This is a genomic window from Streptomyces sp. NPDC031418 (assembly GCF_055581605.1).
Window position 1 is genome coordinate 282,345 of record NZ_JBVIJC010000003.1, and the last position, 53,400, is coordinate 335,744.

The 53,400-nt window shown below is 73.0% G+C and carries 54 protein-coding genes and 3 tRNA genes (2 of these 57 running past the window's edge); 29 read left to right on the top strand and 28 right to left on the bottom strand.

Annotated elements, in window-relative coordinates; genetic code table 11:
• A protein-coding gene (locus ACZ5CZ_RS05425) for a glycoside hydrolase family 3 protein (protein ID WP_468939397.1) crosses the window boundary here: on the top strand, nucleotides 1-1,675 show its 3' portion. The gene continues 884 nt to the left of window position 1, outside the view; only the last 1,675 of its 2,559 coding nucleotides appear in the window; the start codon falls outside the window, past its left edge; it ends in the stop codon at nucleotides 1,673-1,675.
• Between the two features lie 23 nt (nucleotides 1,676-1,698).
• Here the strand turns inward: ACZ5CZ_RS05425 and ACZ5CZ_RS05430 are convergent, their stop codons facing one another.
• The 3 genes from ACZ5CZ_RS05430 to ACZ5CZ_RS05440 form a co-directional block, all read right to left on the bottom strand.
• Nucleotides 1,699-3,171, bottom strand: a complete 1,473-nt coding sequence (locus ACZ5CZ_RS05430) for a glycoside hydrolase family 18 protein (RefSeq protein ID WP_468939399.1) — start codon at nucleotides 3,169-3,171, stop codon at nucleotides 1,699-1,701.
• Between the two features lie 132 nt (nucleotides 3,172-3,303).
• On the bottom strand, nucleotides 3,304-4,689 hold the full coding sequence (locus tag ACZ5CZ_RS05435; protein WP_385843749.1) for a sensor histidine kinase: 1,386 nt from the start codon (nucleotides 4,687-4,689) through the stop codon (nucleotides 3,304-3,306).
• Complete coding sequence (locus ACZ5CZ_RS05440) at nucleotides 4,686-5,393, bottom strand: response regulator transcription factor (RefSeq protein ID WP_385843748.1); 708 nt, start codon at nucleotides 5,391-5,393, stop codon at nucleotides 4,686-4,688. The genes ACZ5CZ_RS05435 and ACZ5CZ_RS05440 overlap by 4 nt, the downstream gene beginning before the upstream one ends.
• A gap of 101 nt (nucleotides 5,394-5,494) precedes the next feature.
• Between ACZ5CZ_RS05440 and ACZ5CZ_RS05445 the strand changes: the two genes are divergently transcribed.
• Nucleotides 5,495-6,007: a hypothetical protein gene (locus tag ACZ5CZ_RS05445; RefSeq protein WP_468939403.1), complete on the top strand. Its 513-nt coding sequence runs from the start codon at nucleotides 5,495-5,497 to the stop codon at nucleotides 6,005-6,007.
• Between the two features lie 22 nt (nucleotides 6,008-6,029).
• Here ACZ5CZ_RS05445 and ACZ5CZ_RS05450 read toward each other — a convergent pair whose 3' ends face one another.
• Together ACZ5CZ_RS05450 and ACZ5CZ_RS05455 are read right to left on the bottom strand one after the other, a co-directional pair.
• Nucleotides 6,030-6,848, bottom strand: coding sequence for a spermidine synthase (locus ACZ5CZ_RS05450; protein ID WP_468939610.1), 819 nt, complete (start codon nucleotides 6,846-6,848; stop codon nucleotides 6,030-6,032).
• Nucleotides 6,849-6,960: 112 nt separating this feature from the next.
• Nucleotides 6,961-7,368 carry a hypothetical protein gene (locus ACZ5CZ_RS05455; protein ID WP_385843746.1) on the bottom strand — a complete coding sequence of 136 codons (408 nt, stop codon included), beginning with the start codon at nucleotides 7,366-7,368 and terminating at the stop codon, nucleotides 6,961-6,963.
• 265 nt (nucleotides 7,369-7,633) lie between these two features.
• Here ACZ5CZ_RS05455 and ACZ5CZ_RS05460 point away from each other — a divergent pair, with 265 nt between their 5' ends.
• Complete coding sequence (locus tag ACZ5CZ_RS05460; RefSeq protein ID WP_468939405.1) at nucleotides 7,634-9,136, top strand: hypothetical protein; 1,503 nt, start codon at nucleotides 7,634-7,636, stop codon at nucleotides 9,134-9,136.
• 24 nt (nucleotides 9,137-9,160) lie between these two features.
• On the opposite strand, the gene ACZ5CZ_RS05465 is transcribed toward ACZ5CZ_RS05460, so the two are convergent.
• Nucleotides 9,161-9,757: a histidine phosphatase family protein gene (locus ACZ5CZ_RS05465; RefSeq protein ID WP_468939407.1), complete on the bottom strand. Its 597-nt coding sequence runs from the start codon at nucleotides 9,755-9,757 to the stop codon at nucleotides 9,161-9,163.
• A gap of 194 nt (nucleotides 9,758-9,951) precedes the next feature.
• Here ACZ5CZ_RS05465 and ACZ5CZ_RS05470 point away from each other — a divergent pair, with 194 nt between their 5' ends.
• Genes ACZ5CZ_RS05470 through ACZ5CZ_RS05485 form a run of 4 tightly spaced genes read left to right on the top strand, consistent with a single transcriptional unit; the run spans nucleotide 9,952 to nucleotide 14,960 of the window.
• The gene (locus ACZ5CZ_RS05470; RefSeq protein ID WP_385843743.1) at nucleotides 9,952-10,929 is read left to right on the top strand and encodes a phosphatase PAP2 family protein; all 978 of its coding nucleotides are present in this window, start codon (nucleotides 9,952-9,954) and stop codon (nucleotides 10,927-10,929) included.
• A complete protein-coding gene (locus ACZ5CZ_RS05475) occupies nucleotides 10,868-12,046 on the top strand; it encodes a hypothetical protein (protein WP_468939612.1) in 1,179 nt (392 codons plus the stop codon). Before ACZ5CZ_RS05470 ends, ACZ5CZ_RS05475 begins: the two co-directional genes overlap by 62 nt.
• Nucleotides 12,037-13,626, top strand: coding sequence for a hypothetical protein (locus ACZ5CZ_RS05480; protein WP_468939409.1), 1,590 nt, complete (start codon nucleotides 12,037-12,039; stop codon nucleotides 13,624-13,626). Before ACZ5CZ_RS05475 ends, ACZ5CZ_RS05480 begins: the two co-directional genes overlap by 10 nt.
• Nucleotides 13,623-14,960: an AAA domain-containing protein gene (locus tag ACZ5CZ_RS05485; protein ID WP_468939411.1), complete on the top strand. Its 1,338-nt coding sequence runs from the start codon at nucleotides 13,623-13,625 to the stop codon at nucleotides 14,958-14,960. The genes ACZ5CZ_RS05480 and ACZ5CZ_RS05485 overlap by 4 nt, the downstream gene beginning before the upstream one ends.
• A gap of 24 nt (nucleotides 14,961-14,984) precedes the next feature.
• Here ACZ5CZ_RS05485 and ACZ5CZ_RS05490 read toward each other — a convergent pair whose 3' ends face one another.
• From ACZ5CZ_RS05490 to ACZ5CZ_RS05500, 3 genes are read right to left on the bottom strand one after another with little or no spacing between them, the layout of a single operon-like run.
• Entirely contained in the window at nucleotides 14,985-15,833 is an 849-nt protein-coding gene (locus ACZ5CZ_RS05490) for a helix-turn-helix domain-containing protein (protein WP_385843740.1), read from the bottom strand.
• A gap of 14 nt (nucleotides 15,834-15,847) precedes the next feature.
• Nucleotides 15,848-16,363 (bottom strand): DUF6879 family protein, encoded by a 516-nt coding sequence (locus ACZ5CZ_RS05495; protein ID WP_385843739.1) that lies wholly within the window; start codon nucleotides 16,361-16,363, stop codon nucleotides 15,848-15,850.
• Nucleotides 16,335-16,589 carry a hypothetical protein gene (locus tag ACZ5CZ_RS05500; protein ID WP_385843738.1) on the bottom strand — a complete coding sequence of 85 codons (255 nt, stop codon included), beginning with the start codon at nucleotides 16,587-16,589 and terminating at the stop codon, nucleotides 16,335-16,337. Before ACZ5CZ_RS05500 ends, ACZ5CZ_RS05495 begins: the two co-directional genes overlap by 29 nt.
• 650 nt (nucleotides 16,590-17,239) lie before the next feature.
• Between ACZ5CZ_RS05500 and ACZ5CZ_RS05505 the strand changes: the two genes are divergently transcribed.
• Entirely contained in the window at nucleotides 17,240-17,473 is a 234-nt protein-coding gene (locus ACZ5CZ_RS05505) for a DUF397 domain-containing protein (RefSeq protein ID WP_468939414.1), read from the top strand.
• A gap of 70 nt (nucleotides 17,474-17,543) precedes the next feature.
• A complete protein-coding gene (locus ACZ5CZ_RS05510) occupies nucleotides 17,544-18,029 on the top strand; it encodes a hypothetical protein (protein ID WP_385843735.1) in 486 nt (161 codons plus the stop codon).
• Between the two features lie 13 nt (nucleotides 18,030-18,042).
• Here ACZ5CZ_RS05510 and ACZ5CZ_RS05515 read toward each other — a convergent pair whose 3' ends face one another.
• Nucleotides 18,043-18,231, bottom strand: a complete 189-nt coding sequence (locus tag ACZ5CZ_RS05515) for a hypothetical protein (RefSeq protein ID WP_468939417.1) — start codon at nucleotides 18,229-18,231, stop codon at nucleotides 18,043-18,045.
• A gap of 419 nt (nucleotides 18,232-18,650) precedes the next feature.
• Here ACZ5CZ_RS05515 and ACZ5CZ_RS05520 point away from each other — a divergent pair, with 419 nt between their 5' ends.
• The 5 genes from ACZ5CZ_RS05520 (at nucleotide 18,651) to ACZ5CZ_RS05540 (ending at nucleotide 20,616) form a co-directional block, all read left to right on the top strand.
• On the top strand, nucleotides 18,651-18,902 hold the full coding sequence (locus ACZ5CZ_RS05520; protein WP_385843732.1) for a GntR family transcriptional regulator: 252 nt from the start codon (nucleotides 18,651-18,653) through the stop codon (nucleotides 18,900-18,902).
• Nucleotides 18,903-18,949: 47 nt separating this feature from the next.
• A complete protein-coding gene (locus tag ACZ5CZ_RS05525; protein WP_468939421.1) occupies nucleotides 18,950-19,381 on the top strand; it encodes a hypothetical protein in 432 nt (143 codons plus the stop codon).
• A gap of 85 nt (nucleotides 19,382-19,466) precedes the next feature.
• Entirely contained in the window at nucleotides 19,467-19,835 is a 369-nt protein-coding gene (locus ACZ5CZ_RS05530) for a hypothetical protein (RefSeq protein WP_467548576.1), read from the top strand.
• Between the two features lie 138 nt (nucleotides 19,836-19,973).
• A complete protein-coding gene (locus ACZ5CZ_RS05535; protein WP_468939423.1) occupies nucleotides 19,974-20,552 on the top strand; it encodes a bifunctional DNA primase/polymerase in 579 nt (192 codons plus the stop codon).
• Nucleotides 20,543-20,616 (top strand) — tRNA-Lys (locus tag ACZ5CZ_RS05540). Before ACZ5CZ_RS05535 ends, ACZ5CZ_RS05540 begins: the two co-directional genes overlap by 10 nt.
• Before the next feature lie 72 nt (nucleotides 20,617-20,688).
• Here ACZ5CZ_RS05540 and ACZ5CZ_RS05545 read toward each other — a convergent pair.
• Entirely contained in the window at nucleotides 20,689-21,906 is a 1,218-nt protein-coding gene (locus ACZ5CZ_RS05545) for a M6 family metalloprotease domain-containing protein (protein WP_468939614.1), read from the bottom strand.
• Between the two features lie 413 nt (nucleotides 21,907-22,319).
• Here ACZ5CZ_RS05545 and ACZ5CZ_RS05550 point away from each other — a divergent pair, with 413 nt between their 5' ends.
• Nucleotides 22,320-24,149 carry a putative bifunctional diguanylate cyclase/phosphodiesterase gene (locus ACZ5CZ_RS05550; RefSeq protein WP_385843727.1) on the top strand — a complete coding sequence of 610 codons (1,830 nt, stop codon included), beginning with the start codon at nucleotides 22,320-22,322 and terminating at the stop codon, nucleotides 24,147-24,149.
• A 2-nt stretch (nucleotides 24,150-24,151) separates the two neighbouring features.
• Here the strand turns inward: ACZ5CZ_RS05550 and ACZ5CZ_RS05555 are convergent, their stop codons facing one another.
• From ACZ5CZ_RS05555 to ACZ5CZ_RS05565, 3 genes are all read right to left on the bottom strand, one after another.
• The gene (locus tag ACZ5CZ_RS05555; protein WP_468939428.1) at nucleotides 24,152-25,267 is read right to left on the bottom strand and encodes an LLM class flavin-dependent oxidoreductase; all 1,116 of its coding nucleotides are present in this window, start codon (nucleotides 25,265-25,267) and stop codon (nucleotides 24,152-24,154) included.
• A gap of 66 nt (nucleotides 25,268-25,333) precedes the next feature.
• The gene (locus ACZ5CZ_RS05560) at nucleotides 25,334-26,749 is read right to left on the bottom strand and encodes an amidase (RefSeq protein WP_468939430.1); all 1,416 of its coding nucleotides are present in this window, start codon (nucleotides 26,747-26,749) and stop codon (nucleotides 25,334-25,336) included.
• A gap of 15 nt (nucleotides 26,750-26,764) precedes the next feature.
• Nucleotides 26,765-27,724 (bottom strand): D-2-hydroxyacid dehydrogenase, encoded by a 960-nt coding sequence (locus ACZ5CZ_RS05565; protein WP_468939433.1) that lies wholly within the window; start codon nucleotides 27,722-27,724, stop codon nucleotides 26,765-26,767.
• Between the two features lie 171 nt (nucleotides 27,725-27,895).
• Here ACZ5CZ_RS05565 and ACZ5CZ_RS05570 point away from each other — a divergent pair, with 171 nt between their 5' ends.
• Both ACZ5CZ_RS05570 and ACZ5CZ_RS05575 read left to right on the top strand, forming a co-directional pair.
• Nucleotides 27,896-28,702 (top strand): maleate cis-trans isomerase family protein, encoded by an 807-nt coding sequence (locus ACZ5CZ_RS05570; RefSeq protein ID WP_385843722.1) that lies wholly within the window; start codon nucleotides 27,896-27,898, stop codon nucleotides 28,700-28,702.
• Nucleotides 28,699-29,430 (top strand): maleate cis-trans isomerase family protein, encoded by a 732-nt coding sequence (locus tag ACZ5CZ_RS05575; RefSeq protein ID WP_468939437.1) that lies wholly within the window; start codon nucleotides 28,699-28,701, stop codon nucleotides 29,428-29,430. The genes ACZ5CZ_RS05570 and ACZ5CZ_RS05575 overlap by 4 nt, the downstream gene beginning before the upstream one ends.
• A gap of 75 nt (nucleotides 29,431-29,505) precedes the next feature.
• On the opposite strand, the gene ACZ5CZ_RS05580 is transcribed toward ACZ5CZ_RS05575, so the two are convergent.
• Nucleotides 29,506-30,000 carry a DUF3830 family protein gene (locus ACZ5CZ_RS05580; RefSeq protein WP_385843720.1) on the bottom strand — a complete coding sequence of 165 codons (495 nt, stop codon included), beginning with the start codon at nucleotides 29,998-30,000 and terminating at the stop codon, nucleotides 29,506-29,508.
• A 47-nt stretch (nucleotides 30,001-30,047) separates the two neighbouring features.
• Between ACZ5CZ_RS05580 and ehuB the strand changes: the two genes are divergently transcribed.
• The 6 genes from ehuB to ACZ5CZ_RS05610 all read left to right on the top strand — a co-directional run bounded on the left by ehuB (nucleotide 30,048) and on the right by ACZ5CZ_RS05610 (nucleotide 34,209).
• A complete protein-coding gene (gene ehuB / locus ACZ5CZ_RS05585) occupies nucleotides 30,048-30,965 on the top strand; it encodes an ectoine/hydroxyectoine ABC transporter substrate-binding protein EhuB (RefSeq protein WP_385843719.1) in 918 nt (305 codons plus the stop codon).
• Nucleotides 30,962-31,681, top strand: coding sequence for an ectoine/hydroxyectoine ABC transporter permease subunit EhuC (gene ehuC / locus ACZ5CZ_RS05590; RefSeq protein ID WP_468939441.1), 720 nt, complete (start codon nucleotides 30,962-30,964; stop codon nucleotides 31,679-31,681). Before ehuB ends, ehuC begins: the two co-directional genes overlap by 4 nt.
• On the top strand, nucleotides 31,678-32,328 hold the full coding sequence (gene ehuD / locus ACZ5CZ_RS05595; protein ID WP_385843716.1) for an ectoine/hydroxyectoine ABC transporter permease subunit EhuD: 651 nt from the start codon (nucleotides 31,678-31,680) through the stop codon (nucleotides 32,326-32,328). Before ehuC ends, ehuD begins: the two co-directional genes overlap by 4 nt.
• Nucleotides 32,318-33,100 carry an ectoine/hydroxyectoine ABC transporter ATP-binding protein EhuA gene (gene ehuA, locus ACZ5CZ_RS05600; RefSeq protein WP_468939444.1) on the top strand — a complete coding sequence of 261 codons (783 nt, stop codon included), beginning with the start codon at nucleotides 32,318-32,320 and terminating at the stop codon, nucleotides 33,098-33,100. Before ehuD ends, ehuA begins: the two co-directional genes overlap by 11 nt.
• 174 nt (nucleotides 33,101-33,274) lie before the next feature.
• Nucleotides 33,275-34,027 (top strand): IclR family transcriptional regulator, encoded by a 753-nt coding sequence (locus tag ACZ5CZ_RS05605; protein WP_385843712.1) that lies wholly within the window; start codon nucleotides 33,275-33,277, stop codon nucleotides 34,025-34,027.
• 108 nt (nucleotides 34,028-34,135) lie between these two features.
• Nucleotides 34,136-34,209: transfer RNA gene (locus tag ACZ5CZ_RS05610), tRNA-Lys, on the top strand.
• 66 nt (nucleotides 34,210-34,275) lie between these two features.
• Here ACZ5CZ_RS05610 and ACZ5CZ_RS05615 read toward each other — a convergent pair.
• From ACZ5CZ_RS05615 to ACZ5CZ_RS05630, 4 genes are all read right to left on the bottom strand, one after another.
• Complete coding sequence (locus ACZ5CZ_RS05615; RefSeq protein ID WP_385843711.1) at nucleotides 34,276-34,740, bottom strand: DUF3592 domain-containing protein; 465 nt, start codon at nucleotides 34,738-34,740, stop codon at nucleotides 34,276-34,278.
• 120 nt (nucleotides 34,741-34,860) lie between these two features.
• Complete coding sequence (locus ACZ5CZ_RS05620; protein WP_385843710.1) at nucleotides 34,861-35,466, bottom strand: lytic polysaccharide monooxygenase auxiliary activity family 9 protein; 606 nt, start codon at nucleotides 35,464-35,466, stop codon at nucleotides 34,861-34,863.
• A 127-nt stretch (nucleotides 35,467-35,593) separates the two neighbouring features.
• Entirely contained in the window at nucleotides 35,594-36,727 is a 1,134-nt protein-coding gene (locus ACZ5CZ_RS05625; protein WP_468939449.1) for an SPFH domain-containing protein, read from the bottom strand.
• 66 nt (nucleotides 36,728-36,793) lie between these two features.
• Nucleotides 36,794-38,089: a peptidoglycan-binding protein gene (locus tag ACZ5CZ_RS05630; protein WP_468939452.1), complete on the bottom strand. Its 1,296-nt coding sequence runs from the start codon at nucleotides 38,087-38,089 to the stop codon at nucleotides 36,794-36,796.
• A gap of 186 nt (nucleotides 38,090-38,275) precedes the next feature.
• On the opposite strand from ACZ5CZ_RS05630, the gene ACZ5CZ_RS05635 reads away from it, so the two are divergent.
• From ACZ5CZ_RS05635 to glxA, 3 genes are all read left to right on the top strand, one after another.
• Nucleotides 38,276-38,349, top strand: a tRNA-Lys gene (locus tag ACZ5CZ_RS05635).
• A gap of 325 nt (nucleotides 38,350-38,674) precedes the next feature.
• Nucleotides 38,675-40,618 carry a glycosyltransferase family 2 protein gene (locus ACZ5CZ_RS05640; protein ID WP_468939455.1) on the top strand — a complete coding sequence of 648 codons (1,944 nt, stop codon included), beginning with the start codon at nucleotides 38,675-38,677 and terminating at the stop codon, nucleotides 40,616-40,618.
• The gene (gene glxA / locus ACZ5CZ_RS05645; protein ID WP_468939458.1) at nucleotides 40,615-42,549 is read left to right on the top strand and encodes a radical copper oxidase GlxA; all 1,935 of its coding nucleotides are present in this window, start codon (nucleotides 40,615-40,617) and stop codon (nucleotides 42,547-42,549) included. Before ACZ5CZ_RS05640 ends, glxA begins: the two co-directional genes overlap by 4 nt.
• Before the next feature lie 77 nt (nucleotides 42,550-42,626).
• Here glxA and ACZ5CZ_RS05650 read toward each other — a convergent pair whose 3' ends face one another.
• The 9 genes from ACZ5CZ_RS05650 to ACZ5CZ_RS05690 all read right to left on the bottom strand — a co-directional run bounded on the left by ACZ5CZ_RS05650 (nucleotide 42,627) and on the right by ACZ5CZ_RS05690 (nucleotide 50,950).
• On the bottom strand, nucleotides 42,627-43,667 hold the full coding sequence (locus ACZ5CZ_RS05650) for a glycoside hydrolase family 6 protein (protein WP_468939461.1): 1,041 nt from the start codon (nucleotides 43,665-43,667) through the stop codon (nucleotides 42,627-42,629).
• Between the two features lie 89 nt (nucleotides 43,668-43,756).
• Entirely contained in the window at nucleotides 43,757-44,434 is a 678-nt protein-coding gene (locus tag ACZ5CZ_RS05655) for a class F sortase (protein ID WP_468939464.1), read from the bottom strand.
• Nucleotides 44,435-44,450: 16 nt separating this feature from the next.
• Complete coding sequence (locus ACZ5CZ_RS05660; protein ID WP_468939466.1) at nucleotides 44,451-44,990, bottom strand: hypothetical protein; 540 nt, start codon at nucleotides 44,988-44,990, stop codon at nucleotides 44,451-44,453.
• Nucleotides 44,991-45,093: 103 nt separating this feature from the next.
• Nucleotides 45,094-45,873: an HAD-IIA family hydrolase gene (locus ACZ5CZ_RS05665; protein ID WP_385843697.1), complete on the bottom strand. Its 780-nt coding sequence runs from the start codon at nucleotides 45,871-45,873 to the stop codon at nucleotides 45,094-45,096.
• A gap of 132 nt (nucleotides 45,874-46,005) precedes the next feature.
• On the bottom strand, nucleotides 46,006-46,692 hold the full coding sequence (locus ACZ5CZ_RS05670) for a phosphonatase-like hydrolase (RefSeq protein ID WP_468939470.1): 687 nt from the start codon (nucleotides 46,690-46,692) through the stop codon (nucleotides 46,006-46,008).
• Between the two features lie 8 nt (nucleotides 46,693-46,700).
• Nucleotides 46,701-47,786, bottom strand: coding sequence for a TIGR03364 family FAD-dependent oxidoreductase (locus ACZ5CZ_RS05675; protein WP_468939617.1), 1,086 nt, complete (start codon nucleotides 47,784-47,786; stop codon nucleotides 46,701-46,703).
• 167 nt (nucleotides 47,787-47,953) lie between these two features.
• The gene (locus tag ACZ5CZ_RS05680) at nucleotides 47,954-48,709 is read right to left on the bottom strand and encodes a GntR family transcriptional regulator (RefSeq protein WP_468939472.1); all 756 of its coding nucleotides are present in this window, start codon (nucleotides 48,707-48,709) and stop codon (nucleotides 47,954-47,956) included.
• A 36-nt stretch (nucleotides 48,710-48,745) separates the two neighbouring features.
• The gene (locus tag ACZ5CZ_RS05685) at nucleotides 48,746-49,636 is read right to left on the bottom strand and encodes a hypothetical protein (RefSeq protein ID WP_468939475.1); all 891 of its coding nucleotides are present in this window, start codon (nucleotides 49,634-49,636) and stop codon (nucleotides 48,746-48,748) included.
• Nucleotides 49,637-49,819: 183 nt separating this feature from the next.
• A complete protein-coding gene (locus tag ACZ5CZ_RS05690) occupies nucleotides 49,820-50,950 on the bottom strand; it encodes an ROK family transcriptional regulator (RefSeq protein WP_468939478.1) in 1,131 nt (376 codons plus the stop codon).
• Between the two features lie 56 nt (nucleotides 50,951-51,006).
• Here ACZ5CZ_RS05690 and ACZ5CZ_RS05695 point away from each other — a divergent pair, with 56 nt between their 5' ends.
• From ACZ5CZ_RS05695 to ACZ5CZ_RS05705, 3 genes are all read left to right on the top strand, one after another.
• A complete protein-coding gene (locus ACZ5CZ_RS05695) occupies nucleotides 51,007-52,083 on the top strand; it encodes a Gfo/Idh/MocA family oxidoreductase (protein ID WP_385843690.1) in 1,077 nt (358 codons plus the stop codon).
• A complete protein-coding gene (locus ACZ5CZ_RS05700; protein ID WP_450786936.1) occupies nucleotides 52,083-52,583 on the top strand; it encodes a heme-degrading domain-containing protein in 501 nt (166 codons plus the stop codon). The genes ACZ5CZ_RS05695 and ACZ5CZ_RS05700 overlap by 1 nt, the downstream gene beginning before the upstream one ends.
• Nucleotides 52,584-52,689: 106 nt before the next feature.
• A protein-coding gene (locus ACZ5CZ_RS05705) for an LLM class F420-dependent oxidoreductase (protein WP_385843688.1) crosses the window boundary here: on the top strand, nucleotides 52,690-53,400 show its 5' portion. 165 nt of this gene lie beyond the right edge of the window; the window shows 711 of its 876 coding nt (coding positions 1-711); it begins with the start codon at nucleotides 52,690-52,692; the stop codon falls past the right edge of the window.

Below are 53,400 nucleotides of genomic sequence, written 5' to 3' on the forward strand. Positions count from 1 at the left end.
TGTGCTCAAGGGCCGGATGGGCTTCGACGGGATCGTCATCAGCGACTGGGACGCGCACGCGGAGATCGCCGGCTGCACCGTCGGCGACGCCGGTTACGCCATCGGCGCCGGGATCGACGTGCTGATGGTCGCCGGGCGGGAGGCCTGGCAGTCCGTGCACCGCAACGCCTGCGCGGACGTCCGCGCGGGCCGCATCCCCGAGGAGCGGATCGACGACGCCGTACGCCGGGTGCTGCGGGTGAAGATGCGGGCCGGGCTGTGGGACAAGCCCCGGCCCCGGGAGCGGTCGCTCGCCGTCCGCAGCGATGTGCTCGGCTGCCCGGAGCACCGGGCGCTGGCCCGGGAGGCGGTGCGCACGTCGCTGGTGCTGCTCAAGCACCGGGCGGGGGTGCTGCCGCTGGCCCGCTCGGCGCGGGTGCTGGTCACCGGCAGCGGCGCGGACGACATCCAGAAGCAGGCCGGCGGCTGGACCCTCACCTGGCAGGGCAACGACGTCACCCTCGACGACCTGCCCGGCGCGACCACCGTGGCCGGGGCCGTCCGCGAGGTGGTCGGCGAGGCCAACTGCACCGTCGACCCCGGGCTGAGCACCGCGGACCCGGCCCGGTACGACGTGGCGCTGATGGTGCTGGGCGAGGACTCGTACGCCGAGATGCGCGGCACGATCAAGCCGTGGGGCACCCTGGCGTACGCCGGGCTGAAGCGCTCGTACGCCCGCGACCTGGAGATCCTGCGCCGGCTGCGCGCCCAGGGGGTCACCGTCGTCACGGTCTACCTCGGCGGCCGGGCCCTCTACCTCACCGAGGAGATCAACCTCTCGGACGCGTTCGTGGCGGCCTGGCTGCCCGGCACCGAGGCCGGCGGCATCACCGACGTGCTGTTCCGCGCGGCGGACGGCACACCCGGGTACGACTTCCAGGGCCGGCTCGGCTGCTCCTGGCCGCGCACCCCGCGCTCGCACGCGGTCAACCGGATCCCGCCCCACATCCCCGGCTACCGGGTGCCCGCGGAGGAACAGGCCCCCGAGGGCGAGCACGAGCCGCTCTTCCCGTACGGCCACGGGCTGCGCCTTTCCGACAGCTCGCCCACGGAGCCGCTGCCCGAGGACACCTACCGGGACGACACCCCGGCACCGCCGGTCACCGGCCCGCTCGCCGTGCCGGGCGGGGCGGACACCGGGTTCGTGTTCCGGATCGGCGGGCACAACACCTGGTCGCGTCCGGAGATCTCCTTCGACGGGCCGACGGACGTGCTGGTGGTGCACAGCGAGCCGCTGGCCGACCCGGACCGGCCGGGCGCCCTCGCCCTGCGCTTCAAGGGCTACCCGGCCTTCGTCTACGCCCAGTACGCCTCCGGTGAGCCGGCCGACCTGCGCGGGTACGCCGGAGCCGGGGGGCGGGTCGCGTTCGAGGCGCGGGTGTTCGAGGCGCCGTCCGAGGAGTTCTTCCTCGCCTGCCACGACGACTACCCCGCCCAGCCCGCCGTGGACATCTCCGCGACCCTGGCAGAGCTGCCCCGGGGCGAGTGGGCCACGGTGAGCGTGCCGGTGGAGTCGCTGCGCGCGATCGGCTCCGATCTGCGCCATGTGGACGTGCCGTTCATGCTCTACACCGACGGCACGGCCCGCCTCGACGTGGGCCGGGTGCGGTGGCTGCCGCCGGGAGAGGAGGGGTAGCGCCTTCTCGCGCCGCGGTGCGGCTAGCGGAGGGCGGCGAACGCCTTGGTGAAGGCGTTCGGGTCCTGCACGATCGAGCTGCACGTGGCGTCGGCGGAGTTCTTCGCGCCGCCCGCGCACTGCTTGTCCCGGGCGGCGGACCACATGGAGAGGCCGCCGAGCCCCTTCGCCTTGGCGAAGCTCACCAACTGACCGGCGTCGTCGACCTTGAACACCTCGGTGGAGACGTCGTTGACGCCGATCATCGGGGTGACGGCGACCGTCTTCCAGGCGGCGGCGTCGGACAGGCCGAGCACGCTCTTGATCTGGGCCTGGGTGGCGGTGGCCGCCTGCTCGGCGTAGTCGCCCATGTCGCCGTTGTAGGAGGCGCCGTAGTCCATCGCCATGATGTTGACGGTGCCGATCCGCACGCCGTGGGACTTGGCGTCGGCCAGCAGGTTGACGCCGTCCTGGGTGAGGCCCTCGGGCATCACCGGGAGGGTGAAGGAGACGTCCAGGTCCGGGTGCTGGGCCTGGAGCTTGGCTATGGCCTGGGCGCGGCGGGTGTTGGCGGCCGTGTTGGGCAGCGCGCCGCCCTCGACGTCGAAGTCCACCTTGGTCAGCTTGAAGGCGTCGACCGCCTTGCCGTAGGCGGCGGCCAGCGCGTCGGCGGAGGAGCAGGTGGTGGCCAGCTCGGAGCCGGAGGCGCCGCCGAAGGAGACCCGGACATCGCCGCCCTTGGCGCGCAGCGCGCCGATCTGCGCGGCCACGGCGTCGCTGGTCAGGTCCGTGACCCCGCCCCACTTGGGGGTGCAGCCGCCGCCGTCGGTGACGAAGGCGAGGTTGTAGTTCTTCACGCCGGTCGCGTCGGCCGCGGCGAGCAGGTCGAAGGCCGGGTAGAGGGAGGTGTCGACGTACGGCGCGAAGCCGGCGGAGGCGGTGGTGCCGGACCCGGTGCCGGTGGTCGTGGAGGCGGTGGGGGCCGGGGTGGCGGTGGCGCTCCTGGTCGGGGTGGCGGACTTGCTGGGGGTGGCGGTCGGGGCCGGTGACTGGCTCGCCGTGGGGCGGCCGCTGGGCTCCGGGGTGGCGCCGTCGGCGGCGGAACACTGCTGGCCGTCGATGTGACAGCCCGCCGGGTCGCCGCTGCCGTCGACCACGAAGCCGACGGTCACCGACTTACCGGGGGCGAGGCCCTCGGTGTCCCAGGTCGCCGGCTTCACGGTGACGTGCTGCCCGCTCACGCTCGACCGGCCGTTCCACAGCGAGCCCAGCCTGGCGCCCTTCGGCAGGTCGAACTCCAGCGTCCAGGTCTTCTCGGTCTGCCCGCTGTTGTTGGTGACGACGTACTGGGCGGTGTAGCCCGTCGACCAGTCGCTGGTCTTCGTGTAGGCGGCGTTCACCCCGGCCGCGTTGGCGGTGCCGGTGAGCAGGACCGCGCCGCCGCCGACCACGGCCGCGGCCACCAGCCCGCCGATCGCCTTGTTCCTGCCACTGATCCTGCGCCGGTGGGTGCTCATGCGCGTGCCTGCCTTCGTTGGTCACGGGGGTGTGGTGCGGCAGCACGCTAGCGGTCCGGAATCGGGCAAATGGCCTGATCGGGGCGGCCGTTGCGGACCTTAGGGTTCGCTTAAGGAAGGGATCGGGGACGATTAATGGTCGAGACCAGTGAGGACCGGTTTGCCCGGTCGGCGCCGTCTGCGCGCACGCCCCCGTCCGGCCGGCTTCCGTCCGTGCAGCTGGAACCAGATCCGCACCTCCGTGCCGCCCAGCACCGAGCGGCCGATCCGGGCGTCGCCGCCGGTGGACTCGGCGAGCCGGCGCACGATGTCCAGCCCGAGCCCGGTGGAACCGGTGGTGCCCGAGCCCCGGCCGCGGGCCATCGCCGCGTCCGGGTCGGGTATGCCCGGGCCCGCGTCGGAGACCAGCACGATCACCGCGTCCTCGCCGTTGTGCACGTCGACCGCGAAGGCGGTGCCCTCCGCGGTGTGCCGGAAGACGTTGCCGAGCAGGGCGTCCAGCGCGGCGGCCAGATCGGCGCGGGCCACGGGTATCCGCACCGGCCGGTCCACACCGGCCACCCGCCAGGTGCGGCCCTCGTCCTCGGCGAGCGCGGACCAGAACTCCATCCGCTCCCGGACCACTTCGGCCGCGTCGCACCCGGCGCCCGGACCGGCCGCGGCGGTCTGCGGCTTGGCCTCCCGGGCGGTGCGGATGATGGTGTCCACCTCGCGCTCCAGCTGGGCGACGGCGGCCCGGGTCTGGTCGGCGGCCGGACCGGCGCCGAGCGAGGCGGTGTTCAGCCGGAGCACGGTGAGCGGGGTGCGCAGTCGATGGGAGAGGTCGGCGGCCAGCTCCCGCTCGTTGGCGAGCAGTTGGACCACCTGGTCGGCCATGGCGTTGAACGCCGCGGCGGCGAGTCTCAGTTCGGTCGGGCCCTCCTCGGGGACCCGGGCGCCCAGCCTGCCCTCGCCGAGGTCGCGCGCGCCCTCGACCAGCCGCCGGGCGGGCCGCACCATGCGCACCCCGAGCCGGTCGGCGACCGCCACCGAGCCGACGACCAGCGCGGCCCCGACGGCGGCGAGCACTGCCCAGGCCGTGCCGACGCCCTGGGTGACCTCGGACTCGGGGACGTACACCTCGACGACGGCGATGGCACCGGAGCCGAGCGCGACCGGCTGGAGCAGGGTGGAGCCGCCGGCCACGGAGGTGGTGGAGGCACGGCCCAGTCTGCGCACCGCCTGGATGTCCCGGCCGGCGGCGCGCTGCCGGCCCAGGTCGAGCGCGGCCCGGCCGCCCCCGGCGGGCAGGTGCACGGCCATCCCGGAGTCGGCGCCGGCCGAGGCCACCACCCGCTCCAGCTTGTCCCGGTCGGTGGTGATGGACAGCGCGGGCGCGACCGCGGCGGCCTCCCGCTCGGCGTTGGAGAACGCGCGGTCCCGGGCCATCTCCTTGACGACCAGGGCGAGCGGGACGGCGAAGGCGACCACGACCATGGTGGTGACCGCCAGGCAGACCTTGACCAGTGCCCATCTCATCGCGGCGGCTCCCCCTCGGCGGGCGGTTCGAGCTTCACGCCGACCCCCCGGAGCGTGTGCAGATAGCGCGGCCTGGCCGCCGTCTCCCCCAGCTTCCGCCGCAGCCAGGACAGATGTACGTCGATGGTCTGGTCGTCGCCGTACGACTGCTGCCAGACCTCGGCGAGGAGTTCCTTGCGCGGGACGACCACGCCGGGGCGGCCGGCGAGGAAGGCGAGCAGGTCGAACTCGCGGCGGGTGAGGTCCAGGCGGACCCCGTCCAGCTCGGCCTGGCGGCGCAGCGGATCGACGGTCAGCCCGCCGACCCGCAGCACCGAGGAGGGCGCGGCCTCCGCGCCGCCGGAGCGGGCCCGGCGCAGCACGGCCGCGATCCGGGCGGAGAGGTGCTCGACGGAGAACGGCTTGGTGAGGTAGTCGTCCGCCCCGGCGTTCAGCAGCCGGACGATCTCCGCCTCGTCGTCCCGGGCGGTGGCCACGATGACGGGTACGTCGGTGAGGCCGCGCAGCATCTTCAGCGCCTCGGAGCCGTCCAGGTCCGGCAGTCCGAGGTCCAGGATGACCACGTCGAAACGGAAATGGGCGACCTCGCGCAGCGCCTCCAGCGCCGTGCCCACACTGCGCACGGTGTGCGCGGCGTCGGTCAGCTGCCTGATCAGCGCCGAGCGTACGAACTGGTCGTCCTCGACCACGAGCACACTTGCCATGCGCCGCACCGTACGCCATGCGGCCCACGCCGGTCCGGGGCCTGTGGACAACTCCGCCCCTGTGGACAACCGGTGTCACCCCTGGGGCAGTATGGCCCGCGATGCGCAGAGGACTCGTACACGTACTGGCGTGGCTGCTGGCCACCGGAGCGGCGGTCACGCTGTCGTGGTGGGGCGTGCACACGGTGCTGGCCGCCACCGCGTACGCCCCGCCGCGCGCCCTGCCCGTGACGGCGTCCGACGCGTCCCCGCAGAGCTCGACGGGCACACCGGCGCCGCCGCCGGCACCCTCGCCGAGTCCGCCGCCCCCGTCCCCGTCCCGCCGTCCGTCCCCCACCCCCGCACCTACCGCTTCACGCACCCCCGCTGCCACCCCCACCCCCACCGCGTCCGGCCGGGTCAAGGCGTACGACACCGACGGCGGGCGGGCGGTCTTCGAGCTGGGCGCGGCCGACGCCACCCTGGTCTCGGCCACCCCGGGCAGCGGCTGGTCGATGAAGGTGTGGAAGACGGAGACCTGGATCCGGGTGGAGTTCAGCCGGAGCACGGACCGGGTGTCGGTGTTCTGCACCTGGCACGACGGTCCCCCGCAGGTGCAGATCGGCACCTACTAGCGCGGCGGCTCGGCGGAACGGCTCAGCGGAACACCGAGGGCGGCGGGGCCGGCGAGGCCACGGCCGCCGCGTCCGTCACCGGGACGGCACCACCGGTGAAGTCGATGAGCGGCTTGCCGTGTTCGACCCGGCCCGGGTGCGGGTCGGAGGCGGCGCGGCGGGTGAGCTGGGCGAGCGGCAGCGGGGCGTCCGACGCCACGAGGATCGCGTTGCCGAAGCGCTTGCCGCGCAGTACGGCCGCGTCGGCGATCAGCGCGAGTTCCCCGAACCGGGCGGCGGCGGTGGCGATCTGCCCGCGCAGATGGGCGAGCGGCGGCCCGTCGGCGAGGTTGGCGGCGTAGACCCCGGTGGGCGCGAGGGCCCGGCGGACCTCGTCCAGGAACTCGGTGGAGGTGAGGTGGGCGGGGGTGCGGGCGCCGCTGAAGACATCGGCGATGACCAGGTCCGCCCAGCCGTCGGGCACCTTGGCGAGCCCGGCGCGGGCGTCCACCGACCGCACCCGGACCCGGGCGTTCGGATCCAACGGCAGTTCCCGGCGGACCAGTTGGACCAGGGCCGCGTCGCGCTCCACGACCTGCTGGGTGGAGCGGGGCCGGGTCGCGGCGACGTACCGGGCGAGGGTGAAGGCGCCGCCGCCGAGGTGCACGACGTGCACGGGCCTGCCGGGCGGCGCGACGAGGTCGATGACATGGCCGAGGCGGCGCTGGTACTCGAAGGAGAGGTACGCGGGGTCGTCCAGGTCGACATGCGACTGGGGCGCCCCGTCGATCAGCAGCGTCCAGGCCCGCCCGCGGTCCGGGTCGGGGACCAGCTCCGCGAGTCCGCCGTCGACGGCCTCCACGACGGCGGCGGCACCGCCCGCCCTGCGCCGCGTACGCGCCGCGTCCTTCGCTTTCCCCGCATCCCTGGCCCTGCCCACCGGTCCATTTTCGCAGGTGTCCGGGGGTCGTGCCTCAGCGGCAGCTGTCGGCCGCCTCGATCAGCCGGGCCGCCTCGCCGAGGGCCCGGCGCAGCACCACCGGGTCGGTGGCGAGGTGCTCCTCTCCGGGCGGCAGCAGCCAGTCGGAGCCCTCGACCGGCGGCTGCGGGGCCAGCCTGAGCCCGCGCCCGTCCGTCTCCGTGCAGGTGCTGCCGGGCACGTCCCAGCCGGCCGCCGTACCGGCCGGCACCAGGAAGCCGAGAGTGCCTCCGCCGTCGTCGTGCAGGACGGGCCCCACCGCCCGCGTCGCCCCGCGCCGCAGGATGTCGACCGCCTCCAGCCCCTGCCGGGCCGGTACCGTCACAAGGTCGCATCCCACGTCACCCGCGGCCACCGGCACCGGCGACGGCGGACAGGGGTCGTTTCTCTGGCTGGTCTCCATACCGGCCTCCACCACACAGCACTGTTGCGGTCCAACGGGTTCAACGCGTGAGCGGGTCAACGGCTACGGCACAAGTGCGCCGCAAAGGATGGCACTTCATGGCGGATCGTGGATGAGATATCCGGTTTGTAGCCAAACACCGCGTGGCGGACCGGTCACAGCAGGTACGTTCATGCCCGCCGGAACCAGGGCGTCACTCGGGCAACTCATCCGAAACCGCCCCGGCCCCGGCCTGGTTCGACGGTTCGCACGAGAGGACCCGGCCATGGCGTCGTCAACCGAGACCTCGTCACTGCCCGAACGGCCACCCCGGCCGAACCTCGCCTTCCGGCAGCTGCGCGGCCGCCGTTCACCCGCTGAGTTCGCGGCTCTGGTACGGCGTGCCGCCCGCGAGATCGGTGAGCGGGTGAGCTGTGACGCGCGCTATGTCGGACGGGTCGAGGCGGGCGAGATCCGCTGCCCCAACTACGCCTACGAGCGGGTGTTCCTGCACATGTTCCCCGGCCGCACGCTGGCCGACCTCGGCTTCGCGCCCCGCTCGTCCGTCCGCGGCCGGGCGGCGCGCCCGGCCGTCGAAGAGCGCGCCGTCGAGTCACCGGAGCCCGCGGATCCGTATGTCCCGAAGCCGTACGCCAGCGGCCTGCGCGTCACCGACCCGTACGGCACCGATCCGTACGAGGACCCCGGCAGCCCGTACGACCCGCACGAGCCGTACCCGAAACACCACCCGAACCACGAGGAGAGCGACGTGCTGCGTCGCGCATTCATGACCGGCGGAGGCGTCACCGTGGCCGCCGCCACCCTGGGCCCGCTGGGGCTCGCCACCGGCGTGGCGGCGGCCGTGCCGTCCGCACGGCGCGCCGGAAGCTCCGAGGCGGCCGCCCTGGAGGAGGCCGTCCGCCGGATCCGGCTGCTCGACGACCGGCACGGCGCGGACGGCCTCTACCGGCGCGCGGCGGCTCCGCTGCGCGCGGCCTACGCGCTGCTGGACGCCGGCGCGACCCGGCAGACCACCGCCGACCGGCTGCACTCCGGTGCCGGTGAACTCGCCATCTCGGTGGGCTGGCTGGCCCATGACTCCGGCCGCTTCGACGACGCCCGCTCACACTACGCGGAGGCGCTGGCCACCGCCCGGATGACCGGCGATCCGGCGCTGGAGGCGCACGCCTTCTGCAACACCGCGTTCCTCGCGCGGGACGCCGGCCGCCCCCGGGAGGCGCTGCGCGCCGCGCAGGCCGCGCAGCGCGCCGCCCTGCCGCTGGGCTCTGCCCGCCTGATGTCCCTGCTCGCGCTGCGCGAGGCGGGCGGCTGGGCGGGGCTCGCCGACCGCACCGGCTGCGCGCGGGCGCTGGCCCGGGCGCAGGCCCTCTTCGAGCGGGGCCACTCGGACGCCGACCCCGAGTGGATGAGTTTCTACGGAGAGGCCGAGCTGGAGGGGCTGGAGGCGCAGTGCTGGTCCACCCTGGGCGACTGGCGCCGGGCCTCCCGGCACGCGCACCGGGCGGCCGCGCTCCAGGACCCCCACTTCTCCCGCAACATCGCGCTGTACACCGCCGAACTGGCCGACGACCTCGCCCGCGAGGGCCGTCCCGACGAGGCGGCGGCGGCCGGCCTGCGCGTGCTGTCCCTCCTGGACCAGGTCCAGTCCTCGCGCATCCAGAGCATGCTGGCGGGCACCGCGCGGGTGCTGCTGCCGCACCGCCGCGCGTCCGGGGTGTCGGAGTTCCTGGACCGGCACGCGTCGATGCCGAGGGCGGGGCGGGCCTGAGGTCCGCCGGGCACCCGGGGACGCTCAGCCCGCCAGATGGCCGATGTCGTTCCAGCTCACGATCGACGGCTCCCCGTACGCCCAGCCCAGTACGGACAGTGACGTCGGATGCAGTCCTATGCGGGCGCCGAACTCCAGCGGCAGGCCCAGCCAGCGGGCCCCGATGGACCGCAGCATGTGGCCGTGGGCGAAGACCAGGACATCCCGGTCGGCCGAGCGGGCCCAGGCGACGACCTCGTCCGCGCGCGCGGTGACCTCGGCGACGCTCTCGCCCTCCGGGACGCCGTCCCGCCAGATCAGCCAGCCGGGCCGCACGGCCTGGATCTCGGCCGGGGTCATGCCCTCGTAGGCGCCGTAGTCCCACTCCATCAGCCTGTCCCAGGAGGTGGCGCGGTCGCCGAAGCCGGCCAGTTCGCACGTCTCACGCGCGCGTGCCAGCGGGCTGGTGCGCACCTCCACGCCGGGCAGTCCGTCCAGCGGAGCGCGGTGCAGCCGCTCGCCGAGCAGCTTGGCCCCGCGCCGGCCCTCCTCCAGCAACGGCACGTCGGTCCTGCCGGTGTGCTTGCCGGACAGCGACCATTCCGTCTGTCCGTGCCGGGCCAGCAGGATGCGCGGTGCCATGGGGAACCTTTCCGGGGGCTTCCAAACAGGGATTCCCCTCCATCATCGCGCACCCCGCCCCGGAGCAACCCGGCGGCCGGTGTCGGCGTCTTTGAGGGCCGGAGCACCCGGAGAGGGGTGTGATCGGGACGCCGTAAAGTGGCACGGTCGCCCGACCGGGTGGACCAGACAGCGAAGCGGGGAGGGCGGATCGGATGCCGCAGAGCGAGACACCGGGCACCGAGGTGGCCCCCACCCGGCTGCGCTGGTGGACCGAACTGCCGCTGATCCTGCTGGTGTACGGCTGCTACCTGGCCGGCCGGCTGCTCGCGCGCGACGACGTCTCGGGCGCCGTCGACCACGGCCGGGCGATCGTGCGCTTCGAGAAGATGCTGCACCTCAACGCCGAGCACCCGCTGAACCGGCTCTTCACCCGCGAGGCGTGGATCGGGGTCCCGGCCGACTTCTGGTACGCCTCGCTGCACTACGTCGTCACGCCCGCGGTCCTGGTCTGGCTGTTCCGGTCCCGCAGCGCGCACTACCGCTCGGCCCGCACCTGGCTGATGACGTCCACGTTCATCGGGCTGATCGGCTTCATCCTGCTGCCCACCGCGCCGCCCCGGCTGCTCCCGGCCGGCCAGGGCTTCGTCGACACCATGGCGCACTTCAGCTCGTACGGCTGGTGGGGCGCCGAGGCCAGCGCGCCGCGCGGTATGGGCGGCATGACCAACCAGTACGCGGCCATGCCGAGCCTGCACGTCGGCTGGGCGCTGTGGTGCGGGGTGATGCTGTGGCGGCACGGCAGCTCCCGCCTGAGCAGGATCTTCGCCGTCTGCTACGCGCTCGGCACCGCGCTGGTGGTCATGGGCACCGCCAACCACTACCTGCTGGACGCGGTCGCGGGCGCCGCCGTGATGGGCGCCGGCCTGCTGCTGGCGCCGTCGGTGACGCGGGCCGTGGACCTGGTCCGGGCCCGGCTGCTCCGGCGCCCGGCGACAGCCCCGGCGACGGCTGCGGCGACAGCCCCGGCGACGGCCTCGGACGGCGTGGGCTCCCCGATTGTCAGTGCCGGATGCCAGACTTCCGCGGGTGAGCGAATTCCACGGCAGCGCGAGTCGCGGCTCGACGCCGGTGACGCAGCGGACGCCTCTTCCGACGACGCGGGCGAAGGGGCTGCGACACCGGCTCGCTGAGCTGCGCGGTCCGGAGGTCCCGGCCAAGGCCCTGGACGCCCGCGCCCTCGCGGCGCTCGCCGCGAACCCCGGGTGCGCGCGCCGGGCGATCCTGGACGGCGCCGGGGTGGACAAGGCCCGGCTGGCGAGCGCGCTGGGCGCACCGTCCGGGTTCGGGCAGTCGCAGTTCGCGCTGACCCGCGGGAACGCGTTCGAGGCGAAGGTGAAGGCGGACGGCGGCGCCGAGCTGCTGCGACTGGTGCACGCCCGGCTGGACCCGGGCGCCGAGCCGCCCGCCGAGGCCGCCGTGCCCGACCTGACCGCACACGGCCCCGAGGGGCGTACGGCCCGTACGGCGCTGGCGCTGCGCGAGGCCACCGGGGCGGGCGGCTGGACCCTGCTGGACCACCCGATGCTCGCCCTGGACGTGGCCGGTTCGCTCGCCTTCCTGGAGCCGGACGCGGTGGTCGTGCACCCGGACGGCAGCTGGTCCGTGGTGGAGATCAAGTCCTTCCCGCTGCTGGACGGCGCGGCCGACCCGGCCAAGGTGGGCGCGGCGGCCCGGCAGGCGGCGGTCTATGTGCTCGCCCTGGAGGAGGTCGCCGGACGCCTGGATCCCGCCCCGCGGGTGCGCCACCGGGTGCTGCTGGTGTGCCCGAAGGACTTCTCCAACCTGCCCGGCGGATCCGCCGTGGACGTCCGCAAGCAGCGCGCGGTCACCGCCCGCCAGCTGGCCCGGCTGACCCGGATCGAGGAGATCGCCGGCGCGCTGCCCGAGGGCACCTGCTTCGCGCCCGACCAAAGCGCCGAGGAGCTTTCGGCGGCCGTGGCGGCGGTCCCGGCGACCTACGCGCCCGAGTGCCTGGCGGCGTGCGAGCTGGCCTTCCACTGCCGGGACCGGGCCCGCGCGGCCGGTGCCGTCACCCGCCTCGGCCGGCCGCTGCGCGCCGAACTGGGCGGTCTGACCACGGTCGAGGAGGTCCTCGCGGCGGCCCGCGGCGAGCACGGCGACCCGGACGACCCCGCGGTGGCGGCGCTGCGCCGGGCGGCGCAACTGCGCGCGGAGGCACTGGCCGAGGCGGCGGCACTGGCCGGGGAGACGCCGGCCGGGGCGGAGGTGGCGGCCGTATGTCGCTGATCAGCACCCTGGCCCGGCTCGAGGCCGTCGGCAGCGGCCGGGCCCAGCCCGTCGCGACCGTCCGGCACCGGCATCTGTCGGACCGCCCGCTGGTGTTCGTGCCGCTCACCACCGCCGGTGAGGCGGGCGCCCCGCTCGGCGCGCTGGTCGGCACCGACCGGGACGCGCCGCGCCTGCTGGTCGTACCGCAGCCGCGCGACCGGGATCTGCGGTTCACGTTCCTCGCCGAGCTGGCCGATGTCGTCCTGCCGTACGTCGAGTCGTACGCGCAGGCGGTGGAGGCGGCCGAGCGGTCCGAGACCGACCCGGAGACCGGCAAGCGGGTCAAGGTCGAGGTGGAGCTGTGCACGGACGCGGCCCAGCTGATCGTGCCCAGCCGCGCGGGTGTGGAGTTCGTACGGCTGCTGGGCCGCTCGATGCGGTTCCGCCGTACCGCCGAGCAGGACCCCGACGCGCCCTACCCGGCGCCGCCGCGGGTACCGCTGCTCGGCCGCTGGCTGACCCACTACGGCGAGCGGGCCCGGGTCCCCGGCTCCTCCCTGCTGCTCGCGCTGACCGATGTGCTGTCCCGGCACTGGGCGACCGGCCAGTCCAGCCTGGAGGACCAGCACCTGGGCGCGCTGCTCGCCTGGATCGACCCGCCGGAGGGCGTTCCGGGCGCCGAGGCGGCGGCCCGCGCGGAGAGCGCCCGGGACGCCGACGGCCAGCTGCTGTGCCCGCCCGCGGGCCCGGCGACCGACCCGGCCTTCGACAACCGGCTGCTGGCCCCGGCGATCGAGCGCTACGACCGCGCGCGGGCCGCGCTCGCCGCCGCCGAGGACCCGCTGGACGCCGACGACCGGCTGGCCGCGCTCACCGCGGCCGAGCGGGAGATCCGCGACCTGGTGGAGAGCCGTACCCGGCCCACCTGGGACGCGGTGTGGCGGGGGCTGGACCTGCTGCGGGCGCTGCCGGAGGGCGCGCATGTCGCGGAGCGCTGGACCCGGGACCGCTGGTCGTTCACCGGCCACCGGGACCGGGTGCTGGCCGGCGAACCCCCGCAGCCGCGCCGGGACGACGCGGTGACGGCGGCGAACAAGCTGGCCACGCGCGAGCGTGAGCAGGCGCGGCTTGAGGCGCAGGAGGCGCTGGACGATCCGCTGGTGATGGCGGGGCGGCGGCTGGCCGGGGAGGCGTTCACGGGCGAGGTGACCGATGTCGTCCTGGCGTACAGCGAGGGCAAGCGGCCCAGCCCGCGCCCGCTGGTGACGGTCCGCACGGACGACCGGCCGCAGCTGGGCGAGCGGGCGAAGGTGTACCGCTCGCTGGGCGGCCGGCCGCAGTCGGCGGAGTTCGTGGCCGCCGAGGCCGACGGGCTGCTGGTCCTGCGGATCCTGGACAAGATGGGCCGCGGCAGGGAGCCGGATCCGGGGTCGGTCCCGGAGAAGGGCGACCGGATCTGCTTCACGCTCTTCGAGCACGAGCCGCGCGGCGGCGCCAGACTGCCCGACCCGGAGCAGACCCCGTGGACCCACGGCGGCCCGCCGGGCGAGACCGCCCATGAGGCCGCCGACCCCATCACCGAGGAGGACGTCCTGTGACGACGGTCGGCTTCGACCCCGGTACGGCCGCCGCGCGGGCCACCGCCGCGATCCTGCACGACACGCTGCACGGCACCGAGCGGGGCGTGGTGGTCGACTCCCCGCCGGGCGCCGGCAAGTCCACGCTGGTGGTCCGCGCGGCGCTGGAACTGGCCGACGCGGGCCGCCCGCTGATGGTGGTGGCGCAGACGAACGCCCAGGTGGACGATCTCGTGCTGCGGCTCGCCGAGAAGAACCCGGAGCTGCCGGTCGGCCGGCTGCACAGCAGCGACACCGACCCCTACGACAAGGCGCTGGACGAGCTGCCGCAGGTCCGCACCTCCGCGAAGGCGGCCGACCTGACCGGCCTCCCGGTGGTGCTGTCCACGGCCGCCAAGTGGGCGCATGTGCAGACGGACGAGCCGTGGCGGCACGCGATCGTGGACGAGGCGTACCAGATGCGCTCGGACGCGCTGCTGGCCGTGGCGGGGCTGTTCGAGCGGGCGCTGTTCGTGGGCGACCCCGGTCAGCTGGACCCGTTCGCGATCGTCGGCAGCGAGCAGTGGGCGGGTCTGTCGTACGACCCCTCGGCGTCGGCGGTGTCCACCCTCCTCGCCCACAACCCGACCCTCCCCCAGCACCGCCTCCCGGTCTCCTGGCGGCTGCCCGCCTCCGCGGCCCCGCTGGTCTCGGACGCGTTCTACCCGTACACCCCCTTCCGCAGCGGCACCGGCCACGGCGACCGCCGGCTGACCTTCGCCGTCCCCTGTGACGGTTCCGGCCCGGACCGGGTGATCGACGAGGCCGCGGAGTCCGGCTGGGGCCTGCTGGAGCTGCCCGCCCGGCACACCCCGCGCACGGACCCGGAGGCGGTGCGCGCGGTCGCGACGGTCGTACGGCGCCTGCTGGACCGGGGCGGCGCGGCCCTCTCCGAGCGCTCCCCCGCCCCCGCTCCGCTCACCGCCGACCGCGTCGCCGTCGGCACCGCCCACCGGGACCAGGCGGCCGCGGTCCGGGCGGCGCTGACCGAGCTGGGCGTCCCGGACGTCACGGTGGACACGGCCAACCGCCTCCAGGGCAGGGAGTACGACGTCACGGTCGTCCTGCACCCGCTCTCCGGCCGCCCCGACGCCACCGCCTTCCACCTGGAAACCGGCCGCCTCTGCGTCCTGGCCTCCCGCCACCGCCACGCCTGCATCGTGGTCTGCCGCGCGGGCGTCACCGACCTCCTGGACGACTACCCCTCCACGGAACCGGTCCAGCTGGGCACGCTGGTGAAATTCCCGGACGGCTGGGAGGCGAACCATGCGGTGCTGGCGCATTTGGCGGAGCACAGGGTGAGTTGGCGTCCGTGAGCTGCCCTGGATACCGGTGCGCAGTCAGTCCAGAGATGCCAGCGCACCCGCTATCAGAGAACGTGCTGCCCCTCCCCGTACGGCTCCCTGTGACAGCCGTTCGAAGGCGCGGGCATACAGCTGGATCTGGCTGGGCTGTGTGAGGGTGGAAGCAGCGTCCAGCGTGTCCGCGTGCACCCTGGTGTCGTCGAAGATCGTGAAGGTCGACATGGGCCACACCGTTCGCTGTTCAGAGAACGGCACGATGCCTACGGCGACGTTCTGAAAATCCATGACCCCGAGCAGGTGGCCGAGCTGTGCCGCCATGGTCTCGGCACTGCACAGCCGGTACCGCAACACCGCCTCCTCCAGGACGAACGAGAACCGCCGGGCGCCGTTGCTGAGCACCTGGTTACGCCTCATGCGGGCCGCGACCGCGTCACTCACATCGTTCGGCGTCCCCCGGAAGTCTGCGATGGAGGACAAGAGGGCAGTGGCGTATCCGGGTGTCTGGAGGAACCCAGGGATCACGTCGGAAACGTAGACACGGAACGTCTTTGTTTGTTGGTAGAGGTCGCCTGTGGACTCTTGCAGGCGACGGAGACCGGTCCGCTGGAGTCGCTTCCACTGCACATGTGCATCGGCGGACTGCCTGTTGGCAGCGATCAAGTCGGCTACCTGATCTTCAGCGGAACAGGCCCGGCACCAGGCTTTGATGTCCGAGTCGGAGGGAGGCGTCCTGGCGTTCTCGATCCTGGACGACTTCGACTCCGACCAGCCACACCTGAAAGCCAGCTCCCGCCCGCTGATCCCGGCGTCCTTCCGAATCTCACGGAGGCGGCCGGCGAGGAGTTCGCGGGCCTTCTGGACGCTTGAAGAGGGATGCGGGGGCACGGAGCCGGCCTTCGTCAGATCTTGTACAGGTGGTGCGGGGTCGCTCGATCCCAGACTGCTTCGAAGGCAGTGGAGCACAGCTTCACCGTCTCCGGGTCCGCCGTGATCTCGTCCTCGACCACCACGCCGTCACCAGAGAAGTGGTGCACCCGGAGCAGTGCGCCGTCAAACAGCCAGAAGTCATTTCCCGGCAGAGCGATGTCTGTGGCACGTCGCCGTGGCAGCCAGCGCACCTCTTCACCCGCTGTGAGGTTGGCATGGGTGACGTAGTGCTCCCAGCGGATGTACTCCGATACAGGTTCGGAGACGATCCGAGCCCGGCGGACGGACACTCCACGGGCCACCGTATCCGAGATCAACTGGTCATAGGGATGCCACCAGGACTCGCGGTCCTCCCAGTTGATTCGCTCACCCCGCTTCCACGCCTCGAACCGGTCCGTTGGGGCATAGCAGTCGCGCAGCTCCAGATGCACGGCAGACCGGTCACACTGGCCCAGCAGCTCAGCGAAGCTGGGCACGCTCGACGGCATCACACGCCTCCCTGATCATCGGGATCATCCGGGCCGGAATCCTGACGATGGCCTCGCTGTCGGGTACCGAACCGTTCGCGGGGCTGCTTGCCTCGCACTGTGCCTGAGTCTCGGTGCTGGGCTTCCACCCCTGCAACAAGATCTCCTGAGCTTCCACGTCCGCCCACACGGTGGGGCAGTGGTCCCGGTCGGTGTCGGGGTCGATCCCAACGAACTCCACGGCCATGTCCGGCTCCCTGGACTAGGTGCTTGCTTGGGCTTGCATCAGCTTGGTTGACCTGCTGATACTCCGTCAATATGGCGCTGAAGTACCAGATTTGACGTGCAAACTCATGCAAGTTCATAGAGCCCCGGACGCGTCGCCTCCTAGCTTCCTTCCATCGCGCAGATGAGCCGGGAAGGAAGCAATGTCACAGAAGCCGCAGGGCTACCACCTGGCCGAGCTACCGGCCGACCCCTCCGCCGTGCCTGGCTGCTCAGAGTGTCTGTCCCTCTCGGTCAGCAGGGAGGACGCCCGCTCCAGGGGTGACCACAGCGCCGTATCCGACGCAAACGTGGAGCTGCGTCAGCACCAGAAAGAGGCGCACGAATCATGAGCGGAAAGACCTACGCGCAGCTCATGGCGGAGCGCCCCTTGATGACGCTTCGGGTATCGCATGACTCGGGTCGGACCTGGGGTCCCGAGCAGGCCGTATGTGCCGCCGATGACCTTCCGCCTCTGATGACGAGCGCTTGGCCTCCCTGTGAGTGCTGGCGCTGCACCGGCTCCGGCAAGCGCTCCAGGACGTGAAGCGCGCTCCATCCCTTGAACTCCCGCCCTGCGTGGGCGGCGGCGGTCAGCCATGGCCGTGATTAGTTGAGCAGGAAGGTGCAGCGATGCAGAACGGAACCGACCTGTACGCGCTCGACATCAGCGGGGCCTCCTTCGCGAAGGCGTGCGGGGGAAGCACTCACCCGGACGGCGAAGCGTGCGTGACCCTGGCCCGGATCGGTGAGGGCACCTGGGCTCTGGGCGACAGCAAGCGGCCGAGCGCGGAGCCGCTGCGGTTCACCACGGAGGAGCTGGACGCGGCCGGCATCGACCCGGCGCGCTTCGGCCTGCGCGCCTGATCCTCCCTCCCGTCGGCCGGGCCGGATCCCTGGACCCGGCCCGGCCGACACCTCTCGAACGGAACGACTGGTGCACCACCACGGCTACCTCTGGACCGGCCCCAAGGAGCGCTTCGACACCGAGGCTCTACGGCGTCCCCCACACCCTGAGCCGCCACCGGCTCCGGTGTCCGGCGAGGACGTGAGGGCAGAGCAACTGCTCAAGCGCTACCGGGAAGTGGTGGCCGAGTTCCCGCCATCCGATCTGCCACCGATCGAAACGGCGTACTGGCTCATCAAGCCCCGCTCCTTGATCCGTGGCACGTGGGACGAACCCAAGGAAGCGGCAGCCTGGATCGGCGAAAGGCTGGCCGAGTACGCCCCTCGGTTCGCTTCCGAGCGCGACCAGGACCCCACTCGCCTGGCCCAACTGGCCAACAGCGCCGCCGAGCGACTGCACATGGGTGGTGATGTGTCGTTCGGCTTCTACCTCGAACGCCCCTCGTATCTGTCCCTGGCAGTGGTGACATGCTCGCCGAACCGCTCAATGCCTGGACTGAGGTGCCCCGTCGGGTAACCGAAGCGTCCGTTCAGCCCTCACCAGCGCCCGGCACCGGGGAGAAGTGCGGGGAGCAGGTCGGGCAGGCGTACACCGTCCATCCCGGTCCGCTGTTGGCGTGCACCTCCGCGACGACCACCGGGGAATCGGTGATGGCACAGCAGCGCACACACATCCGCACCGGGCGCCGCCCCTCCGCACGGGTGGGCTGCTCACTCATCGGACCACCGCCTCCACAGTCATCACAGGCAATGCGCGGAGGTAGGGGCGGATCGAGGCCGTCTCCCGCGCATCGAGGGGCGTGTCAAGTCCGTACGGGGAGCGGTGGGTGGGCAGCGGTCGGTGCGTCGGTGTCCGGCGGGGTGCGGGTACGAGGTTCTCGCCGACGGGGCGGACCAGCTTGCGGCGCCTGCCCGTGCCGGGCGCGAGGACGCCAAGGGCCCAAAACGCCAGTGCGTAGATAATGCTCAGTGTCATCAACTCCACTGTCAGTTGGTGGCCACGCCCCCGGACGGCTCCACCCGTCGCGGGGGTCTTGTTGCGCTGAGCAGAGTAGCGACCCCTGTATACCCCTGTCCATAGCCAGCTACCCATAGACGCATCTATGTTCGGATGGGACCTGATGCGTACAGTCCGGCTGTGATCGAATTCGACCCGACCCGGCCCAAGTGGGCGCAGATCGCTGACGTCCTCCGTCGACGGATCACGAGCGGCGAGTACCCGCCCCGGACGCTGATCTCCGAAGTGCGCCTGGAGCAGGAGTTCGGCGTGGCTCGCACCACCGTCCGCAAGGCCACCGCAGCCCTCCGCGAGGACGGCCTGATCATCACAACCCCCGGCATGGGCTCATTCGTCTCCGACTCCCCCAGCAGCGACCCCTCCGCCACATGACAAGCGTGTACACGTACCGAGTGCGCGCGCTTCGGCGCAGTGCTGTCGTGTTGTGGGTCGGGGGGCGCGGTGACGAGGGGGACCGGGTGCTGGCGGACCGGGGGCGTGTGCCGGTGTTCGTGACCGTGCGGCAGGCGCGGGTGTATGCGCGGCGGCGGGGGTGGGGGGCGGTCGCCGGCGGGGACGGTGTGCTGGAGCTGGGCCGGGTGCAGCGGTGGCTCGCGGATCCGGGGCGGCGGAGGATGCCGTCCGGTGCGGTGCTGGAGGCGTGGAACTTCTTCGAGGATCTGGGGCGGGGGCTCGGGGAGGGTCACCCGTTGCCCCGGCAGGGGGCGGTGCACGACAGGGCGTACGAGCGGCTCTTCGAGGGGGAGGGTGCCGTGTGGGCGGCCGGCGAGGAGCGCGCCGTACGGGAGCTGCTCGCGGCCGGGGTGCAGCTGTGGGAGTCGTGTCCGGTGAGCCTGAATCCTCCGTCGTGACCGCCCCTTGCGCGGGCGCGGGACAATGGACGGTGGCCCGCCCGCAGGCGGTGCCGAGCGGACCGTACGAGGAGGAGATGGAGACATGGCGGAGCCCACGCCGCGTCGGAACGAACCGCGGCTACGCCCCGCGCCCCTGATCTTCGAGCCCGCGGAGGCGGCCGCCGACCCCGAGCACTTCTTCGACCTGGAGTCGATCGAGGATCCGCGCGCCCTGCTGGCCCGGGCGACCGAGCTGACCCAGGCGTTCCGGGCGGCCGCCGACCGTGCCGTGGAGTTCCAGGCCATCGCGGCGGCCCAGCTCGCCGACCCGCGCCGGTTCGACCGGCTGACCGCGGCGGACATCGCCGATCGGGCGGAGTGGACCGAGGACTACGCGAAGAAGATGGTCGAGTTCGGGCGGGATCTGCTGCGGGGCAACGGGGAGGGGCGCGCCTCCGCCGATCCGGTGTAGCAGAGAGCCGGTACAGCCCGTCGTAGACCGGCCCGTGGCATATGCCGGGCGGGCAAGATACTCCTCCCCTCGCCGCCCTGTCCTCGTTTTCTGCAACTCAGGGAAACCGCGCGCTCACCGCCGGTACATATGGGTGCCATGAGCAGTGCACCGAACGTCACCTCTGTCACCTGCGACGGCGTGGCCTGGCTCGCCTCGGCAGGAACGTATCCCCGTAGCACGCCGGCCCTGTGGGCGGAGCGCCCGGACGCGCCGGTCGTGCTGCCCTGCGGCACCGCCTTCGACGTGGTGAGCGCGCCTGCGGTCTTCGGCCGCCGGATGGTGGACCAGCTGTGGGGCGAGGGGCCGGGTTCCGGGCCGGTCGCGGTGTTCCGGGGCCGCATGCTGCTGTTCGCCGCCCCCGGTACGGCCCAGCGGCTGCCCTCGCTGCTGCGCTGGGAGGAGTGGGGGTCGGGCCAGCGTACGGAGGCGGTGCCGGCGCTGCTGTGCCACGGCAGCGGGGACGCGGTGACCGTCCCGGCTCCGGCGGCCGGCTCCGAGGAAGCCGCCGGCGGCTGCCGCTGGGTGGTCGCCCCGGACACCCGGCATCCCTGGCTGCCCGGGCCCGAGGTGCTGCTGTGGGCCGCCGTGCGGGCCGCCCGGGCGGCGGTGCGGATATCGATTTTTCCTCCCGCCGACCAGGATGCTAAGGTCTACGACGTCAGCAGGCGCCGCTAGCTCAGTTGGTTAGAGCAGCTGACTCTTAATCAGCGGGTCCGGGGTTCGAGTCCCTGGCGGCGCACAGACGGGAAACGGCGGGTCCGGTTCGAAAGAATCCGGCCCGCCGTTTTCGTATACAGCCACAGTCACCTGCTCAGTCGTCACCCGTCCCCGGGGTGATCTTCACCGTCCAGGCGCCCGACGCCGTCCTTCCCTCCACCTCCACCTTCACGCCCTCGCCGGGCACGGTGAAGCTCTCGCCGAGGGCGACCGGGGCGTCGGCCAGGGGCGGGTAGACCGAGTTCTCCCAGCAGGCCTCGGTGTGCGGGTGGGCGTCCACCACCTGGACCGGGCCGTCGCCGGACTCGGCGCCGCTGTGGATGCGGTAGACGAGGACGCCCTGGCGGCAGGCGGCGCGGTCGTTCCCGGCGGTGCTGCGGGCCTCGAAGCCGAGCGCGCTGTCCGGGCCGGTGCGGACGACGGCCAGCTTCACGCCGTCGCCGAGGCCGAAGGCGGGCGCGCCGCCCGCGTCCTGCACCGGGACGCCCGGGCCGGCGGCGAGCGGCTCCAGGGTGAGCCGGGTGGGCGCGGTCCCGCGCACGCACAGCACCTGGCGCGGATCCAGCCAGCCGAGCTTCCACTTGTGCCAGGCGAACAGGTCGGGCGAGAGGCCGAACTGGCTGCCCATCAAATCCCAGTCCCCCACATAGGTGTCCCAGTCGCCCTTGCCGTCGACCGGGCGGTGGTAGAGGTCGGGCAGGTCGAAGACATGGCCGGTCTCATGGGCGAGGACGAGGCGGTCCGGCGGGTGCTTCTCGAAGACCGTGACGACCCGGCGGACGTCCGCGCCGTCCACGTGCATGGGCGTGTCCAGGTTGACGACCTTCGTGGCGTCCGAGTCGACTCCGGGGGCGTCCGGGTCGGCGACGAAGTACACGACCGGGTACCGCGAGAAGTCGACCTCCCGGTCGGCCACGGCGAACGCGTCCCGCAGATAGGCGGCGCGGCTCTCGGCGCTCCAGTCCCGCCGTATGGCGTACGCGGTCGACGGGCGCGGCATGCGCAGCCAGTGGTTCAGCGCGTGCGGGTGCAGGGTGAACCTTCCGTAGGAGGCCCGCCGGAAGAAGTTGCTGGTGGCCGGGAAGTGGTCGGCGGTCAGCTCGGCGGGGGTGGTGCGCGGGGTCGCGTCGGGGAAGGACAGGAACACCAGGACGGCGTCCAGTGGCCTGGTCGGGCGGGTGTAGCCGGGGCTCCAGGTGTCCAGGCCCTCCGAGTGGTGGGCGTCGGTGCGGTGCAGGGCGCACGGGGCCGGCGAGAAGGGCTCGGCGACCGACGGGCCGGTGAGGATCGAGGTCGCGGCGAGCGCCGACATCGTGGTGCACACGGCGGCGGTGCTGCGCAGCTTGGGCACGGACTTGACCTCCGGGTGCGGTTCACGGCATCGGAATCCCGCATCCAGATTGCTGTTGTTTGACGCGTTGTGCCCTGTTTGCCTGCACCAGAAGGGTGAGCGCGGTACGCGCACGCCCCGGCGCACTCCGGCGACCGACACCCCGAAACACTCACGGAACGTCACAACCGGTCGGGGGCTTGAAGAAGCTGTCCAGGTGCGGGCAGAAACGATCTGTCAGAACCTGTGTCCGATCCGGGAGACTGGACAGTGGCTGGAAGGGCCCCGGGACAGCCTCTATGATCGGCACACTTTCCGGCCCTGCCAGGCAAAGACAGGCACGGAAATGCACGGACAGGCACGGACAGAGATCGAGTGCACTGCGGGAGCGAGCGGTGAGCGCAACGTCCGAAGGGCCGACGCCCGCGGCAGACCTCGACCGGTCAGCCGTCACAGTAATTACAGACAGTGATCACAGCACCTATCACCGTGTCTTCGCGGCCGCCCCGCTGTCCATGGCCGTGGTCGACACCGAGGGACTCGTCGTCAGCGCCAACTCCGCACTCGGCGAACTGCTCGGCGCCGACCCGGAGGCGCTCCCCGGACGGCCCGCCGCCGATCTGGTGGACCTGGCCTCGGACCCCCGCACCTGGCACGCCTACCGCGAGGTGCTGCGCGGCAGGCAGGCGCGGCTGCGCTGCACGCGTCGGCTGAAACATCCCGACGGGCGCTCGCTGTGGGTCCAGGTCACCGTGGCACCGCTGGCCCAGGGCGAGGGGACCGGTGTCCTGCTCTCGGTCGCCGACATCAGCGGCCGCCGTGAACTCCAGGCGCAGCTACGGCACTTGCAGATGCACGACCCGGTGACCCGGCTGCCCAACCGCACGCTGTTCTTCGAGCGCCTCTCGGCCGCGCTGGAGGCGGAGGCCTACGAGCAGAGCGGCACCGGCCGGATCGGCCTGTGCTATCTGGACCTGGACGGTTTCAAGGCCGTCAACGACACCCTCGGCCACCGCGTCGGCGACCGGCTCCTCGCCGCGGTGGCCGAGCGCCTGACCCGGGTCGCCGACGAGGCCGGTTACGCCCGCGCCGTGACCCCCCTCGTGGCCCGGCTCGGCGGCGACGAGTTCGCGCTGCTGGTCGAGGACTCCACCGGCACCGAACAGCTCGCCGACCTCGCCGAGTCGGCGCTGAAGGCCCTGGAGGAGCCGTTCGACCTGGCGGGCCAGCGGCTGTCGCTGACCGCCTCGATCGGGGTCGTGGAACGCCATGCGGCCGGTACGACCGCCACCGGGCTGATGCAGGCCGCGGACACCACGCTGTACTGGGCGAAGGCCGACGGCAAGGGCCGCTGGACCCTGTTCGACCCCGAGCGCAACGCGCACCGGATGACCCGTCAGGCCCTCTCCTCCTCGCTGCGCCCCGCCATCGAGCGGGGCGAATTCGCCCTGGAGTACCAGCCGTTGGTGGGCATGGGGGACGGGCGCCTGTCCGGGGTCGAGGCGCTGGTGCGCTGGCACCATCCGCAGTTCGGCACCCTCACGCCGAATCGGTTCATCGGACTGGCCGAGGAGGACGGCTCGATCGTGCAGCTGGGCCGCTGGGCGCTGGCCACCGCGTGCCGGCAGGCCCGCCGCTGGCAGCTGGACCGCCCCGGTGAGCCGCCCATCTTCGTCAGCGTCAACGTGGCCGTACGCCAGGTGTGGGACTCCGACCTGGTGGCGGACGTGGCCGAGGTGCTCGCCGAGACGGGCCTCGCCCCGCATCTGCTCCAGCTGGAGCTGACCGAGTCGGCGGTGATGGGCTCCGCCGGCCGCCCGCTCCAGGCGCTCCAGGCGCTCAGCGACATGGGCGTGCGGATCGCCATCGACGACTTCGGCACCGGCTACTCCAACCTGGCCTACCTCAGCCGGCTCCCGGTCTCCGTGCTGAAGCTGGACGGCTCCTTCGTCCGCGGCTTCCAGTACGAGGCCGAAGCCGCCGGCAAGGCCCCGGCGATCGCCCCCAACCCGGCCGACGAGGTCATCGTCGAGGCGATGATCCAGCTGGCCCACCGGCTCGGCCTGACGGTCACCGCCGAGTGCGTGGAGACCTCCGCGCAGGCCACCCGGCTGCGCCGGATCGGCTGCGACACCGGCCAGGGCTGGCTGTACTCCCGTCCGGTGCCGCCGGATCGTATCTCCGAACTGCTGGGCACCGGGGCCTGCGCGGCGGGCCAGCAGTAGCGCTACCGGGTGGGCAAGCCGTAGGCGTCGGCGATCAACTCGTAGGAACGGACCCGGAGTTCGCCGCGGTGGGCGTGGGTGGTGAGCATCAGCTCGTCGGCGCCGGTGCGCTTCTGGAGGTCGTCCAGGCCGGAGCGGACCTGGTCGGCGGTGCCGGAGACCACGGTGGCGGTCCAGGAGGCGATGAAGTCCTCCTCAGCGGCGCCCAGTTCCAGCTTCTCGACCTCCTCCGGCACGGGGAAGAGGCCGGGGCGCCCGGTGCGCAGCCGGAGCATGTTCAGGCCCATCGCCCGGGTCTGCCGGCGGGCCTCCCGCTCCTCGTCCGTGGCGAGCGCGGCGACCCCGATGAGCGCGTACGGCGCGTCCAGCACGGCGGACGGCCGGAAGGTCTCGCGGTACAGGTCGAGGGCGGGGACGGTGTTCTGCGAGGAGAAGTGGTGGGCGAAGGCGAAGGGCAGGCCGAGCAGACCGGCCAGCCGGGCGCTGTAGCCGGAGGAGCCGAGCAGCCAGATCGGCGGGCGGTGCGCGGACTGCACCCCGCCGGGGGTGGTGCCCTGCACCGGGCCGGGTACGGCGTGGATCCGGCGGTAGGGATGCCCGTCGGGGAAGTCGTCGTCCAGGAACCGGGTGAGTTCCGCCAGCTGTTGCGGGAAGTCGTCGGCGCCCTCGTTCAGGGTGTCGGTGCGGCGCAGCGCGGCGGCCGTCGCCCCGTCGGTGCCCGGCGCCCGGCCGAGCCCCAGGTCGATCCGGCCCGGCGCCATCGCCTCCAGGGTGCCGAACTGCTCCGCGATCACCAGCGGGGCGTGGTTGGGCAGCATGACGCCGCCCGAGCCGAGCCGGATGCGCTCGGTATGGGCGGCGAGGTGGGCGAGGATCACGGCGGGCGAGGAGGAGGCGACCCCGGGCATCGAGTGGTGCTCGGCGATCCAGTACCGGGTGAAGCCCCGGGACTCGGTGAGCCGGGACAGCTCGACGCTGGTGCGCAGGGCGTCGGTGGCGGTGCGGCCCGCGCCGACGGTCACCAGGTCCAGCACGGACAGGGGGACGGGGGCGCTGCCGTGCGCCGTACCCCGGATCTCGTCTGCCGCGTCTGCCTCGACTGCCTCGTTCGCCGCCACGGTGTGCGCCTCCTGTGTGTGCCCTGGCTGTCCTGCCGAAGCGCACCAACAGGAGACTGTCCCCGTTTATTCCGCGGCCCGTACCAGGGTCTCCGGGTCTTCTGTCACCGCCACCCCCGCCTCGTACAGCGTGTGGGCCGTGCGCAGGACCAGATCGTCGCGGTGGCGGGCGGCGACGACCTGGAGGCCGACCGGCAGACCGGCCTCGTCCGTGCCGACCGGGACGGTGGCGGCGGGCTGCTGGGTGAGGTTGAAGGGGTAGGTGAACGGGGTCCAGCCGGTCCAGCGGTGGGACGGCGCGCCGGGCGGCACCTCCACGCCCGCTTCGAAGGCCGTCAGCGGCAGGGTGGGGGTGACCAGCAGGTCGTACGTCTCGTGGAAGCGGCCCATCCGGCGGCCGAGGTGCATCCGGACGTCCACCGCGGCCAGATAGTCCAGCGCGCTGTACCGGGCGCCCTGGGCGCAGATCTCCCGCAGGCCGGGGTCCAGCAGCTGCCGGCCGCGCGGGGAGAGGCGCTGGGTGAGCCGGGCCGCGCCGCTGAACCACAGGGTGTGGAAGGCCTCCACCGGGTCGCTGATGTCGGGGTCGGTCTCCTCGACGTACGCGCCGAGGTCCGCCAGCCGGGCCACCGCCCGCCGCACCGCCGCGGCGACCCCCGGCCGGACCGCCACCTGCCCGCCCAGGGTCGGCGAGTAGGCCACGCGCAGCCCGTGCACACCGCCGTGCAGGGCCTCGGTGAAGGGGCCGGGCGCGGGCGGCAGCGCCGACCAGTCGCGGGCGTCGGGAGCCGAAATGACGTCCAACAGCAGGGCCGCGTCGGCGGCGTCCCGGGTCATCGGGCCGGCGTGGGACAGGGTGCCGTACGCGCTCGGCGGATACAGCGGCACCCTGCCGTACGTCGGTTTCAGCCCGAAGATGCCGCAGAAGGCCGCCGGGATGCGGATGCTGCCGCCGCCGTCCGTGCCCAGCGACAGCGGGCCCGCGCCGAGCGCCACGGCCGCCGCGCTGCCGCCGCTGGAGCCGCCCGCGGTGCGCCCGGGGTCGTACGGGTTGCGGGTCACGCCGGTGAGCGGCGAGTCCGTCACGCCCTTCCAGCCGTACTCGGGGGTGGTGGTCTTGCCCAGGAATACCGCGCCGTGCTCGCGCAGCCGGGCGACGGAGGGCGCGTCCTCGTCCCACCGGCCCTGCTCGGAGACGGTCCGGGAGCCGCGCAGGGTGGGATGGCCGCGCAGCAGCAGGATGTCCTTGACCGTCACCGGCACCCCGTCCAGCAGCCCGCACGGCTCGCCGCGCCGCCAGCGCTCCGCCGACTCCCGGGCCCGCGCCAGCGCGTCCTCCTCGGTGAGCCGCACGAACGCGTTCACCTCCGGCTGGATCCGCCGGGCGCGTTCCAGCGCCTGTTCGGTCGCCTCCACGGGAGAGAACTCGCCCTTGCGGTAGCCGTCGAGGAGCCGGCCTGCGGTCAGGTCGGTGAGCTGCATGCACCCTCCAAGGGGTCAGTGACCGGGCACGTAACCACGTTGTTTGTCGACGACGTTCAGCAGGGGTCTGCCCACCGCCCACCGCTCGTACAACTCCACGAACTGCTCCCCCAGTTCGTCCCGCCAGCCGACCGTGTCCCCGCTCATGTGCGGGGACACGATCAGATCGGGCAGCTCCCACAGCGGGCTGTCCGCGGGCAGCGGCTCGGCGGCGAACACGTCCAGCGCGGCGCCCGCGATCCAGCGGTGGGTCAGGGCCCGGGCCAGCGCGTCCTCGTCCACGAGCCCGCCCCGGCCGACGTTGACGAAGAACGCCGAGGGCTGCATCACGCCGAAGCGGTGGGCGTCGAACATGCCGTACGTCTGCTCGGTCAGCGGGGCCGCGGCGATCACCCAGTCCGCGCGCGCGATCAGCCGGTCCAGGTCGGCCGGGCCGTGGATACCGGTCCGCGGCACCCGTCCGACCAGCGCCGTCGTCACGCCGAGCGCCTTCAGGGTGCGGACGATCGCCCGGCCGATCGGGCCCGAACCGACCACGCACGCGCGCGTGCCCGCCACCCGGCGTCCCTCCCGGTGCCGCCAGACCCGCTCCCGCTGGTGCTCCAGGGTGCGCGGCAGATCCTTGGCGACGGCCAGCACCAGGGCCGCCACGTACTCGGCGATCGGCTGGTCGAAGATCCCGCGCGCGTTGGTCACCACCGTGTCGGAGGCGGCCAGCTCGGGGCAGAGCAGATGGTCCACGCCCGCGCTCGCCGTGTGCACCCAGCGCGGCCGGGGGCCCTCGCCCGGCCAGGCCTCGCGCACCGCGTGCGAGGTGAAGTCCCAGACCAGCAGGACGTCCGCCGTCGGCAGCCGGTCGGCCAGCCCCGCGGCGTCCGTGCGGACGATCCGGGCGCGGCCGGTGAGCCGACCGAGCCGGGGCGGCGGGTCGGCGTCCAGGACGAGGACGGTGGGAAGGGGCGGGGACGTCAACATGCGGGGCTGCTCCCGGCGGCTGCCGAACTGACCTGCTGGGTCTACCTGCGCTGAGATGGGCGGATTGACCACGCTCGCACCCGAACCTACCGTCGTCAACACGGGCGTCCCCGGCATCCGTTGCCCGCGCGCCGCCCGCCTCTCTCCCCTCGTGTGAGGCCGGTGCCTGCCATGGACGCGTCGGATGTCTCCTTTCTGGGCGGTCCCCGGCGCCAGCGCGGGGTCGGGGTCGTCGCCCCCTTCGACTTCGCGCTCGACCGCGAGCTGTGGCGCTGGGTGCCGGACGAGGTGTCGCTGCACCTGACCCGGACCCCGTTCGTGCCGGTGGAGGTGAGCCTGGATCTGGCCCGGCTGGTCAGCGAGCACGCCACGCTCGGCGAGGCGGTCCGCGCGCTGACCGCGGTCGCCCCCGAGGTCGTCGCCTACGCCTGCACCTCGGGCAGCTTCGTCGACGGGATCGCCGGGGAGCGGGCGATGTGCGCGGCGATGAGCCGGGCCGGCGCGCTGCCGTCCGTGACCACCTCCGGCGCGCTCCTGGAGGCCCTCGCCGAGCTGCGGATACGACGGCTCGCGCTGGTCACGCCGTACACCGGCTCGGTGACCCGGGCGCTGGCCGAGTACGTCGCCGAGGCCGGTGCCGAGGTCACCGGGTGCGCCTTCATGGGGCTGACCCGGCACATCTGGAAGGTGCCGTACCGGGAGGTGGTCGCCATCGCCCGGCGCGCGGCCCGGCCCGGCAGCGCCGACGCGCTCTTCCTGTCCTGCACCAACCTTCCGACGTACGACGTGATCCCCCAGTTGGAGGCCGAGCTGCGCATGCCGGTGATCTCGGCCAACCAGGTCACGATGTGGGCGGCGCTGCGCCGACTGGGTACCCGAGCCGTGGGGCCCTATCAGGCGCTGCTGGACGAGGCGGCGCGTGACTGGCCCGGCTTGCGGGAACAGACGCCGGAAGAGACGCAGGAAGGCTGGACATGACCGCACTCGGACTCCTCTACCCGGGCCACTCCGCCGAGGACGACTATCCACGCATCGAGCAGCTTCTGGGCAGCGACATCCGGGTGGATCTGGTGCACACCGACGTCGGTGAGGACGCGCACCGGGTGGACGCGCTGCGCGAGCTGGGATCCGCCGATCGGCTCGCGGCCGGCATGGAGGAGCTGCGGCTGACCGGCGCCGAGACGGTGGTGTGGGCGTGCACCAGCGGCGGCTTCGTGCACGGCTGGGAGGGCGCCCAGGACCAGGTGCGGCAGCTGGCCATGCTGGCGGGGATGCCCGCCTCCTCGACGTCGTTCGCCTTTGTGCACGCGGCCCGGGAGCTGGGGGTGCGGCGGGTCGCCGTCGGCGCGACCTATCCGCAGGACGTGGCGGAGCTGTTCGCGGAGTTCCTGCGGGCCGGCGGGCTGGAGGTCGTCGCCCTGCGGTCCTCGGGGATCGTCACGGCCGCGGAGGTCGGCACCTGGGGCGAGGAGGACGTGCTGACCCTGGCGCGGGCCGCCGACACCCCGGACGCCCAGGCGGTGCTGCTGCCGGACACCGCGCTGCACACGGCCGCGCATCTGTCGCTGCTGGAGAAGTCCCTGTCCAAGCCGGTGCTCACGGCGAACCAGGTGACGGTGTGGGAGGGCCTGCGGCTCGCCGACCGGCGGGTGAACGCCCCGCGGCTGGGGGCGCTGTTCACCCGGGAGCCGATCGTGCAGGTCTGAGCGGCGCGGCGGGCGGACGGGCGGACCTCACGCACGCAGGGCCCCACGCACGCAGGGCCCCACGCGCGCCGGACCTCACGCGCGCCGGAACGCCAGCCGCTCTCCCGCCGCCCCGGTCCGCCACAGGTCGTTGCACGCGTCCGCCATCTCCGCCAGGCCCTCCACCACCTCGCCCCACACCGTCCCCGGCACCCAGCCCACGTCGCCGTTGAGGAGGAGGTTGTTGCGTTCGTAGAAGAGGGCCAGGTCGACCACGGTGGTGCCGGGGCCGGGCTCGCGGTCGTAGCCGTAGGCGCGCGTGGCCAGTTCGGTGCCGGTGAAGGAGAAGTAGCAGAGGTCGCCGGGGATCGGGGTGACCGTGGGGTTCTCCAGTGGGGGTTCCGTGGCGGCGAGGGGCGGGAAGAGGGCGTAGATCTCGTTGCGGGCGTACTTGGCGTGGTAGACCTCGCCGGAGCGGGGCAGCGCGTCCCAGACGGCGGCGCAGGTCAGCGGGGCGCGGTCGGTCAGGAGCCGGGCCGTGCAGTGCACGTTGCGCCGCTCCAGCGAGACGGTGACGAATCGGTCGGCCATGAAATCCAGGGTGCATAGGGCGCGTTCGCTTGGGTAGCCGCGCCGCCATGGCTCCACCACTTGGGAACGACGTATCCACATTCCGGTCGAAAGCGAGACACAGCCGGCGGGCGGTGCTCGCGGGCGCCGCCGCCCTCGGCGCGCTGGGTGCCGCGGGCTGCACACGGGTGGCGGCCCAGTCCGGCAAGCCCGGCGGGGACCTGCTGGAACGGCTCCGCGCCCAGGGTGTCGTACGACTCGGGATCGCCGGTGAGATCCCCTTCGGGTACATCGGCAAGGACGGGCAGCTGACGGGTGAGGCGCCCGAGCTGGCCAGGGTGATCTTCAAGCGGCTGGGGGTCGGCCGGGTACAGCCGGTGCCGACCGAGTTCGGGTCGCTGATCCCTGGCCTGAAGTCGCAGCAGTTCGACGTCGTGGCGGCCGGGATGTACGTCAACCCCGAGCGGTGCGAGCAGGTGATCTTCGCCGACCCGGACTACCAGATGCTGGACTCCTTCATCGTGCGCAAGGGCAATCCGAAGGGGCTGCACTCCTACCGGGACGTCGTCGAGAAGAAGGCGCGGCTCGCCACCGGGACCGGGTACGCCGAGATCCAGTACGCCGTCGAGGCCGGGTACCGGGAGAGCGACATCCTCATCGTCCCGGACCAGGTGGCCGGGCTGAACGCCGTGGAGGCCGGGCGGGTCGACGTGTTCGCCGGTACGGCGCTCACCACGCGCGAGGTGGTGAAGAAGTCGGCCAAGGCCGAGGCGACCCGGCCCTTCGCGCCGCTCGTCAAGGGCAAACCGCATGTCGACGGCGGGGCGTTCGCGTTCCGGCCCGGCGAGACGCGGCTGCGGGACGCCTTCAACACCGAGCTGCACAGGATGAAGCGGAGCGGGGAGCTGTTCCGGGTCCTGCGGCCCTTCGGGTTCACCGAGGCCGAGATGACGGACCTGACCGCGAAGGAGCTGTGCGGCGGATGACCCCGGGGCTGTGGGAACTGGTACTGAACGGCGTCTGGGCCACCCTCCAGCTGCTGGTGTTCAGCGCGCTGCTGGCCGCCGCGGTGTCCTTCGTGGTGGGCATCGCGCGGACGCACCGGCTGTGGATCGTGCGCTTCGTCGCGGGCTGCTACACGGAGGTGTTCCGCGGCACCTCCGCGCTGGTGATGATCTTCTGGGTGTACTTCGTGCTGCCGCTCGCCTTCGGCTGGCAGCTGGTGCCGATGTGGGCGGGCACGCTGGCGCTCGGCATGACGTACGGCGCGTACGGCTCGGAGATCGTGCGCGGTGCGCTGAACGCGGTGGACCCGGCGCAGCGGGAGGGCGGGATCGCGCTCAGCTTCACCCCGGCGCAGCGGCTCCGGCTGATCGTGCTGCCGCAGGCCGTGCCGGAGATGATCCCCTCCTTCTGCAACCTGCTGGTCGAGCTGCTCAAGGGCACCGCCCTGGTGTCGGTCATGGGCATGGGCGATCTGACGTTCAGCGCCGACCTGGTGCGGCTCGCGCTTCAGCAGAGCGCGGAGATCTACACGTATGTGCTGCTGATCTACTTCGCGATCGCCTTCGTGCTGACGCGGCTGATGCGCGCGCTGGAGAAGCGGCTGAAGGCCGGGGTCGGCAAGGAGGCCGGTACCGAGTGGGCGGCGCGTGAGCTGAAGCGGGCGCAGACGACCGGTGTGGGCGGTGGTGTGGCATGACGTGGGACTGGAACGCGGTGACCGGGTTCCTGCCGGACTTCTGGCGGGGGCTCCGGGTGACCCTGGAGGCCGTGGCCCTCGGCTCGCTGCTGTCCTTCGGGCTCGGCCTGGTGTGGACGCTGCTGGTGCGGGCGCCGTCCCGGTGGCTGCGCTGGCCGGTCGGGGCGGTCACGGAGTTCGTGCGCAACACCCCGCTGCTGGTGCAGCTGTTCTTCCTCTTCTATGTGCTGCCGGAGTGGGGGCTGACCTTCTCCGCCCTGGCCACCGGTGTCTTCGCGATCGGGCTGCACTACTCGACGTACACCATGCAGGTCTACCGGGCCGGTATCGAGGCGGTGCCCGTCGGCCAGTGGGAGGCGGCCACGGCGCTGAACCTGCCCCGGCGGCGGACCTGGACCGCGGTGATCCTGCCGCAGGCGATCCGCCGGGTGGTCCCGGCGCTCGGCAACTACGTGATCTCCATGCTCAAGGACACGCCCATGCTGATGGTGATCACCGTGCCGGAGATGCTGGGCCGCGCGCGGCTGTACTCCCAGCAGCACTTCCAGTTCACCGAGCCGCTGACCGTGATCGGCGTGGCCTTCATCCTCATTTCCTATCTGGCCTCCCTGCTGCTGCGAGCCCTGGAGCGACGCCTTGTCCGTTGAGACCCGTACGAAGCCGTCCGCCACCGAAGCCCCGTCCGCGGAGCTGATCCGGCTGGAGCATGTCACCAAGCGCTTCGGGACCCACACCGTCCTCGACGACCTGGACTTCTCCGTCCGGGCCGGCCGGCACGTCACGCTGATCGGGCCGTCCGGCTCGGGCAAGACCACCATCCTCAGACTGCTGATGACGCTCACCCGGCCGGACGAGGGCACGATCACGGTCGACGGGGAGCGGCTGTTCCCGGCGCCGGAGAAGCAGGTCCGGGAGGTGCGGAAGAAGATCGGGATGGTGTTCCAGCAGTTCAACCTCTTCCCGAACATGTCGGTGCTGCGGAACGTCACCGAGGCGCCGGTGCAGGTCCTCGGCCTGTCCCGGGACGAGGCCGAGGCGCGGGGCCGGGAGCTGCTGGAGCTGGTGGGGCTCGCCGACAAGTGCGACGCCCGGCCGACCCGGCTCTCCGGCGGGCAGCAGCAGCGGGTGGCGATCGCCCGGGCGCTGGCGATGCGGCCGCGGGTGCTGCTGCTGGACGAGGTGACCTCCGCGCTCGACCCGGAGCTGGTCGCGGGCGTCCTGGACCTGCTCAGGGACATCGCCCGCAGCACGGACATCACCATGCTGTGCGTGACCCACGAGATGGGTTTCGCCCGGGACATCTCCGACCAGGTGCTGATGTTCGACTCCGGCCGGATCATCGAGGCGGGGTCACCGGAGAAGATCTTCACCGATCCGGAGCAGGACCGTACCCGGGAATTCCTCGGGGCCATGCTGTGAACGTCCGAGGTCCGGCCACTGGGGCATGACATCGGCATATGCCAGAGGGTTCCCGCCGCAGTTGGGGGGCGGGCGAAGGCGAACGAATCTCGCCAACGCCCTCTCCCCCGGCCCGGTTTGACAGCTATCGTGGAGTCCATCCGCCGACCGGGATCGCGGCCGAGGGGGACCGACATGAGAATCGAGCCGACCGCCCCGTACCACTCCGCCCAGGACGCCCTGCGCGTGCTGGAGACCGTCGCGCGCCACGGTGCCGGCATCACCGACACCGAGCTGGCCCGGCACACCGGCCTCGGCCCCGAGCGGCTCACCGCGCTGCTGCGCATGCTGCGCCGCGAGGGCTATGTCACCCAGATCACCGACGGCGCCTATGTCACCGGCGACACCCTGCGCCGCCTCACCTCGGCGCACGACCGCGAGCGGGCCCTGCGCGACAAGCTCCAGCACACCCTGGACCGACTGCGCGACTCGGTGGGCGCCGCCGTCTACATCAGCCGGTACGTCGACGGCGAGGTCAAGGTCACCCAGTACGCGGCCGGACCCGCCACCCCGGCGGTCAACGAGTGGGTCGACTTCCGCTGCTCCGCCCATGCCACGGCCGTCGGCAAGAGCCTGCTGACCCAGCTGGACCACAACGCCCGCCGCGACCATCTCTCCCGGTACAAGATGGCCCGCCTCACCTCGCGCACCATCACCAGCGACAAGCTGCTGCTGTCCCGCCTGGAGTCCCAGCCGCCGACGGTGCCGGTCCTCGACCTCCAGGAGTACGCGGTGGGCACGGTGTGCGCGGCGGTGCCGATCACGGCCGGCGCGTCCGTGGGCTGCCTGGCGCTCTCGCTGCCCGTGGAGCACGCGCACCGGCTGAAGCGGGCCGCGGAGACGCTGAACCGCGGCGCGGCCCCGGTCCTCCTCTCGCTGACCCTCTAGCCCCTCTCCGGCCGGCCTCCGGGTGGTCATGAGCACCCCTCGGGACCAGGTAGTATTTTCTTTGTCGCCGGCCGCGGGAAGCAAAAGTCCGCGGAAGGCGGGAGTCATGCGCCGCTAGCTCAGTTGGTTAGAGCAGCTGACTCTTAATCAGCGGGTCCGGGGTTCGAGTCCCTGGCGGCGCACCTGACCGAAGGGTCCCTTGCAAGAGCGAGGGGCCCTTCGGCGTTTCCGGGCTCCGGTCGGGGCGGTCACGGCATCAGGCCGTCGAACTCCGAGAACAGCGCGTGGGCCGTGACCATGAACGCGACGCAGAAGGCGATGCCGACGCCGAAGAAGGCCAGCGTGAAGGCGGTGCCGGCGGCGAGCTTGCCGGGGGCCGGCGGGAGGGCGGTGGCCTGCTCGGGGCGGTCGGGGAGGTAGCGCACGGTGACGATGTCGCCCTCCACGACGGTGGCCGGGCCGTTCGGCTCCTCGAAGCGGACGGCGCGGCCCTCGCGGGTGGTGAACTCGTAGACGTGGTGCAGGGTCGTGCGCACGGCGGTGTCGTCGCCGCCGCCGCTGGTCTTCGTGTACATCCGCAGGCAGCGGCCCTCGGCGGTCAGCCCGTGCGACCACGCCCGGCCGATCCGCCGGGCACGGCCGAGCAGCGTGTACGCGGCGGCACCCAGCCCGATGATCATGAGGCTGGGTATGACGTAGAAGAAGAGTTCCATGAGATTCCCCCGGGGTCCGGTGCGCCGGTCCCGAACGATCGGCGTGGCCGGAACCTATCCGTCGCGCGGGGCCGGGGACCTCAGGGGAAGCTCAGTTTCCGAGCCGTGACGGGGCGGGGCTCAGAACGTGACGTCGGAGCAGGCGTAGAACGCGTTGCCGGTGTCGGCGATCGTCCAGACCGCGAGGATCACATGGTGGCCGGTGAGGCCGGTGGGCAGGGTGCCGCTGTGGGTGAGCGTGGCCGGCGGGCGCTGGCCGTTGTAGGGGACGGTGAGGAAGGGGGTGAGGTTGAGGTCCGAGCGGGACAGCGGGTGGTTCTGGTTCCAGCCCGGCTTGGTGACGTAGTACTTAAAGTCCGTCGTGGCGTGCATGGCGGTGAACTGCCAGCGGAAGGTGTACGACTGGCCGCCCGTCACCCTGGTCGTGGGCCAGGGTGCGCCGGACGGGGTGGTGGGCGAACTCAGCTCGGCGAAGCGGCTCTGGCCGCCGTTGCAGAGCTGACCGTCGGCGGGGCCCGCGGCCGGGAAGCCCTTGGGGCCCTCGACGCTCTGCGGCTCCCACTGGATGTCGCCGCAGCCGGTCACGGTGCCGTTGGCACAGAGCTTCTGTCTGCTGACGGGGAGGTCGGTGTAGCCGTGCCCGCTGGCGCCGCCGGTGGAGAGCGCGAAGGCTCCGGCGGTCACCGCGCCCAGCACGATCGCGGACACCTTGGTCTTGGTGCGCATGCTGCCGCTCCTGGTGAACGTGGGGAGTTCAGGGTGGCCGTGCAGGTAGGTCTAGACCAAGCGTCAGCGTAGGACGGGTAGTTGAACATGTCCATACCAATCGCGGGCCCGGGACACCTGGGTGCTGCTAGCCCGGCTCCCCCCGGCCCGAGCAGAACGCCACCGTCAGATCGCGGACCAGGACCTTGCGCTCGTAGTCGTCCAGGTCGACCAGGCCGCGCAGGGTCAGCCGGGTCACCGTGTCCTCCACCGAGTCCACCACCGAGTTGAGCATGGTGGCCCGTCGGCGGGCGTCCAGGGCGGCGATCCGGCGGCGCTGCATCGCGGGGGCCACGTCGGGGGCGTACTCCACCCGGAGCGGCAGCACCGAGAACACCTCCACCCCGACCGGCGCGGTCTCCGCCGCCACCAGGCGGGTCAGCGCGTCCCCGGCCGCCGCCACCCCGCCCCGGGCGCCGCCCACCGGCTCCACCGGCACCCGGGCCAGCGCCGCCTCCACGCACTCGCGCAGATACGTCTCGTGGTCCTCGATGCCGAACACGGCCCGCGCGGTGTCCCGCACCCGCCACACCACCAGCAGGACCACCCGCAGCGCCATCCCGTCGGGGTCCGCGGCCGGCATCACCTCACTGCGCCAGTGCCGCAGCCGGACATCGACCCGGCGGCGCAGCAGCAGCGGGTTGACCCAGAGCAGGCCGGTGCGCCGGACCGTGCCCCGGTAGCGGCCGAACAGGGCCAGCACCGACGCCCGCCCGGTCCGCACCCGGGCCAGCCCGCCGAAGCCGAACACCCCGAGCGCACCGGCCCCGGCGTACGCCGCCCACTGCGCCGGGCCCAGCCCCGCGCCGGTGGACGCGGGCAGCCGCAGCGCCTCCACGGCGAGCGGCGGCAGTGCCCCCGCCCACCAGGACGTGGCCAGGGCGCCGCTGAGCCCGCACACCCCGGCCAGCACCCCGGCCGCCCCCGGCAGCACCCGCGCCGGACGCTCGGCCAGCTCCGGGTCGACCTCGGGCAGCGGCCGGCCGCGGACCGGGTCCGGGCGCCGCACCCGGGGCTGCTCGCCGGTGCCCTGCCGGCGGCCGACCACGGCGGGCCGCAGCGGCACCCGCACCGGGTCGGACTCGTCCCGGAACAGCAGATGGACGGGGATCTCGGTGGTCGCCTCGTTCTGGATTAGCCGGTTCTGCCGGATGCCCGGGACCGCCGCGCACTCCGGTGGCCCCTCGGATTCGGACGGTGTGGACGAAGTGGTCGTACTCATGCGTGCCTCCAGCCTCCGCGCCAGATGCGTCATGAACAGGAAGAGAGCAGGGGAAAGGGCGACGGTCTACGCGAACAGGCGGCGCCAGGTCTCCGGGCCCGGGTAGCCGTCCGCCGCGCCGCCGCGCCAGCCCTGGGAGCGCTGGAAGGCCTCCACCGCCCTGCGGTAGGTGTCGTCCCAGCGCCGGCCGGGACCGCCGGGGAAGAAACTGCCGAACCCTTTCTCCACCAGCCGCCGGCCCAGCCGGGGGATGTAGTCGTTCTCCGCGCCGGACAGGAAGAGGTTCCGGCCCGGATACCCCGGGACCCCGTGCGAGGCGGGGCCGGCCGCGCCCGGTGCGATGTCCTTGCCCTGGCCGGTGACCAGCAGGTCCCAGGTGCGCGGACCGGGCAGCCCGTCGGCGTCCGCGCCGGACCAGCCCTGGGCCAGCTGGAAGGCCTGGGTGGCCCGCCGGTCCGCCTCGCCCCAGACCGGCCCCGGGCCCTGGGGGTAGTAGCCGGCGCCGCCCCGGGCCGTCAGCAGCCGGCCGAGCAGGGTCACGTACTCGTTGCTGGCCCCGGGGCCGAAGGAGGCGGCCCCCGGGAAGGCCGTCTGGGCCGCGGCGACGACCGGCCGGGCGCCCGCCGCGCCGGGGGTCAGGCCCTTGTAGCGGTAGGGGACGTAGGCGTCGGCGTGGCTCCAGTAGGGGTAGGGGGTGACCTGGCGGCGGGTGCGCGGGGGTGTCTGCTCGTAGACCGTGTAGGAGGTGCGGGTGTAGTCCGTCCAGCCGCCGAAGATCACCACATGGGAGCCGCGCTCGGGGTCGGCGGGGTTGTGGCGGAGCAGGATGTCGCCGGGTTGCAGCTCGTCCTTGGTGATCCGCACCCCGTACTGGTCGAGGCTGCCCGTCCACTCGTTGCCGGTCAGCCCCCAGGCCATGGAGACGAAGCCCGAGCAGTCCTGCCGGTAACCGTCGGGCCAGTAGTCCTCCATGCTGTACGGCACCTGCGCGGCCACCCAGATCTTGGCCCGGTTGATGATCTCGGCCCGGGTGGTGGCGGGGATCCGTACGGCGGCGGGCCCCGCGGGACGGCCGCCCGGACCGTGCAGCGGGGCCTTGTGACCCTGGGGGGTGGCGGGCTCGCCGTCCCCGGGGACGTCCGGGCGCTGCACCGAGGGGCGGCCGGCGGTGACGGCGGCGGCCTGCGGGGCCGTGCCGAGGGCGGCGGCCGCGGCGGCCATGACGACGACACCGCAGGCGGCCGCCGGGTGGGCGCCGACCCGGCCGGAGGTCAGCCGGGGGCTCACCCGGCGCCAGTGGGCACAGCCGGGGCAGTCGCAGTCGCGCTCCGGGTCGACTTCCTCGAACACCGGAGCGATCATGCGATCTGCCTCACATTCGGGGGTGGTATGTCCGCGAGTGTGCACGTTGATCAGTTTCCCAACTCTCCCCTCCGCCGCCACTTTGACGGTCCGAACGACGGATGAGGCCACCCCGGGGTGCTCCCGGACCTGCACGGGTGGTCGGAAGCACCCCGGAAGGTCATGTAGAGTTTTCTCTGTCAGCAGGCGCCGCTAGCTCAGTTGGTTAGAGCAGCTGACTCTTAATCAGCGGGTCCGGGGTTCGAGTCCCTGGCGGCGCACCGACCGGAAAGCCCCTCGCGCAAGCGGGGGGCTTTCCGCATGTCCGGGCCGCCACCCGCGCGGCATGGCGGCGCGGGATCTCCAGGGGCGGATCCATAAGAGACCACTTCGGCAACATCCGTGCCCGACTGTCCCCCAGTGGCCGTGTTTGAACCGTGAAGAACACCTTTGCCCCTTGCGATCATGTCGAGCAGCGTAGAAACCTGGTTGCTCGACATACCGCCGGGGGGCGGTGGCCGGGGGGCCGGCGACCGGTTGTGGGGGCCGGGCGCGCTTCAGGACTGGACTGACACGCGCTGACGCGCGCGTGTGGGGGGGTGACTCATGACGTCGACGCCGCAGGGCGCCCGGCAGCACCACGATCCGTCACACTACGCACACGAGCGATCACCAGCCGTCCATGGTCACGCATCCGGGCCTCGGACGGGACACACGGGGGCGTTCCGCCGGCTCAGGAACAGCCTGCCCAGATACGACTACGAGCACTACAGCCGGCTCGCGGGCCCGCTCACCCGGCCCGACCCGACCCGGCCCTACCAGGTCCGCTACCGCTCGCTGCTCTCCCAGGAACCGCACCGGATACGCGCCGCGCTGATGCTGGGCGCGGCCCCCGTGTTCTCCGTGGTCCTGCTGGTCTGGCTGCTCCAGCCGGCGCACTGGACCGAACGCGACCACCCCGCCCACGACTTCCTGTCGGCCCTCGACACCGTCATGCTCGTCTCGATCGGCCTGATCGAGCTGTTCCGCTGCGTGAACGTGCTGTCCAACGCGCACGCCACCCTCGTCGCCCGCGACCCGGTCCCGGTCGTCCCCGAGACCGGCACCAGGGTCGCCTTCCTCACCACCTTCGTGCCCGGCAAGGAGCCGCTGGAGATGGTGACCCGGACCCTCGAGGCGGCGACGCGGCTGCGCCACCGGGGGCTGCTGCACGTCTGGCTGCTGGACGAGGGCGACGACCCCGAGGTGCGGGACGTCTGCGCCCGCCTCGGCGTGCACCACTTCACCCGCAAGGGCGTCGAGCGCTGGAACCGGCCCACCGGCCCGCACCGCGCCCGGACCAAGCACGGCAACTACAACGCCTGGCTGGAGGCGCACGGCGACGCCTACGACTACTTCGCCTCCGTCGACACCGACCATGTCCCGCTCCCCAACTACCTGGAGCGGATGCTCGGTTACTTCCGCGACCCGGACGTCGGCTTCGTCATCGGCCCGCAGGTCTACGGCAACTACGACACCTTCGTCACCAAGGCCGCCGAGTCCCAGCAGTTCCTCTTCCACGCCCTGATCCAGCGGGCCGGCAACCGCTACGGCGCCCCCATGTTCGTCGGCACCTCCAACGCCGTACGCGTCAGCGCCGTCAAACAGATCGGCGGGCTGTACGACTCCATCACCGAGGACATGGCGACGGGCTTCGAGATGCACCGCGCCAGGAACCCGCTGACCGGCCGGAAGTGGCGGTCCGTGTACACCCCGGACGTGCTCGCGGTCGGCGAGGGCCCGGCCGCCTGGACGGACTTCTTCAGCCAGCAGCTGCGCTGGTCCCGGGGGACGTACGAGACCATCCTCACGCAGTACTGGAAGGGCTTCTTCACCCTGCCGCCCGGCAGGCTCTTCAACTACACCATGATGATCGTCTTCTACCCGATGGCCGCCCTCAACTGGGCTCTCGCGGCGCTGAGTTGCGCGCTCTTCCTCGGTCTCGGCGCCTCCGGGGTGAACATCGACCCGACCGTGTGGCTGATGCTGTACGGCAACGCCTCCGCGCTCCAGATCGGCCTGTACGTGTGGAACCGGCGGCACAATGTCTCGCCGCACGAACCGGAGGGCTCGGGCGGCGTCGCGGGCATGGTGATGTCCGCCCTCTCCGCGCCGATCTACGCCCGCTCGCTGATGGACGCCGTCCTGCGCCGCAGGAGCAGGTTCGTGGTCACGCCCAAGGGCGAGTCGGCCAGCCCCGACACGCTGTTCGGGACCTTCCGGGTGCACTGGTTCTTCATCGCGGTCTTCGGCGGCTCGCTCCTCGCCGGCCTGCTGCTCGGCCACTCCCACCCCGCGATGACCGCCTGGGCGTCCTTCGCCCTGCTGATCACCGCCGCGCCGATGGCCGTGTGGGGGTACACGCTGCGCCGGGAGCGGAAGGCGGCCGCCGTCGCCGCCCGGGAGCCGCAGGACGCCGTGCCGGTGCAGTACGCCTGGGCCGGCCCCGGCGAGGACCACGAGCAGACCGTGCGGATCGCCCTGGGCGGGCTGGGGGGACGTAAGGAATGAAGGACCAGGCCGGTCTGCGCCGGGTGCGCAGGTTCGCGATCGGCACGGTGGTGGTACTCGCGCTGGCCGGGACGAACGGGCCGTGGCTGTACCGCTTCGGCACGGCCCAGTACCACGAGTACGAGATCAACAGACCCGCCTACAAGGCCGCGAACGGCCACTGGGACATCATCGAGTTCCCGCCGGAGTACCGCCAGGACACCATCCACGCGGCGCTGCTGCACACCGGGAAGGTGCTGCTGGTCGCCGGCTCGGGCAACAACCAGGACAACTTCGACCGGAAGAAGTTCGACACCCGGATCTGGGACCCGGTCAAGGGCACGGTCAAGAAGGTGCCCACGCCCAACGACCTGTTCTGCACCGGCCACACCCAGCTCGCCGACGGCAACCTGCTCATCGCGGGCGGCACCAAGCGGTACGAGAAGCTCAAGGGTGACGTCAAGAAGGCCGGCGGCGTCATGATCCTCTACAACGAGAACCCCGACAAGCCGATGACCCTGCCCGCGGGCACCCGGTTCACCGGCAGGCGGAACGGCCGGACGTTCGTCTCCCAGGACCCGGTGCTGGTCCCGCGCGCCACCAAGGTCTTCGACAAGGCCGGCACGTGGCTGCGGAACAACCCCGGTTACGGCCGTGTCTACGTCGAGGCGCCGAAGGAGGGCGCCCGGTACCAGACCGGCACCCAGGACAACTACCGGATCCAGGGCCTGACCGGCGTCGACGCGCGCAACACCTACGGCATCGCGCAGAAGCTCGCCCTCGACAAGAAGGACTTCGAGGGGATCAGGGACGCCTACGAGTTCGACCCGGTCGCCGAGCGCTACATCAAGGTCGACCCGATGAACGAGGCCCGCTGGTACCCGACGCTCACCACCCTGTCGGACGGCAGGATCCTCGGTGTGTCCGGCCTCGACGACATCGGGCAGCTGGTGCCGGGCAAGAACGAGGTCTTCGACCCGAGGACGCGGAAGTGGACGTACACGAAGACGGTCCGGCAGTTCCCGACGTATCCCGCGCTGTTCCTGATGCAGAACGGGAAGATCTTCTACTCGGGTTCCAACGCCGGGTACGGGCCGGACGACGTCGGGCGTGAGCCGGGTGTGTGGGACGTCGGCACCAACCGGTTCACCCGGCTGCCCGGGCTGAGCGACCCGGACCGGATGGAGACCTCCGGGACGGTGCTGCTGCCTCCGGCGCAGGACGAGCGGTTCATGGTGATCGGCGGGGGCGGGGTCGGCGAGTCGGCGCTGTCCAGCAGGAAGACCCGGCTGATCGACCTCAGGGCGAAGGCCCCGCACTTCGTGGACGGTCCCCGGCTGGAGAAGGGCACCCGGTATCCGCAGTCCTCGATCCTGCCCGACGACACCGTGCTGGTGTCCGGCGGCTCGGAGGACTACCGGGGGCGCGGCGACTCCGACATCCTCCAGGCGCGGATCTACCACCCGGACGGCAACCGCTTCACCCGGGTCGCCGATCCGCTGGTGGGCCGGAACTACCACTCCGGGTCGATCCTGCTGCCGGACGGGCGGGTGATGTTCTTCGGGTCCGACTCGCTGTACGCGGACAAGGCGAACACCAGGCCGGGCAAGTTCGAGCAGCGGATCGAGATCTACACCCCGCCGTATCTGTACCGGGGGTCCCGGCCGACGCTCGGCGGGGGTCCGCAGACGATCGCCCGCGGCGCGTCGGGGACGTTCACGTCGGACCACGCGGCCGGTATCAGGAAGGTGCGGCTGATCCGGCCGAGTGCGTCGACGCATGTGACGGACGTCGACCAGCGGTCCGTCGCCCTGGACTTCAGGACGTCCGGGAACAGGATCACGGTGACGGTGCCGGGGAACCGGAACCTGGTGCCGTCCGGCTGGTACATGCTGTTCGTGGACGACCAGAGGGGGACGCCGTCGGTTGCGCAGTGGGTGAGGGTGCCGTAGCGCGAAAGCGGTGGGGGACTGCGCGAGTCGGGCGGCTGCGGGTACGCCGTGGTTTCTCGCGCAGTTCCCCGCGCCCCTTACGGCCGGCTGCCCTTGGCCAGTTCAAGAGCGTAGGCCGGCCACCAGTCCCCCGCCTTCGGGCCGCCCTTGCAGGTGCCGTCCGACTCTCCGGGCCTCTTGACCCACAGGTAGGCGTCCACCAGGGGGTCCCCGGTCCGGGTCGTCGGGGTGTCGCCCAGGGCCCGGCCCGGCGGGTTGCACCAGCGTTGGGCCGGGTCGCCGGTCGTGGCGGGGCCGTTGCCGTTCCTGCTCGTGTCGATGACGAAGTGTTTGCCGCCGACCTCGGCCGAGAGCTGTTTGCCGTAGGCGAGGGAGTCCCGGGTGGAGTAGAAGTTGGCGACGTTCACGGCGAAGCCGTCGGCCCGGTCGATGCCGGCCTGCCGCAGGGCCTGCTGGATCTGGTCGGGGTGGGCCCAGCCGGCGTTGCCCGCGTCCAGGTAGACCCTGGTGTTCCTCAGGGTCGTGAGCGTGGCGACCGCGCCCCTGAGGAGGTCGTAGCGCTCCTCCCGGAACCGAGCGGGGGTGCAGCCGTCCACCAGGTGGAGTACGGCGTCCGGTTCCAGGACCACCAGGGCGGGGCGGTCCTCGATGCCGCGGGCCACGGCGGCGATCCAGGCGCGGTAGCTGTCGCCGTCGGCGGCGCCGCCCTGCGAGTACTGGCCGCAGTCGCGGTGCGGGATGTCGTAGAGGACGAGCACGGCGGTGCGGTGCGCGTGGGCGGCGGCCTCGGTGAAACCGCGCGCCTCCTGCTCGGGGTTCTCCGGGCCGATCCACTCCCCCACCGGCTGCTCGGCGATCTTCCGGATCTGGGCGGCCTCGGCGGTGCGGCCGGCCCTGGCGTAGGCGGCGAGCTGACGGGCCGCGCTGCCGTCGGGGTTGACCCAGAACGGGTCGGCGGCCCGGGGCTGCTGGCGGATCGGGGCGCCCGGGTCCCCCTTTCCGGAGCCGTCCTCGTCCCCGCCGCCGGAGGTGCAGCCGGCGAGCAGCAGCGCCGCCCCCAGCAGCACCGCCGCCGCCCGTGCCCCTGCCGTGGACCGGGCCCCCCTGCTGTCGTCCATGCGTTTCCCCCCTGGGCGCGCTGGCGCACTGGTCTGGCGCCAATCGTGGCATATCCGATCTGTCCCCCACGAGGGCGCACGGGCGGGCGTCAGCGCCTGCCGGTGAGGTAGGCGGAGACGACCACGTTCGCCGTGTAGGCGTGGCTGGTGCGGTCGTAGCTGCCGCCGCAGGTGATCAGGCGGAGTTCGGCGCGGCCGGGCTTGCGGGGGCCGTAGGCGGTGTGGGCGTCGAAGCCGGTGCGGGGCAGGACACGGACGTCGTCGACGGTGAACTCGGCGACCCTGCCGTCCGCGCGGACCACCCGGACCGCGTCGCCGGGGGTGACGGTGCTGAGCCGGTAGAAGACGGCGGGGCGGGTGCGGGTGTCGACATGGCCGACGAGCAGCGCGGGGCCCGGGGCGCCGGGTCCGGGGCCGGCGCCGTACCAGCCGACGACGCCGGCCTGGTCGTAGGGCGGCGGGTCGATGGCGCCCCGGGCGTCCAGGCCGCGGGGCACCACGGGCGCCTGGACGCCGAGCCGGGGGATGTCGAGGCGCTGGGGCGGCGCGTCGGGCAGCGGTGCGGCGGCGGGTGGCAGCCGGGCGGGGTCGGCGGGGTGTCCGAGGGTGAGCACATCGCCGGTGGCGGGGCCGTCCGGCGGCCGGCGCTGGGGTACGCCGGTCACCTCGCGGCCCCAGAGCCAGAGCCCGAGCAGCAGGACGGCCCAGGTGAGGACGGTGAGGAGCCGGCCGGTGCCGGTGGGGCGGGAGGCGCGGTCCTCGGTCATGGGGCGGTCGGCACGGTCAGTGGCTGCGACGGCCGCGGCGGGCGCGCAGGCCCACGGCGAGTGCGGCACCGCCGGCGAGCGCGAGGCCGGTCACGGCCTGCCCGGTGTCGGGGCCGGAGGCGCTGGTGGCCACGGTCGCGAAGTGCGCGGTGCCCCCGCCGCCCGCCGCGACCGGGGCGACCGGGGAGGCGGGCGGCCGGGACGCCCCGGACCGGGCGGCGGCCTGGTCCAGGACGCGGATGTGCCCGGTGAGGAGGCGGTCGGCGCAGGCCACCTTCACGTCGTAGGAGCCCGGCTGCGCGGTGGAGCTCACCCGGGTGTCCCCGGTCAGCGCGGACGGGCCGCCGGTCAGCCGGGCGTCGCTGACGAAGGCGGGAGAGGCCGCGGAGGCCTGCCGCCCGGTGCAGCCGCTGACGCGCAGGGTCACCTCTGCGCCCGGTGCCGGGTCGGCGGGCGTCACCGTGACCGGGTCGCCGTCCGCCGCGTGGGCCGGGGAGCCGAACGCGGCCGCCCCCACCAGGAGACCGGTACAGAGAGTGAGGCGAATTGAGCCCATCGTGAACCTCCAGACATCAGGAGGTTCCCCCCGGCGGGGCGCCCCCGCATCCTCGGGGCGCCCCGGTTGCTCCGTCCGGGTGAAGCCGAAACGGGGGTCGGCCTCAGACGAGGTCGACCAGGTCGGCGATGGAGTCGACGACCTGGGAGGGCCGGAAGGGGTAGCGGTCGACGTCGGCCGGCTGGGTGACGCCGGTCAGCACCAGGAAGGTGCGCATCCCGGCCTCCAGGCCCGCGAGGACGTCGGTGTCCATGCGGTCACCGATCATCGCGGAGGCCTCCGAGTGTGCGCCGATGGCGTTGAGCCCGGCCCGCATCATCAGCGGGTTGGGCTTGCCGACGAAGTACGGCTTCTTGCCGGTCGCGGCGGTGATCAGCGCGGCGACCGAGCCGGTGGCGGGCAGGTCGCCCTCGGTGGACGGGCCCACGTTGTCCGGGTTGGTGGCGATGAACCGGGCGCCGGCATTGATGAGCCGCACCGCCTTGGTGAGGGCCTCGAAGGAGTAGGTGCGGGTCTCGCCGAGGATCACGAAGTCGGGGTCGTGGTCGGTGAGGATGTAGCCGATGTCGTGCAGCGCGGTGGTGAGGCCGGCCTCGCCGATGACATAGGCGCTGCCGCCGGGCCGCTGGTCGTTCAGGAACTGGGCGGTGGCCAGCGCCGAGGTCCAGATGTTGTCCACCGGCACGTCCAGACCCATGCGCCGCAGCCGGGCGTGCAGGTCGCGGGCGGTGTAGATGGAGTTGTTGGTGAGCACCAGGAAGGGCCGCCCGGACTCACGCAGCTTCTTGAGGAAGGCGTCGGCGCCGGGAATCGGCACGCCCTCGTGGATGAGGACGCCGTCCATGTCGGTGAGCCACGACTCGATGGGCTTGCGGTCTGCCATGCTGTGCGTCTCCTGGCGTACGACGGTCGAGAAAGGCGGGGGCGCCGGAACCACGGCGTACCGACGCCACCAGCCTAATCAGAGCGGCCTGATCTTGACCCCTGCCGGGCGAAGATCGTCCCGGTGCCCGGCTCAGCGGGCTCCGGCGAGCAGCGCGGGCAGGCCGGCCACGGAGTCGAGGACGTGAGTGGCGCCGGCGGCCCGGAACTCCGCGTCCCCGTGGGCGCCGGTACGCACCCCGGCGACCAGGCCCGCGCCCGCCCGTACGCCGCTGAGCACGTCGTAGGAGGTGTCGCCGACCACGGCGACCTGCCGCACGTCCTCGGCGGCCCTGGTGCGCAGGAACGCCTCCAGGACCATGTCCGGGTACGGCCGCCCGCGCCCGCCGGCGTCGGCCGGGCACAGGGTGAGCGGGACGAGGTCCCGCCAGCCCAGGGCGTCGAGGAGGGCGTCCTGGGTGACCCGGGCGAAACCGGTGGTCAGCACGACGGTACGGCCGTCGGCGGCCAGCTCCTCGATGGTCTCGCGGGCCCCCGGCACCGGGGCGATCAGACCGGCGTCGACCAGGTGGCCGTACGCCTTCTCGAAGGCGGTGTTGGCGCGCCGGGCGCGGTCCTCGTCGCCGAACAGGTGCCGGAAGACGGAGATCTTGGACTCGCCCATGGTGGCGCGGACGTAGGAGAGGTGCTCGGTGTGCTCGGCCGAGCCGGGCTCGACGCCGAGTTCGGCGGCGGCCGCGGCGAAGGCCCGCTCGACCAGGCCGCCGTCGGCGACGGTCGTGCCGGCCATGTCGAGGACGACGAGTCGGATGTCGGTCATGGGGTCGCTCACCAGCCCAGTTCGTTCGCGGTGGTCTCGGCTATCGCGGGGGCGCAGGTCATGCCGCGCCCGCCGGGCCCGGTGACCAGCCACACCCCGTCGCCCACCTGCTGCCGGTGCACGATCCGGCCGGGTTCGGTGCACTGCGCATAGACGCCGGCCCAGCGGCGGCGGATGCGGGGCAGCGGGCGGCCGAGGAGGGATTCCACGACGCCGGTGAGGTGCTCGTAGGGCTCCTCGACGGTGTCGAAGGCGAAGGGGTGCTCGTACTCGTGGGTGTCGCCGATGGTCAGTCCGCCGTCGGCGCGCTGCACCATCAGCAGCTGCATCCGGTGGGCCGCGGCGGTCTTGGGCTGCGGCTGCCCGGCGTTGAGACGGTCCAGCGCCGGGGAGGCGTAGGCGGGGTAGTAGCGGAAGCTGTCGGCGTCGGCGACGGAGGTCGGCAGCGGCTCGCCCAGCGGGTCGGTCTGCATCATCTGGAGGCGCACCCGGCGCACGGGGAGGTCCGGTCCGGCGAGTTCGCGGACGAGTCCGCCGAGCCAGGCGCCGGTGCACAGCACGACCGCGTCGGCGTGGTGCACGTCCCCGTGGTCGTCCCGGACGGTCCCGGCGCCGACGACCTCGCGCACCTCCCGGCCGGGCAGGAAGGTGTAGTCGGGGGACTTCAGCAGCTCGGCGCGGAGGGCCAGTTGGGCGGTGCGCGGCTCGACGGCCGCGTCCCGCTCGCAGTACAGGGCGGCGGTGAAGTCGCCGCGCAGCGCCGGGTTGAGGGCGCGGGCCTCGCTCGGGAGCAGGAGCTTGTAGCCACGGGCGGCGGCGTCCGCGCGGGCGACGGCGGCCTCGGCGACGGCCAGCTCCAGGGGGCCGCGGACGGGGGTCAGGGAGCCGTTCGCCCGGAAGCCCAGGGCCGGTACGCGGGCGCCGATCCCCTCCCACAGCTCCCGCGCCCGCAGCGCGGTCTCCAGCTCCTCTCCGCCGGCGCGGCCGCTGACCCAGATCTGCCCGAAGTTGCGCAGCGAGGCGCCGCGCGCCTCGGTCTCGCGCTCGATCTGGACGACCTGATGGCCGCGCCGTATCGCGTGCCAGGCGTGCATGGTGCCCACCACGCCTGCTCCGACGACTGTCACTCTCACGGCGGCAACGCTCCTCGCTCGGGGAACCGGGGACATCCGGCTGTCCACGAGCGTGGACCACCTCTCCTATTTGGGCTAGACCCGTTATTTATTTGTGACATTATGGCAGCGGTCGATATCCGGATTTCTCAGCCCTTGAGGTGCGCGCTGAAGGAGAAACGGTCGCCCCGGTACAGCGACCGCACGCGCTCCAGGGGCTTGCCCTCGGTGTCCCGGGAGACGCGGTGGATCAGCAGCATCGGAAGGGCGGGCGGGGTGCCGATGAGCAGGGCCTCGCGGGGGGTGGCCAGCACGGTCTCGATCCGCTCGTCGGCGTCCCCGAAGGCGATGCCCTGGGCGGCGAGATAGCCGTAGAAGGAGGAGTCGGGGTCGAAGTCCGCGTCCAGCCGGGGCACCCGCCCGACCGCGACATAGGTGCTCTCCAGGCCGACCCGCTCGTCGTCGGCGAGCAGCACCCGTTCCAGGTGCCAGACCGGCTCGCCCCGCGTCAGCCCGGTCTCGGCGGCGAGGGCGGCCGGGCACGGGAAGCGGTCGAGGGAGACGAGCGTACGGCCGGGGGTACGGCCCTGCCGGCGCACCCCTTCGGTGTAGCTGGCGAGGGACAGCGGCTGGGCCAGCTTGGGTCCGGCGACGACCGTGCCCCGGCCGCGCCGGCGCAGCCGCCCCTCCAGCACCAGCTCCCGTACCGCCTGCCGCACGGTCTCCCGGGCCACGTCGTACCGCTCCGCGAGGTCCCGCTCGGTCGGGATGGCGCCGCCCTCCCCCAGCTCCTCCAGCAGCGTCTCGATGCGTGCCTTGACCGCGTAGTACTTGGGGATGCGCCCGTGCTCGGGGATGCCGGAGCGGACGGGGGCGCCGGGGGCCTGGTCGTTCGGGTAGTCCACGCAGGGATCGTCGCAGACCGGCGGGGCGGCTTCGGATCAGGGGCGTCTGCGGGCGAACAGGAAGGCGGCGGCGCCGAGGGCGAGGAGGGCGGCGGTGGCGGCGAGCAGGACGGCGGCGCGGCCGGGCCCGGTCCCGGCCAGCTCGCGGCCCCGCTGCCCGGCGTCCTCCACGTCCCCGGCGGCTTCCTCCTTGTCACCGGCGGCCTCCTCCGCATCGTCCGCGACCTCCTCCGCGTCCTCGGCGGCGGGCGGGGAGGAGGCCGGGGGCGCGGTGCCGGAGGTCGCTCCGGGGGAGGGGGACGGTTCCCCGGTGACGGGCGGCCGGGGACCCGGCGTGTCCGTGGGCTCCGGCGTCTCCTCGTCGCCGTCGATGCGGAAGTGGTAGGCGTTGGACTCGCCGACCCAGTCCCCGTCCCGGCCCAGGTGCTGGACGACGGCAGCGTTGGCGGTGACGCCGTCCGCCGCGGCGTCGGAGGCGAGCGCGAGTCTGACCCTGACGCTGACGGTCCTGCCGGGCGGCACGGTGAAGCCGTCGAACCCGGCGCCGTCGAGCACCCCGACCAGCTCCTGCTCGTCGGTGCCGTGCAGGGGGACCAGGTGGGTCCGCCTGCCGTCGTCGAAGTCCAGCTCGGCCTGGTCAGGGCGGAGGGTGCGGTGGTCGTCCACGAGGACGACGACCGGGTGGATCCGGGTGCAGGTGCGGTGGGTGGTGTTGGTGAGGTCGATGTACCAGGTGCCGTATCCGCCGCCGGGGTCGTACGTGGCCGGCCCGCCGCGGATCCGGGTGGCGAGCGGGAAGTTCCGGGCGTCGGCGGCGGCACAGGGGGCGGTGTCGTCGGCGGCGCGGGAGGGCGTGGCGAGGGCCAGAGGGGCGACGGTGGTCGCGGCTGCGGCGAGGCAGAGGGACAGGGACGTACACAGTCGCATGAACACATGACCATGCCGGGCGAGGTGGGAGGGCGAGGGGCGCCACTCCGGGGCCACGCGCCAGGTCCGCCCGATCAGAGGACCGGCACATAGGGATCCGCTGCTGCCACGGGGGCCGGACCATACGGATCCGCTCCGGTCAGGAGGACATCCGCTCCCCCGGCCGCCCGTACCGAAGCCCCCTTACGCCTCCCCCCACCCGAACAGCGGCGCCAACAGCAGCTGGGCCGCGCCCTCCGCGACCCCTCGTTCGCCTCGCGGAGCGACCCGTACCGGGCCCGCGCTGACCCCCTCCCGGCGGGCTCGCGCGTCCAGCACCTCCCCGACCCCGCGGACGTACACCTCGGGCGCCGCCGTGACCGTGCGGCCGCCGAGCAGGACCAGGTCGATGTCCAGCAGCCCCACCAGGTTCGCGGCCGCCACGCCCAGCACCCGGGCCGCCTCCGCCGGGTCCCCGCGCCGTACCGCCGCCAGGCACAGCGCCTCCACGCAGCCACGGTTCCCGCACTCGCACGGCGGCCCGTCCAGCTGGATCACCTGGTGGCCGAACTCCCCGGCGCCGGTCCGCGCCCCCCGGTGCAGCTGTCCGCCGATCACCAGACCGGCGCCCAGCCCGGTGCCCAGATGGAGATAGGCGAAGGAGCCGCCCAGGCCGCCGACCGCCACGCCCAGCGCCGCCGCGTTCGTGTCCTTGTCCACCACCACCGGCACCCCCAGCCGCTCCGCCAGCGCGTCCCGCAGCGGAAAGCCGGCCCACTCCGGGAAGCCGGTGAGCCGGTGCAGCACCCCCCGGGTGTGGTCCAGCGGTCCGGGCAGCGCGACCCCCACCCCCAGCAGCGACCGCGCCCCGGCCGGTCCCGCCGCGCCGGGCCCCAGCTCCTCCTCGACCACCCGGCGCACCGCCCGGGCGACCTCGCCGAGCACGACCTCCGCCCCGGCGCCCAGGTCCAGCGCGTCGCGGTGTTCGCCGACCACGGCGCCGTCCAGGTCGGCCAGCACCACCCGCAGCTCGTCCCGGTCCAGGTGCACCCCGACCGCGTGCCCGGCCTCCGGCACCAGTCGCAGCACGGTCCGCGGCTTGCCCCCGGTCGAGGCCCGCCGCCCGGCGTCCGTCGCCAGCCCGTCCTCCCGCAGCCGAGCGGTGATCTTGCTGACGGCCTGCGGGGTCAGCCCGGTGCGCTCGGCCAGTTCCAGCCGGCTGATGCCCTGCGCCCCGGCCGCGCGCAGCAGCCCCAGCACCAGGGCGGCGTTGTGCGAGCGCACCGCCCCGAGATTCGCCCCCGTCGGCCCACCGCGTCCCGTGCTCCTGTTCACCCCGACATTGTCCCCTCCGCTTGCACTTTGGAAACAGCGTTGCGAAAGTGGGGCGCATGACAGGACACACGACAGGACAGCTCCGCGTCGGCCTGATCGGCTACGGCCTCGCCGGCTCCGTCTTCCACGCCCCGCTGATCGCCGCCACCGCGGGCCTCACCCTGGACACCGTGGTCACCTCCAGCCCCGAGCGGCAACAGCAGGCGCGGGCCGAGTTCCCGGACGTGACGCTCGCCGCCGGCGCCGACGAGCTGTTCGACCGCGCCGCCGAGCTGGACCTGGTCGTCATCGCCTCCCCGAACAGGACGCACGTCCCGCTCGCCACCGCCGCGCTCAAGGCCGGGCTGCCGGTGGTCGTGGACAAGCCCGTCGCCGGTACGGCGGCCGAGGCGCGCGCGCTCGCCGCCCTCGCCGAGGAGCGCGGCCTGCTCCTGTCCGTCTTCCAGAACCGCCGCTGGGACGGCGACTTCCTGACCATCCGCAAGCTGGTCTCCCAGGGCGACCTGGGCGACGTCCAGCGCTTCGAGTCCCGCTTCGAGCGCTGGCGTCCGCAGCCCAAGGGCGGCTGGCGCGAGTCCGGCGACCCGGCCGAGATCGGCGGCCTGCTCTACGACCTCGGCAGCCATGTCGTCGACCAGGCACTGGTCCTCTTCGGCCCGGCCGCCGAGGTGTACGCCGAGACGGACGTCCGCCGCCCCGGCGCCGAGACCGACGACGACACCTTCATCGCGCTCACCCACGCGTCCGGCGTCCGCTCCCACCTCTACGTCTCCGCCACGGCCGCCCAGCTCGGCCCCCGCTTCCGGGTCCTCGGCTCGCGCGCGGGCTTCGTGAAGTACGGCCTCGACCCGCAGGAGGGCGCGCTGCGCGAGGGCCTGCGCCCCGGCCCCCGGTGGGGCGCCGAGCCCGAGTCCCTGTGGGGCCGGATCGGCGCCGGCGAGTCCCCGCTGACCGGCGGCGGCACCGCCGTACCGACCGAGGCGGGCGACTACCCGGCCTACTACGCGGCCGTCGCCGACGCCCTGACCGGCGCCGGCCCCAACCCGGTGACCGCGCTGGAGGCGGCCGCCACCCTGGACGTACTGGAAGCGGCCCGCAGGTCCGCCGAAGAGAAGGCGACGGTGACCCTCTGATGCACCACCCGCAGATCACCCCGCGCGCCACACCCGAACTGACGCCCAGCGTCGCCGAGTTGGAGGCGCAGGAACGGCGTCTGGTCTTCCGCCGGTTCACCGAGGACGACGCGTGGGCGCTCGGTTCGCTCCTGGTCGAGCTGGCCCGCGAGCGGCAGGCCCCGGTCGCCGTCGACATCCACCGCGCCGGGCAGCAGCTCTTCCACGCGGCCCTGCCGGGTGCCACCGCGGACAACGACGCCTGGATCGCCCGCAAGCGCCGGGTGGTGGAGCGCTACGGCGCCTCCTCCTACCTGGTCGGCGCCCGCTTCCGGGCCAAGGGCACCACCTTCGAGGACTCCTCCCGGCTCGACCCCGGCCGCTACGCGGCCCACGGCGGCTCGTTCCCGATCCGCGTCGAACACGTCGGCGTCATCGGCGCGGTGACGGTCTCCGGTCTCCCCCAACTCCAGGACCACCGCTTCGTGGTGGAGGCGCTGGAGCAGTTCCTGGCGGACTGACGGCCGGGGAATGATCCCGGTGGCCCTCCGGTTGGCATGAGCTGTCACGGCCACCGCAGACAGTACGGACGGCATCGCGCCGCCGCCGACCGGAGGGACCCGACCGATGAGCGACACCCCAGGCCAGCTGAAGGACACGGTAGGCCCGTACGGCATCTGGAGCGCCGGTCTGCGCTCGGAGGACCCGGAGCTGCGCGGCGCACTCGCCGACAGCGCCGCCGAACTGGAACAGCTCGGCTTCGGCGCCGTCTGGCTCGGCAGCAGCCCCGCCGCCCGGCACGCCGTACCGCTGCTGGAGGCGACCTCGACCCTCGTGGTCGGCACCAGCATCCAGAGCATCTGGCAGTACGACGCCGCCGCCGGCGCGGAGTCCTTCGCGGAGCTGGAGGCCGCGCACCCCGGCCGGTTCGTGCTCGGCCTCGGCGTCAGCCACGCCAAGCTCGCCGACCAGTACCGCCGCCCGTACTCGGCGATGACCGGCTACCTCGACGCCCTGGACGCGGCCGGGGTGCCCGCCGGGCGCCGGGTGCTGGCCGCCCTCGGCCCGAAGATCCTTGAGCTGTCCCGGGACCGGGCGGCGGGCGCGGTGCCGTACCTGGTCACCGCCGAACACACCGCCCGGGCGCGGGAGATCCTCGGCGCGGACGCGCTGCTCGCGCCCGAGCTGAAGGTGGTCCTGGAGGCCGACCCCGAGCGGGCCCGCACCCTCGCCCGCAGCGCCCTCGCGATCTATCTCTCGCTGCCCAACTACACCAACAACTTCCTGCGGCTCGGCTTCACCGAGGAGGACCTGGCCGACGGCGGCAGCGACCGGCTG

Coding starts and splice junctions, on each gene's coding strand:
- ehuB (WP_385843719.1), top strand. CDS start 30,048: ATGGCTCCACCACTTGGGAACGACGTATCCACATTCCGGTCGAAAGCG.
- glxA (WP_468939458.1), top strand. CDS start 40,615: ATGAAGGACCAGGCCGGTCTGCGCCGGGTGCGCAGGTTCGCGATCGGC.
- ACZ5CZ_RS05640 (WP_468939455.1), top strand. CDS start 38,675: ATGACGTCGACGCCGCAGGGCGCCCGGCAGCACCACGATCCGTCACAC.
- ACZ5CZ_RS05515 (WP_468939417.1), bottom strand. CDS start 18,231: ATGAGTGAGCAGCCCACCCGTGCGGAGGGGCGGCGCCCGGTGCGGATG.
- ACZ5CZ_RS05465 (WP_468939407.1), bottom strand. CDS start 9,757: ATGGCACCGCGCATCCTGCTGGCCCGGCACGGACAGACGGAATGGTCG.
- ACZ5CZ_RS05685 (WP_468939475.1), bottom strand. CDS start 49,636: ATGCGACTGTGTACGTCCCTGTCCCTCTGCCTCGCCGCAGCCGCGACC.
- ACZ5CZ_RS05430 (WP_468939399.1), bottom strand. CDS start 3,171: ATGAGCACCCACCGGCGCAGGATCAGTGGCAGGAACAAGGCGATCGGC.
- ACZ5CZ_RS05580 (WP_385843720.1), bottom strand. CDS start 30,000: ATGGCCGACCGATTCGTCACCGTCTCGCTGGAGCGGCGCAACGTGCAC.
- ACZ5CZ_RS05495 (WP_385843739.1), bottom strand. CDS start 16,363: ATGCCGTCGAGCGTGCCCAGCTTCGCTGAGCTGCTGGGCCAGTGTGAC.
- ACZ5CZ_RS05630 (WP_468939452.1), bottom strand. CDS start 38,089: ATGATCGCTCCGGTGTTCGAGGAAGTCGACCCGGAGCGCGACTGCGAC.
- ACZ5CZ_RS05565 (WP_468939433.1), bottom strand. CDS start 27,724: ATGTTGACGTCCCCGCCCCTTCCCACCGTCCTCGTCCTGGACGCCGAC.
- ACZ5CZ_RS05530 (WP_467548576.1), top strand. CDS start 19,467: ATGGCGGAGCCCACGCCGCGTCGGAACGAACCGCGGCTACGCCCCGCG.
- ACZ5CZ_RS05445 (WP_468939403.1), top strand. CDS start 5,495: ATGCGCAGAGGACTCGTACACGTACTGGCGTGGCTGCTGGCCACCGGA.
- ACZ5CZ_RS05615 (WP_385843711.1), bottom strand. CDS start 34,740: ATGGAACTCTTCTTCTACGTCATACCCAGCCTCATGATCATCGGGCTG.
- ACZ5CZ_RS05700 (WP_450786936.1), top strand. CDS start 52,083: ATGCACCACCCGCAGATCACCCCGCGCGCCACACCCGAACTGACGCCC.
- ACZ5CZ_RS05650 (WP_468939461.1), bottom strand. CDS start 43,667: ATGGACGACAGCAGGGGGGCCCGGTCCACGGCAGGGGCACGGGCGGCG.
- ACZ5CZ_RS05435 (WP_385843749.1), bottom strand. CDS start 4,689: ATGAGATGGGCACTGGTCAAGGTCTGCCTGGCGGTCACCACCATGGTC.
- ACZ5CZ_RS05575 (WP_468939437.1), top strand. CDS start 28,699: ATGACCGCACTCGGACTCCTCTACCCGGGCCACTCCGCCGAGGACGAC.
- ACZ5CZ_RS05535 (WP_468939423.1), top strand. CDS start 19,974: ATGAGCAGTGCACCGAACGTCACCTCTGTCACCTGCGACGGCGTGGCC.
- ACZ5CZ_RS05695 (WP_385843690.1), top strand. CDS start 51,007: ATGACAGGACACACGACAGGACAGCTCCGCGTCGGCCTGATCGGCTAC.
- ACZ5CZ_RS05665 (WP_385843697.1), bottom strand. CDS start 45,873: ATGGCAGACCGCAAGCCCATCGAGTCGTGGCTCACCGACATGGACGGC.
- ehuC (WP_468939441.1), top strand. CDS start 30,962: ATGACCCCGGGGCTGTGGGAACTGGTACTGAACGGCGTCTGGGCCACC.
- ACZ5CZ_RS05470 (WP_385843743.1), top strand. CDS start 9,952: ATGCCGCAGAGCGAGACACCGGGCACCGAGGTGGCCCCCACCCGGCTG.
- ACZ5CZ_RS05605 (WP_385843712.1), top strand. CDS start 33,275: ATGAGAATCGAGCCGACCGCCCCGTACCACTCCGCCCAGGACGCCCTG.
- ACZ5CZ_RS05570 (WP_385843722.1), top strand. CDS start 27,896: ATGGACGCGTCGGATGTCTCCTTTCTGGGCGGTCCCCGGCGCCAGCGC.
- ACZ5CZ_RS05660 (WP_468939466.1), bottom strand. CDS start 44,990: ATGGGCTCAATTCGCCTCACTCTCTGTACCGGTCTCCTGGTGGGGGCG.
- ehuD (WP_385843716.1), top strand. CDS start 31,678: ATGACGTGGGACTGGAACGCGGTGACCGGGTTCCTGCCGGACTTCTGG.
- ACZ5CZ_RS05675 (WP_468939617.1), bottom strand. CDS start 47,786: ATGCACGCCTGGCACGCGATACGGCGCGGCCATCAGGTCGTCCAGATC.
- ACZ5CZ_RS05545 (WP_468939614.1), bottom strand. CDS start 21,906: ATGTCGGCGCTCGCCGCGACCTCGATCCTCACCGGCCCGTCGGTCGCC.
- ACZ5CZ_RS05505 (WP_468939414.1), top strand. CDS start 17,240: ATGCAGAACGGAACCGACCTGTACGCGCTCGACATCAGCGGGGCCTCC.
- ACZ5CZ_RS05670 (WP_468939470.1), bottom strand. CDS start 46,692: ATGACCGACATCCGACTCGTCGTCCTCGACATGGCCGGCACGACCGTC.
- ACZ5CZ_RS05460 (WP_468939405.1), top strand. CDS start 7,634: ATGGCGTCGTCAACCGAGACCTCGTCACTGCCCGAACGGCCACCCCGG.
- ACZ5CZ_RS05440 (WP_385843748.1), bottom strand. CDS start 5,393: ATGGCAAGTGTGCTCGTGGTCGAGGACGACCAGTTCGTACGCTCGGCG.
- ACZ5CZ_RS05620 (WP_385843710.1), bottom strand. CDS start 35,466: ATGCGCACCAAGACCAAGGTGTCCGCGATCGTGCTGGGCGCGGTGACC.
- ACZ5CZ_RS05455 (WP_385843746.1), bottom strand. CDS start 7,368: ATGGAGACCAGCCAGAGAAACGACCCCTGTCCGCCGTCGCCGGTGCCG.
- ACZ5CZ_RS05655 (WP_468939464.1), bottom strand. CDS start 44,434: ATGACCGAGGACCGCGCCTCCCGCCCCACCGGCACCGGCCGGCTCCTC.
- ACZ5CZ_RS05560 (WP_468939430.1), bottom strand. CDS start 26,749: ATGCAGCTCACCGACCTGACCGCAGGCCGGCTCCTCGACGGCTACCGC.
- ACZ5CZ_RS05500 (WP_385843738.1), bottom strand. CDS start 16,589: ATGGCCGTGGAGTTCGTTGGGATCGACCCCGACACCGACCGGGACCAC.
- ACZ5CZ_RS05625 (WP_468939449.1), bottom strand. CDS start 36,727: ATGAGTACGACCACTTCGTCCACACCGTCCGAATCCGAGGGGCCACCG.
- ACZ5CZ_RS05480 (WP_468939409.1), top strand. CDS start 12,037: ATGTCGCTGATCAGCACCCTGGCCCGGCTCGAGGCCGTCGGCAGCGGC.